The 57,671-nt window shown below is 32.8% G+C and carries 54 protein-coding genes and 1 pseudogene (2 of these 55 running past the window's edge); 43 read left to right on the top strand and 12 right to left on the bottom strand.

The features are described from left to right. Positions 1-1,338: the 3' portion of a flavin monoamine oxidase family protein gene (locus MY490_RS04350; RefSeq protein WP_248269319.1), read on the top strand. It extends 87 nt beyond the left edge of the window; 1,338 of the gene's 1,425 nt are visible here — the last part of the coding sequence; its start codon lies beyond the left edge, outside the window; the stop codon is at positions 1,336-1,338. 135 nt (positions 1,339-1,473) lie between these two features. On the opposite strand, the pseudogene rpsD reads toward MY490_RS04350, so the two are convergent. Next, positions 1,474-2,075 (bottom strand): annotated as a pseudogene (gene rpsD, locus MY490_RS04355) (30S ribosomal protein S4). A 297-nt stretch (positions 2,076-2,372) separates the two neighbouring features. Next, positions 2,373-2,861, bottom strand: a complete 489-nt coding sequence (locus MY490_RS04360) for a GAF domain-containing protein (RefSeq protein WP_098426542.1) — start codon at positions 2,859-2,861, stop codon at positions 2,373-2,375. Between the two features lie 146 nt (positions 2,862-3,007). On the opposite strand from MY490_RS04360, the gene refZ reads away from it, so the two are divergent. The 11 genes from refZ to tpx all read left to right on the top strand — a co-directional run bounded on the left by refZ (position 3,008) and on the right by tpx (position 14,684). Next, positions 3,008-3,655 carry a forespore capture DNA-binding protein RefZ gene (gene refZ, locus MY490_RS04365; protein ID WP_248268144.1) on the top strand — a complete coding sequence of 216 codons (648 nt, stop codon included), beginning with the start codon at positions 3,008-3,010 and terminating at the stop codon, positions 3,653-3,655. A gap of 257 nt (positions 3,656-3,912) precedes the next feature. Continuing rightward, entirely contained in the window at positions 3,913-5,631 is a 1,719-nt protein-coding gene (ezrA, locus tag MY490_RS04370; RefSeq protein WP_248268145.1) for a septation ring formation regulator EzrA, read from the top strand. 77 nt (positions 5,632-5,708) lie between these two features. After that, positions 5,709-6,851 (top strand): cysteine desulfurase family protein, encoded by a 1,143-nt coding sequence (locus tag MY490_RS04375; protein ID WP_248268146.1) that lies wholly within the window; start codon positions 5,709-5,711, stop codon positions 6,849-6,851. A 4-nt stretch (positions 6,852-6,855) separates the two neighbouring features. Beyond that, on the top strand, positions 6,856-8,085 hold the full coding sequence (gene thiI, locus MY490_RS04380) for a tRNA uracil 4-sulfurtransferase ThiI (RefSeq protein WP_248268147.1): 1,230 nt from the start codon (positions 6,856-6,858) through the stop codon (positions 8,083-8,085). Positions 8,086-8,166: 81 nt separating this feature from the next. Next, a complete protein-coding gene (locus tag MY490_RS04385; RefSeq protein ID WP_248268148.1) occupies positions 8,167-8,376 on the top strand; it encodes an alpha/beta-type small acid-soluble spore protein in 210 nt (69 codons plus the stop codon). A gap of 140 nt (positions 8,377-8,516) precedes the next feature. Next, positions 8,517-9,389, top strand: a complete 873-nt coding sequence (locus MY490_RS04390; RefSeq protein WP_248268149.1) for an aldose 1-epimerase family protein — start codon at positions 8,517-8,519, stop codon at positions 9,387-9,389. A gap of 208 nt (positions 9,390-9,597) precedes the next feature. Next, positions 9,598-11,172 (top strand): acyl-CoA synthetase MbcS, encoded by a 1,575-nt coding sequence (gene mbcS / locus MY490_RS04395; protein ID WP_248268150.1) that lies wholly within the window; start codon positions 9,598-9,600, stop codon positions 11,170-11,172. A 105-nt stretch (positions 11,173-11,277) separates the two neighbouring features. After that, positions 11,278-12,852 (top strand): amidohydrolase, encoded by a 1,575-nt coding sequence (locus MY490_RS04400; RefSeq protein ID WP_248268151.1) that lies wholly within the window; start codon positions 11,278-11,280, stop codon positions 12,850-12,852. 154 nt (positions 12,853-13,006) lie between these two features. Next, a complete protein-coding gene (locus tag MY490_RS04405; RefSeq protein WP_248268152.1) occupies positions 13,007-13,636 on the top strand; it encodes a DUF2953 domain-containing protein in 630 nt (209 codons plus the stop codon). A gap of 12 nt (positions 13,637-13,648) precedes the next feature. Further along, positions 13,649-14,092: a GerW family sporulation protein gene (ytfJ, locus tag MY490_RS04410; protein ID WP_248268153.1), complete on the top strand. Its 444-nt coding sequence runs from the start codon at positions 13,649-13,651 to the stop codon at positions 14,090-14,092. Positions 14,093-14,183: 91 nt separating this feature from the next. Next, entirely contained in the window at positions 14,184-14,684 is a 501-nt protein-coding gene (gene tpx / locus MY490_RS04415; RefSeq protein WP_248268154.1) for a thiol peroxidase, read from the top strand. A gap of 123 nt (positions 14,685-14,807) precedes the next feature. Here tpx and proC read toward each other — a convergent pair whose 3' ends face one another. Further along, complete coding sequence (gene proC, locus MY490_RS04420) at positions 14,808-15,614, bottom strand: pyrroline-5-carboxylate reductase (protein WP_248268155.1); 807 nt, start codon at positions 15,612-15,614, stop codon at positions 14,808-14,810. A gap of 165 nt (positions 15,615-15,779) precedes the next feature. Between proC and MY490_RS04425 the strand changes: the two genes are divergently transcribed. From MY490_RS04425 to MY490_RS04445, 5 genes are all read left to right on the top strand, one after another. Beyond that, complete coding sequence (locus MY490_RS04425) at positions 15,780-16,823, top strand: phosphatidylglycerol lysyltransferase domain-containing protein (protein ID WP_248268156.1); 1,044 nt, start codon at positions 15,780-15,782, stop codon at positions 16,821-16,823. Positions 16,824-17,434: 611 nt separating this feature from the next. After that, entirely contained in the window at positions 17,435-18,427 is a 993-nt protein-coding gene (locus MY490_RS04430; protein ID WP_248268157.1) for a class I SAM-dependent methyltransferase, read from the top strand. 90 nt (positions 18,428-18,517) lie between these two features. Beyond that, entirely contained in the window at positions 18,518-19,708 is a 1,191-nt protein-coding gene (locus MY490_RS04435; RefSeq protein ID WP_248268158.1) for an acetate kinase, read from the top strand. Positions 19,709-19,813: 105 nt separating this feature from the next. Next, entirely contained in the window at positions 19,814-20,665 is an 852-nt protein-coding gene (locus MY490_RS04440; RefSeq protein WP_248268159.1) for an EcsC family protein, read from the top strand. A 56-nt stretch (positions 20,666-20,721) separates the two neighbouring features. Further along, positions 20,722-21,027, top strand: coding sequence for a hypothetical protein (locus tag MY490_RS04445; RefSeq protein ID WP_248268160.1), 306 nt, complete (start codon positions 20,722-20,724; stop codon positions 21,025-21,027). Between the two features lie 47 nt (positions 21,028-21,074). Here the strand turns inward: MY490_RS04445 and MY490_RS04450 are convergent, their stop codons facing one another. Continuing rightward, the gene (locus MY490_RS04450; RefSeq protein ID WP_248268161.1) at positions 21,075-21,398 is read right to left on the bottom strand and encodes a hypothetical protein; all 324 of its coding nucleotides are present in this window, start codon (positions 21,396-21,398) and stop codon (positions 21,075-21,077) included. 371 nt (positions 21,399-21,769) lie between these two features. Between MY490_RS04450 and MY490_RS04455 the strand changes: the two genes are divergently transcribed. The 3 genes from MY490_RS04455 to MY490_RS04465 all read left to right on the top strand — a co-directional run bounded on the left by MY490_RS04455 (position 21,770) and on the right by MY490_RS04465 (position 24,285). Next, on the top strand, positions 21,770-22,543 hold the full coding sequence (locus tag MY490_RS04455) for an SDR family oxidoreductase (RefSeq protein WP_248268162.1): 774 nt from the start codon (positions 21,770-21,772) through the stop codon (positions 22,541-22,543). A gap of 195 nt (positions 22,544-22,738) precedes the next feature. Next, positions 22,739-23,872, top strand: a complete 1,134-nt coding sequence (ald, locus tag MY490_RS04460) for an alanine dehydrogenase (RefSeq protein WP_248268163.1) — start codon at positions 22,739-22,741, stop codon at positions 23,870-23,872. 131 nt (positions 23,873-24,003) lie between these two features. Beyond that, positions 24,004-24,285 (top strand): hypothetical protein, encoded by a 282-nt coding sequence (locus MY490_RS04465; protein WP_348983792.1) that lies wholly within the window; start codon positions 24,004-24,006, stop codon positions 24,283-24,285. 49 nt (positions 24,286-24,334) lie between these two features. Here MY490_RS04465 and MY490_RS04470 read toward each other — a convergent pair whose 3' ends face one another. Together MY490_RS04470 and MY490_RS04475 are read right to left on the bottom strand one after the other, a co-directional pair. After that, complete coding sequence (locus MY490_RS04470; protein ID WP_248268165.1) at positions 24,335-24,811, bottom strand: GNAT family N-acetyltransferase; 477 nt, start codon at positions 24,809-24,811, stop codon at positions 24,335-24,337. A gap of 58 nt (positions 24,812-24,869) precedes the next feature. Further along, positions 24,870-25,964, bottom strand: a complete 1,095-nt coding sequence (locus MY490_RS04475) for a M24 family metallopeptidase (protein WP_248268166.1) — start codon at positions 25,962-25,964, stop codon at positions 24,870-24,872. 189 nt (positions 25,965-26,153) lie between these two features. On the opposite strand from MY490_RS04475, the gene MY490_RS04480 reads away from it, so the two are divergent. Both MY490_RS04480 and MY490_RS04485 read left to right on the top strand, forming a co-directional pair. Further along, positions 26,154-26,840 carry a metal-dependent hydrolase gene (locus MY490_RS04480; RefSeq protein WP_248268167.1) on the top strand — a complete coding sequence of 229 codons (687 nt, stop codon included), beginning with the start codon at positions 26,154-26,156 and terminating at the stop codon, positions 26,838-26,840. 130 nt (positions 26,841-26,970) lie between these two features. Next, on the top strand, positions 26,971-28,287 hold the full coding sequence (locus MY490_RS04485) for a DRTGG domain-containing protein (RefSeq protein ID WP_248268168.1): 1,317 nt from the start codon (positions 26,971-26,973) through the stop codon (positions 28,285-28,287). A 103-nt stretch (positions 28,288-28,390) separates the two neighbouring features. Here MY490_RS04485 and MY490_RS04490 read toward each other — a convergent pair whose 3' ends face one another. Together MY490_RS04490 and MY490_RS04495 are read right to left on the bottom strand one after the other, a co-directional pair. After that, positions 28,391-29,404: a hypothetical protein gene (locus tag MY490_RS04490; protein WP_248268169.1), complete on the bottom strand. Its 1,014-nt coding sequence runs from the start codon at positions 29,402-29,404 to the stop codon at positions 28,391-28,393. A gap of 33 nt (positions 29,405-29,437) precedes the next feature. Next, positions 29,438-29,728 (bottom strand): YtpI family protein, encoded by a 291-nt coding sequence (locus tag MY490_RS04495; protein WP_248268170.1) that lies wholly within the window; start codon positions 29,726-29,728, stop codon positions 29,438-29,440. A gap of 93 nt (positions 29,729-29,821) precedes the next feature. Here MY490_RS04495 and MY490_RS04500 point away from each other — a divergent pair, with 93 nt between their 5' ends. Next, a complete protein-coding gene (locus tag MY490_RS04500) occupies positions 29,822-30,760 on the top strand; it encodes a DHH family phosphoesterase (protein ID WP_248268171.1) in 939 nt (312 codons plus the stop codon). A 46-nt stretch (positions 30,761-30,806) separates the two neighbouring features. On the opposite strand, the gene ytrI is transcribed toward MY490_RS04500, so the two are convergent. Beyond that, positions 30,807-31,310, bottom strand: coding sequence for a sporulation membrane protein YtrI (gene ytrI / locus MY490_RS04505; RefSeq protein WP_084006968.1), 504 nt, complete (start codon positions 31,308-31,310; stop codon positions 30,807-30,809). Next, entirely contained in the window at positions 31,310-31,606 is a 297-nt protein-coding gene (locus MY490_RS04510) for a YtrH family sporulation protein (RefSeq protein ID WP_091023738.1), read from the bottom strand. The genes ytrI and MY490_RS04510 overlap by 1 nt, the downstream gene beginning before the upstream one ends. 212 nt (positions 31,607-31,818) lie before the next feature. Between MY490_RS04510 and dnaE the strand changes: the two genes are divergently transcribed. From dnaE to MY490_RS04545, 7 genes are all read left to right on the top strand, one after another. Beyond that, positions 31,819-35,163, top strand: a complete 3,345-nt coding sequence (gene dnaE / locus MY490_RS04515; RefSeq protein WP_248268172.1) for a DNA polymerase III subunit alpha — start codon at positions 31,819-31,821, stop codon at positions 35,161-35,163. Positions 35,164-35,300: 137 nt separating this feature from the next. Further along, on the top strand, positions 35,301-36,533 hold the full coding sequence (locus tag MY490_RS04520; protein WP_248268173.1) for an NADP-dependent malic enzyme: 1,233 nt from the start codon (positions 35,301-35,303) through the stop codon (positions 36,531-36,533). A 369-nt stretch (positions 36,534-36,902) separates the two neighbouring features. Continuing rightward, the gene (gene accD / locus MY490_RS04525) at positions 36,903-37,703 is read left to right on the top strand and encodes an acetyl-CoA carboxylase, carboxyltransferase subunit beta (protein ID WP_248269320.1); all 801 of its coding nucleotides are present in this window, start codon (positions 36,903-36,905) and stop codon (positions 37,701-37,703) included. Next, the gene (gene accA / locus MY490_RS04530; protein WP_432707036.1) at positions 37,703-38,659 is read left to right on the top strand and encodes an acetyl-CoA carboxylase carboxyl transferase subunit alpha; all 957 of its coding nucleotides are present in this window, start codon (positions 37,703-37,705) and stop codon (positions 38,657-38,659) included. Before accD ends, accA begins: the two co-directional genes overlap by 1 nt. A 244-nt stretch (positions 38,660-38,903) precedes the next feature. Further along, complete coding sequence (pfkA, locus tag MY490_RS04535) at positions 38,904-39,863, top strand: 6-phosphofructokinase (protein WP_069034601.1); 960 nt, start codon at positions 38,904-38,906, stop codon at positions 39,861-39,863. A 79-nt stretch (positions 39,864-39,942) separates the two neighbouring features. Beyond that, positions 39,943-41,697 carry a pyruvate kinase gene (gene pyk, locus MY490_RS04540; RefSeq protein WP_248268174.1) on the top strand — a complete coding sequence of 585 codons (1,755 nt, stop codon included), beginning with the start codon at positions 39,943-39,945 and terminating at the stop codon, positions 41,695-41,697. 101 nt (positions 41,698-41,798) lie between these two features. After that, the gene (locus tag MY490_RS04545; RefSeq protein WP_248268175.1) at positions 41,799-42,194 is read left to right on the top strand and encodes an FxsA family protein; all 396 of its coding nucleotides are present in this window, start codon (positions 41,799-41,801) and stop codon (positions 42,192-42,194) included. A 100-nt stretch (positions 42,195-42,294) separates the two neighbouring features. Here MY490_RS04545 and ytvI read toward each other — a convergent pair whose 3' ends face one another. Beyond that, a complete protein-coding gene (ytvI, locus tag MY490_RS04550; protein WP_248268176.1) occupies positions 42,295-43,407 on the bottom strand; it encodes a sporulation integral membrane protein YtvI in 1,113 nt (370 codons plus the stop codon). Positions 43,408-43,530: 123 nt separating this feature from the next. On the opposite strand from ytvI, the gene MY490_RS04555 reads away from it, so the two are divergent. From MY490_RS04555 to mdh, 4 genes are all read left to right on the top strand, one after another. Then, positions 43,531-43,989, top strand: coding sequence for a DUF441 domain-containing protein (locus MY490_RS04555; RefSeq protein ID WP_129691821.1), 459 nt, complete (start codon positions 43,531-43,533; stop codon positions 43,987-43,989). 171 nt (positions 43,990-44,160) lie between these two features. Continuing rightward, positions 44,161-45,279 carry a citrate synthase gene (citZ, locus tag MY490_RS04560; RefSeq protein WP_248268177.1) on the top strand — a complete coding sequence of 373 codons (1,119 nt, stop codon included), beginning with the start codon at positions 44,161-44,163 and terminating at the stop codon, positions 45,277-45,279. Between the two features lie 134 nt (positions 45,280-45,413). After that, positions 45,414-46,694: an NADP-dependent isocitrate dehydrogenase gene (gene icd, locus MY490_RS04565; RefSeq protein ID WP_248268178.1), complete on the top strand. Its 1,281-nt coding sequence runs from the start codon at positions 45,414-45,416 to the stop codon at positions 46,692-46,694. 36 nt (positions 46,695-46,730) lie between these two features. After that, on the top strand, positions 46,731-47,669 hold the full coding sequence (gene mdh / locus MY490_RS04570; protein ID WP_248268179.1) for a malate dehydrogenase: 939 nt from the start codon (positions 46,731-46,733) through the stop codon (positions 47,667-47,669). 57 nt (positions 47,670-47,726) lie between these two features. Here mdh and MY490_RS04575 read toward each other — a convergent pair whose 3' ends face one another. Next, a complete protein-coding gene (locus MY490_RS04575) occupies positions 47,727-48,191 on the bottom strand; it encodes a phage tail protein (RefSeq protein ID WP_248268180.1) in 465 nt (154 codons plus the stop codon). 331 nt (positions 48,192-48,522) lie between these two features. Between MY490_RS04575 and MY490_RS04580 the strand changes: the two genes are divergently transcribed. From MY490_RS04580 to MY490_RS04620, 9 genes are all read left to right on the top strand, one after another. Next, positions 48,523-48,993 (top strand): MaoC/PaaZ C-terminal domain-containing protein, encoded by a 471-nt coding sequence (locus MY490_RS04580; RefSeq protein ID WP_248268181.1) that lies wholly within the window; start codon positions 48,523-48,525, stop codon positions 48,991-48,993. Between the two features lie 178 nt (positions 48,994-49,171). After that, complete coding sequence (locus MY490_RS04585) at positions 49,172-49,888, top strand: response regulator transcription factor (protein WP_248268182.1); 717 nt, start codon at positions 49,172-49,174, stop codon at positions 49,886-49,888. Beyond that, positions 49,881-51,647: a two-component system histidine kinase PnpS gene (gene pnpS, locus MY490_RS04590; RefSeq protein WP_248268183.1), complete on the top strand. Its 1,767-nt coding sequence runs from the start codon at positions 49,881-49,883 to the stop codon at positions 51,645-51,647. The genes MY490_RS04585 and pnpS overlap by 8 nt, the downstream gene beginning before the upstream one ends. Positions 51,648-52,008: 361 nt before the next feature. Continuing rightward, a complete protein-coding gene (locus MY490_RS04595; RefSeq protein WP_248268184.1) occupies positions 52,009-52,185 on the top strand; it encodes a DUF4177 domain-containing protein in 177 nt (58 codons plus the stop codon). A gap of 238 nt (positions 52,186-52,423) precedes the next feature. Continuing rightward, entirely contained in the window at positions 52,424-55,051 is a 2,628-nt protein-coding gene (gene polA, locus MY490_RS04600; protein ID WP_248269322.1) for a DNA polymerase I, read from the top strand. A 19-nt stretch (positions 55,052-55,070) separates the two neighbouring features. Beyond that, positions 55,071-55,904: a DNA-formamidopyrimidine glycosylase gene (gene mutM, locus MY490_RS04605; RefSeq protein ID WP_248268185.1), complete on the top strand. Its 834-nt coding sequence runs from the start codon at positions 55,071-55,073 to the stop codon at positions 55,902-55,904. Positions 55,905-55,962: 58 nt separating this feature from the next. Then, the gene (gene ytaF, locus MY490_RS04610) at positions 55,963-56,607 is read left to right on the top strand and encodes a sporulation membrane protein YtaF (RefSeq protein WP_248268186.1); all 645 of its coding nucleotides are present in this window, start codon (positions 55,963-55,965) and stop codon (positions 56,605-56,607) included. A 76-nt stretch (positions 56,608-56,683) separates the two neighbouring features. Then, the gene (gene coaE, locus MY490_RS04615) at positions 56,684-57,280 is read left to right on the top strand and encodes a dephospho-CoA kinase (protein WP_248268187.1); all 597 of its coding nucleotides are present in this window, start codon (positions 56,684-56,686) and stop codon (positions 57,278-57,280) included. Positions 57,281-57,372: 92 nt separating this feature from the next. Next, on the top strand, positions 57,373-57,671 hold the beginning of the coding sequence (locus tag MY490_RS04620) for a glyceraldehyde-3-phosphate dehydrogenase (protein ID WP_248268188.1). It continues 721 nt past the right edge of the window; the window shows 299 of its 1,020 coding nt (coding positions 1-299); its start codon is at positions 57,373-57,375; its stop codon lies off the right edge, out of view.

A 57,671-nucleotide genomic window follows, 5' to 3' on the forward strand; every position in this document is an offset into this window, starting at 1 on the left:
TCTGCGTCATTATTAAAAGAAGCAGGTCATCAGGTTACTATTATTGAGGCAAATAGAAGAATAGGTGGACGAATTTACACAAAAAGAGAACCTTTTCTTGATTACCAATATGTTGACCTTGGTGCTATGCGTATCCCTTCAATTCACCATTTGACATTTGCACTAATAAATAAATTAAATTTACAAGTAAATGAATTTATTAATAGTACTCCAAATGATTTAATATATGCTAATAATGTACTAACAAATCAAAAAACGTATGAATCAAACCCAGATATCTTAAAGTATTCTGTTGCGCCAAATGAAAAAGGAAAAACAGCAGTAGAGTTACTCTTATCTGCAGTCGGCCCAGTGATCGATTTTATAAATCAAGATCCTATCAAAAACTGGAAAATCATTATTGATAAATACGATCAATATTCAATGGAAAACTTTTTGAAATACAATCCCATAGGAACTTCCTTATCAACTGGAGCAATCGATATGATTAAAACAATTGTAGGTTTGGAAGGTTTCCCGGAACTTGGATTTACGGCTATATTACGAGAAGTTATTGTACTTTTAACGCCAAATTTAAAGCTTTATGAAATTACAGGAGGAACTGATTACCTTGTAAGAGCGTTTTTACCACAATTGAGGGACAATATTATACTGAATGAAAGGGTTACAAGAATTATACAAGGAAATTCTAAAGTAACCATCCATACTGAAAATGAAATATTGACAAGACAGAAGCAGTATGAATGTGACTATGTTATTTCTACAATCCCTTTTTCTTTATTTAACTTTGTAGATATATTTCCATATGAGTCTATTTCTGATATTAAATGGAAAGTTATTAGAGAATTGCATTATGCAGATTCAACTAAAATTGCTATACAATTCAGAACAAAATTTTGGGAAAAATTAGGTTTGGTTGGTGGTAAATTAACAACAGATTTGCCAATCAAATTTTCCTATTTTCCTAGCCATGATTTTGGTTTTGAAACAGGAATTATGTTAGCAAGCTACACGTGGGAAGATGATGCTACTATTTGGGATAGTATGAAAAATAATAAGCGTATTGATAAAGCATTAGCTAATCTATCAATTATTTTTGGGGATGTAGTTTATAAAGAATTTTTAGTAGGTTATTCGCAAAGTTGGACTCAATTTTCATTTTCAGGTGGAGCATTTGTGATGTATAAACCAAACCAACAAAGAGAACTCGGTCCATTTATTAGTACACCTGAAGGCAGAATTCATTTTGGTGGATCTCATGCATCATCTACTCCTGGATGGGTGCAAGGTGCAATCGAATCAGGAATCCGTACTGCTAATGAAGTTAATAATCTATAAAATTTATATAAATACATGGGTTAATGGGGGAGAATAACTTATTCTACAAAGCAGAGATAAAATAAAAATCCCTAGAAGTGTTGATAGATCAACGTTTCTAGGGATTTTATAAATGCTATTTACATAGCATTTTAATTAACGGTTGTAGAATTCAACGATAAGAGCTTCGTTGATTTCAGCTGTAATTCAGAACGCTCTGGTAAGCGGTTGAAAGTACCTTCTAATTTGTCAGCGTTGAAAGTAATGTACTCAGGTACAAAGTTGTTAACTTCAACAGCTTCTTTAACTACAGCTAAGTTTTGTGATTTTTCACGTAAGCTGATAGTTTGGCCAATTTTCACGCGGAAAGAAGGGATGTCTACACGTTTGCCATCAACTAAGATGTGACCGTGGTTAACTAATTGACGAGCAGCACGACGAGTACGAGCAAGACCCATACGGTAAACTACGTTGTCTAAACGAGTTTCTAATAAGATCATGAAGTTTTCACCATGTTTACCAGTTAATTTACCAGCGATATCAAAAGTGCGACGGAATTGACGCTCATTAACACCGTACATATGACGTAATTTTTGTTTTTCAGTTAACTGTAAACCGTATTCTGATAATTTTTTACGTTGGTTAGGTCCGTGTTGACCTGGTGCATAAGGGCGTTTTTCTAATTCTTTACCTGTTCCGCTTAATGAAATGCCTAAACGGCGAGATAATTTCCAAGTAGATCCTGTATAACGAGACATTGATTGTCTCCTCCTTTAGTTTTTATTTTGGAGTAAAATAAAAACGTTCGTGTAGCCCCAGATTGTTTATTTTGCTTTCATGTATCCTCGCTCCAGCAGCCAGAGTTACGCGATGACACCTCTTAAACAGTAGAGGAACAAAATAAATATCAAGCCTGTGCTTACAACGCTGCGTTATTTTACACAAAGAATATTATAACCAGATAATATAAAATAGTCAAGGGCAGTTTTGTTTCTAGCTTTTTATAAAGAGAAAAAAGAAATCCAATAAAGGATTCCTTTAGAAAGTAAATTTTCTTATCTAATTGTTTCTTCAATTAAATTTACGATTGCTTGAAGATATTTTTGATCCGTTTCATCAAAACGATTGAATTCCGGACTATCGATATCTAATACGCCAATTACTTCATCGTTATGCATTAAAGGAATAACGATTTCTGAATTAGATGCAGCGTCACATGCGATGTGGCCTGGGAAATCGTGAACATTATCGATTCTTTGAACTGTTTTTGTTTGAGCAGATGTACCGCAAACTCCCTTACCGTATGGTATACGCACACACGCAGGAAGACCTACAAATGGGCCTAAAACTAATTCATTTCGATCTCCATCTTTTAAATAAAATCCAACCCAATTTATTTGGTGTAAAAACTGATTTAATAGGGCAGATGTATTTGCTAAATTAGCAATTAGGTTATGTTCACCATCTATTAAAGCTTTAACTTGAGCTGTTAGAGTATTATATTGTTGTTCTTTTGTACCTGAATATTCGACTTTTTGAAACATTTGTAGACCCCTTTCCCTATTTCTTGTGAAATATCATAGCATATTTCGAAAGAATACTGGTAATTTTGTCGACCGATTTGTAGAGGATTTTATCAGTATTTCGCTAATTAATAAAACAATTGATGTTGTAAAAGAGGGTGACGAGTATGGAGCAAGATAAACTTGCAACAAAGAAGAAAGTCATCGAGGCAGCGCTTACGTTATTTAAAATTAATGGATACCATGGTACTTCAGTAAGGGATATTTCTAAAAAAGCAAATGTAAATATTGCGACGATTTCATATTATTTTAAAGGTAAACAAGGTTTACTTGAACATATCATAGTAGATTTTTTAGAAGGATACGTTGAAATTTTAGATAAACACTGTTTGTCATTGTATGATAAAAACGCAAATTTAATTTTAATGAATCTTGTTGGTGAAGTACTCAATTATTACTTTTTAAAAAAGGAATATGCTTCAATTTTTTACAGAGAGCTGACAATCGACTCTGTCTTCATTCGTGAGATTATGATTACCTATTTAGCAAGAGAACGTTTTACTTTTACTCAAATTTATGATGCTATTCGTATGTCTAATGCGAAACTAACTATGCCATTTTCAGTTTTTTTCGTCCAATTAAAATCCTTCCTTTCAACACCGTACTTATTTCCAGGCTATTTAAATGAAGTATTGTATATACAGCAAAATGATGTGTATTTTTTTGAAAGATATAAAGAGTATGTTGAGAAGTGGATTGAATCACTATTTGATATGGATGAGAGACTAGTTAGTCGAGTAGAACTTTCATCCTAAAACTTCGCCTTTTTCATTGTGCAAAATCACAATGAAAAGGCGTTTTTCGTTGTTTAAAAATCTGAAATTTCTACAAGTTTTTACAGTATTTATTATAGTTTGATAAAAATATGAAAAAATTGAAAAAATTAAGCCAAAAATCAACTTTATCATGTTATTATTAACTATGACCTAAATAAAGAGTGATTTATTAATTCAAAAAATAACGTACAAATAAATAGATTCAGATGGCAGTAAAAGGAGGTACATCAGGGAAAATGACAATGACATTCTATGTAATTTTAGTCGTAATAGCTATTGTTATCGCATTAATGATTGTAGCCTTAACAATTCGACAACGTTTATTCAAAAAACTCGATGAACTTGAAGCGTGGAGAATGCAGTTAATGAGTAAGCCAGTTACGGATGAACTTTCAAAGCTAAAGGCCTTAAATATGACCGGCCAAACGGAAGAGCTTTTTGATAAATGGAGAACCGATTGGGATGAACTAGTGACAACTTTTTTACCGAAAGTAACTGATTCCATCTCAGAAATAGATGAGGCAATTAATAAATATCATTTCATGAAAGCTAAAGCAGGGATTAGTGAAATTGAGGGAAGCCTAACTGAAGCTGAATCAAGCATCGATAAAATTCTAAATGAGGTAAGCGACCTAGTAGGTAGCGAAGAACAAAATAATTCGGATATTGAAATGTTAAACCAAGAGTATCTTGAGCAAAGAAAGCTTTTATTAACTCATCGTCATTTATATTCAATTTCTGAAACTCAGTTGGAACAAAAAATGGATGATATTAAACAACAAATCCAACTATTTAATGATACAACTGAAAAAGGAAACTATTTAGAAGCAAGAGGCTTAGTGAAAGAAATTTCTGATCAAGTACATATACTGAAAACAAATATGTCAATCATTCCGGATTTATATATTGAATCTTCTACTACAATGCCCTCTCAAATACATAATTTAACTGATGGTTTAAAGCAAATGAAAGCAGACGGGTATGTGCTTGATTTTGAAGCATTAGAAAATGAAACAATTGATTGTTCTAAAATATGTATCGACTGTGTCGAATTAATTAAAAAACTAGAAATCACAGAAGCGATTGACAAGCTTGAATTTGTAAAAGCAAAAGTCGATTCAATCTATGATTTGTTAGAAAAAGAAGTAGAGAGTAAATTTATAGTAGAAAAAGAAATATGGACTTCTCAGGAAGAAATTCAAAGTATTCGAGAAGATAATTTAAAAACAAAAGAAGAGACTCAATTAGTTCAGCAAATTTATGAACTAAGTGATGAAGATACTCAAGCTCAAAAGATGGTTGAAAAGCAAGTAAGTATCATTACAAAACGCTTTGAATTATTGCAGATCCGTGTAGCAGAACAAGATCTTGCATTTTCTGTAATAAGAGAAGAATTAGATTTACTAAAAAAGCAAATGGAAGATGTTAAAGAATCTCATTTGATGTATGTTGAAATGCTAAAAGCACTTCGAAAAGATGAATTACAAGCTCGTGATCAATTAATTGAAATGAAACGATTAATGTTAGAGGTCAAACGTCTTGTTCAAATTTCTAATTTACCTGGTATGCCAGTTTCTTCTATGAAACAAATACAAGATGCTCAAGAAAGTATGCAAATTGTTTATTTGGAATTAGAGAAAAAGCCATTAAAAATGGCGCATGTATCATTTTTACTAGAAAAAGCAGCAGCTGCTGTACAAGTTTGCTATAATGATACGAAATACATGATTGAACAAGGATATTTCGTAGAAAAAGTGATACAATATGGAAATCGCTATAGAAGTAAAAATGTACAAATGGCAGCGTCAATGGACAAGGCAGAGCAATTATTTAGAGAATTTCAATATAACGAAGCTCTAGAAGAAGCTGCCGTTTCAATTGAAAAAATTGAACCTGGTGCAATCGATAAATTACAAGAAATACTAAATGAACAAAAGTACACACTACCCCTATAGATGTAAATCTTAGGGGTTTCGTCTGTTTTCAGATATAATGAAAAATGGACTCAAGCAATATGGAGGTACGGAAAAATATGATTTATTTTGATAATAGCGCGACTACTAAACCTTATAAAGAGGTATTAGACACATATATTACTGTTTCGGATCAGTTTTTTGGAAATCCCTCTTCAATTCATAAGCTAGGTGGACGCTCAGAGCAATTACTCTCAAAAGCTAGAAACCAAATTGCAGAGCTTTTATCAGTTCAACCATCAGAAATCATCTTTACATCAGGTGGAACAGAGGGGAATAATTTAGCAATAAAAGGAACTGCCATGATGCATCGTTCAAGAGGGAAGCATTTAATTACGACTGAAATTGAACATCCGTCAATTTATGAAGCTTATAAACAATTAGAGGATCTAGGTTTTGAAGTAACCTACTTATCCCCAAACAAAGATGGGTTTATTTCTGTTGACCAATTAAAAAATGCGTTAAGAGATGATACGATATTAGTTTCTGTCATTCATGTAAATAATGAAACAGGAGCAATTCAACCGATCGCCGAAATTGGGCGATTATTAACGGATTATCCAAAAGTATTTTTCCATGTGGACGCTGTTCAAGGGGTAGGGAAAGTACCATTAAATATTAAACAAGCTGCGATCGATTTATTATCTATCTCTGGTCATAAATTTCATAGTGTAAAAGGAACTGGAATTTTATATATTAGAGAAGGTGTAACATTATCATCTTTAATGACAGGTGGATCACAGGAACGTGAGATTCGTTCAGGTACGGAAAACCTAGCAGGAATTGTTGCGATGGCTAAAGCGCTAAGAATCACGCTAGAAAAACAAAAAACAATGCATGAACACTTATATAACATGAGAAACGAACTCATTCAAAATATAGAGATGATTGACAACGCTGTATTGAATTCACCACAATCAAATTTTGCTCCTCATATAATAAATATTTCATTTGTAGGATTAAAGCCTGAGGTAATTGTACATGCTCTATCTGAAGAAAATGTTTTTATTTCTACAAAATCAGCATGTTCTTCTAAAACTTTTGAAATAAGCCGAGTACTTCAAAGTATGGGTAAGAGCGAAAAAGTAGCAAGTAGTGCTGTCAGAATAAGTCTTTCTTATGAAAATACAATGAGTGAAGTAGAGCAGTTTAACATAATAATTAAAGAAGTAATTAAAAATTTATATAAAGTAATGGGGTAACAGCATGAATGTAGAATATATTTTAATTCGCTATGGAGAAATGACTACAAAAGGAAAAAATCGTGGTCGATTTACAAGTATATTAAGAGAAAATGTTCGAAATCGATTAAAAAATTTTGATAAAATTAAAATCACTGCTACGCGTGATCGTATGTATATAAAATTAAATGGTGAAGATCATGAGAAGGTTGCTGCCAATCTTAAAGAAGTTTTTGGAATTCATACATTTAGTTATGCTAGAAAAGTTGATACTGAATTAGAGGCAATTAAAAAAGGTGCTCTTGAGGCTATTAACGAGCTTGGTGATAGTGTTAAAACGTTTAAAGTTAACGTACAACGTAGTTATAAACAATTCCCATTAAACACGCCACAGTTAAATCGCGAGCTAGGTGGGTATATTCTTCAAAATACAGAACACTTAACTGTAGATGTTCATCAGCCAGATGTAGCTGTTCGAGTAGAAGTGCGTGATGATGCTACTTATATAACTTGTGGAGAAGAATTTGGTGCAGGTGGCTATCCAGTTGGAGTCGGCGGAAAAGTTATGTTATTACTATCTGGAGGAATAGATAGTCCAGTAGCAGCGTACATGTTGTTAAAACGAGGCGTGTCAATAGAAGCGATTCATTTTGAAAGTCCTCCTTTTACGAGTGATCGTGCAAAACAAAAAGTAATGGATTTAGCAAGTAAACTAACTAGATATTGTAGAAGAGTGACTTTACATGTAATACCATTTACTGAAATCCAAAAAGCAATTCATAAAGAAATGCCTGCAAGCTACACAATGACAATTATGAGACGTGTTATGCTTAGAATTGCAGAGCAAGTTTCTGTTGAACGAAAAGCACTTGCTTTAGCAACTGGTGAAAGTTTAGGTCAAGTGGCAAGCCAAACATTAGAAAGTATGCATACAATCAATGAAGTAACTAATTATCCAGTTTTAAGACCACTATTAGCTATGGATAAATTAGAAATCATGGATATTGCTAAAAAAATTGATACGTATGATATCAGTATTAGACCATATGAGGATTGCTGTACAATTTTTACTCCAGCTAATCCAACTACAAAACCAAAACGTGATAAAGTGGCTCGTTACGAGAGTCGTTTTGACTTTACTGAACTAATAAATGAAGCGGTAGTTAATAGAGAATCAATCATTTTTGAGAACGAAATGATTCGAAATCAAACGTCAACAAAAGAAGAAGAAATTGATATTGACGCACTTTTATAAAATTACTAAAAATTACCAGTAAAAAAATGAATTAAGATATGTGTTTTATCACACTCTATACTCACAAGGAGGTGACAACACATGTCAAATAGAAATAATTCAGGTAGCAATCAATTATTAGTTGATGGTGCTGAGAATGCTTTAAACCAAATGAAGTATGAAATCGCTACAGAATTTGGTGTAAACCTTGGCCCTGATACAACTTCTCGTGCGAATGGATCTGTTGGTGGTGAAATCACAAAACGTTTAGTACAAATGGCTGAACAAAGCCTTGGTGGATTTTCTCGATAATATAATTTAAATATTTATGGATTAAGGGGTAGGGTAAAACCTACCTCTTTTCTATTTGTTTAACCTGTTCTTGGCTTGATTTAATATTTAAGATTAACTTTGCTATAATAGAGGGAATAAATTAAAGGAGAGACCTGTTCATGTCATATATTGAAAATGAATTTATTAAAATTACAACTAAATCAAAGGGAGCAGAGTTGACGGGTATCTATACAAAAAAAGATAATTTAAATTATTTGTGGAATGCTGATCCAGCTTATTGGGGGAGACATGCACCAGTTTTATTTCCGAATGTAGGTAAATTAATTGATAATAAATATAAAGTAGATAATAAAGTCTATGAGCTTTCTCAACATGGTTTTGCAAGAGATATGGATTTTCAATTAACTGAAATGAAAGAAGACTATATAAACTATGAGCTAATGAGTAGTGAACAAACGCTTTTAAAATATCCATTTGAATTTTCATTAAATATTAATTATAAGATTAGGAATAATACTGTTTTTATTAAATATGTTGTAACGAATAAGGATCAGAAATCAATGCCATTTTCAATAGGGGCTCATCCAGCGTTTAACATACCTCTGAAGGAAGATGAAACATTTAAGGATTATTACTTACAGTTTGAAGAGGAAGAAAGATTAGAAACAATTAAATTAGAAGGATCATACAGAAATGGTAAAAGAGAACTAATCGGTCAAAATATTAAAAACTTACCATTAACTCGTGAACTATTTAAGGATGATGCATTAATTTTTGAAAAACTTAAAAAAAACGAGCTGACAATTCGTTCGAAAAATCATAGTAATAAAATCAAAGTTCATTTTGAAGGGTTTCCATACGTTGGAATATGGACTACACAAAAAGCACCTTTTCTATGTATTGAGCCATGGTACGGAATTGCAGATGAAATCGGCCCAATAAAAGAAATGAAAAATAGACTTGGTATTCAAATGCTTAATCCAAGTGAAACTTTTACTTGTACATACAGCATTACAGTTGAAAATGGTTGAGGAAAGGCGAGAAGTTTGCTCGCTATTTTGATGAAATAAACTATCTTTTTTAGGTAGTTTATTTTTTTTGTGAGTTTTTGTTTAAATTTTCTGAAAAATAGTCGAAATATAGCAGGAATTGACTATACAATTAACGAAACCATTATTATTCTATTTTGCAAAATTCAAAATATAATTTTAGTAATGATCAAAAGGGGGACAAACTAAGATGAACAGTACAAGTCTAATCGCTCCAAAAGTTTATAATCTCGTTTGGGAAATTGAAAAATTTGCTTCAACTGATAAAGTGGCGTTAAAGTGGGTTGACCTAAATGGAGAATCCCATCAATTAACATATAAGGAACTATATAATAAAGTTCACCAATATGCTTTTACATTTAAAAATAGTGGCATCGAAAAAGGGGACAAACTTTTTGTCATGATGCCAAGATGTGTTGAGACTTATGTAGTTTATTTAGCTATTTTAAAAATTGGATGTGTTGTAATCCCAGGATCTGAAATGTTAACGGTTAAGGATATTCAATACCGTCTTGAACATAGTGAAGTAAAAGCGATTGTATCGCATGATGAATATATAGGTACTTTTAGCGATATTGCTAAAACTGGAAAATATAAATTATTTACGATTCATAACCAACAAACAGTGTGGACTTCATTAAATGACCAAGCAATTAGTGGAGCACATGTATTAACTGTGGAAACAAAAAGTGATGACTTAGCGTTTATCTCATATACGTCAGGAACGACTGGCAATCCAAAAGGTGTTGTACACACCCACAGTTGGGGATATGCACATATTCGTACAGTTGCTTCGAATTGGCTGGATGTGACAGAAGATGATACTGTATGGGCAACTGCAGGGCCAGGATGGCAAAAGTGGATTTGGAGTCCATTTTTAGCGACATTAGGCAGTGGGGCAACAGGATTCTTTTATGAAGGGAAATTTGATGCAGATACTTTCCTAACATTGTTAAAGGAGCAAAATATAACAGTATTTTGTAGTACGCCAACGGAATATCGATTTATGGCAAAGGTTGAAAATCTAGATCAATATCAATTACCTACATTAAGAAGTGCTGTATCAGCAGGAGAACCTTTAAATCAAGAAGTAATCCGTACATTCAAAAAGCATTTCAATGTTGATGTAAGAGATGGTTATGGACAAACTGAAAATACATTATTAATCGGAACGATGAAGGATATTAAGGCAAAAGTAGGTTCAATGGGAATTCCAACGCCAGGTAACTTAGTTGAAATCGTTAATGATGAAGGAAATCCAATCGGGGTTAATGAAGTAGGGCATATCGCAGTACATTTAAGCTCACCAGCATTATTTAAACATTATTATAATGATATGGAACGTACAAAAGCTCAAAGAAAAGGTGAGTATTATTTAACGGGTGACCGAGCTAAGAAAGATGAAGATGGCTACTATTGGTTTGATGGACGTAGTGACGACATAATTATTAGTTCTGGTTATACAATTGGTCCTTTTGAAATAGAAGATGCGTTGGTACAACATAAGCTTGTAAAAGAATGTGCAGTGGTTGCTAGTCCAGATCCATTACGTGGTAATGTTGTGAAAGCATTTGTTGTTTTGACTGAAAATGTTACAAATCAAGATGACTTAGTATCTGAACTACAAGAACACGTGAAGAAAATTACTGCTCCATATAAATATCCACGTAAAATTGAATTTGTCCAAGAGCTACCAAAAACAACTTCTGGTAAAATTCGCCGAGTAGAATTACGCGCGATGGAACAATTACGTGAATCGAATTAAATACTTATGTTAAAATGAGGGAAAATTCCCTCATTTTTTGATTTTGGGACAATTTATCTTCAAAATAAAAAACGAATCTATTTAAAGAACGGATGGTGGAATGAAATGAAGAAGCTTTGGCATAATGGTTTATTTTATACGATGGAAAATGAAGGGCAAACGGTAGACTCAATCATTACGGAAGATGAACAAATTTTAAAAACAGGAACATATGACGATTTGCTTTCTTTTTTAGACGGTGAACAATTTGAGAAAATCAATTGTAATGGAAAAATCGGTTTTCCAGGTTTCATTGATAGTCATTTGCATTTAATTGGTCATGGTGAAGCGATGAATCGTGTAGATTTGTCAAAGTGTCGATCATATGACGAGATGCTTGATCGAATGAAAAAAGTTGTAATGGACGCGCACCCCAATGAGTGGATTGTTGGGGAAGGATGGAATGAAAACGAATGGGAATCAAAAGCAGTATTCAACATTGACGATTTAAATAGTTTATCAAGCACAAATCCTCTTGTATTAAAGAGAACTTGTAGACATGTCTACTTTGTAAATTCTCTTGCACTTAGTCATGCAGCAATAAATAAACAGATGCAAATCGAAGGAGGACAAATTGGCAACTTTGAGGATGGTCGATTAAACGGATTATTGTATGATGAAGCTGTCAATTTAATCATTAAAGCGATGCCAGCACCTGACGATCAGTATTTGTCAAAAGCAATCATTTCCGCCATTAAAGATTGTTATCAATACGGTATTGTTGGAGCGGTAACAGAGGATTTATCTTATTATGGAAACGCAAATTTAGTGATAGATTTATATGAGCGATTGTTAAATGAAGTTCCATTTCATACTCATGTTTTAATTCATCATACTTCTTTGGATGAAGTCAATGGAAGATTACATAATGGTAATAAAAATGTATCATTTGGAGGCGTAAAAGCATTTATTGATGGTTCATTTGGAGGTCGCACTGCACTGTTACAAAAACCTTATGACGACGATCAAAGCACAACAGGATTACAAGTGACTTCTTTAGAAAAATTAGAAGTAATTACAAAAAAAGCGCGTGAAAAAGGATTGCCAATAGCATTTCATATGATTGGAGATTTAGCCGTTAAGCAAGCCATTGATGTTGTTAAAAAATATCCTAATCAAACTCAGCTACCTGATCGATTTATTCATTGTGCACTTTTATCTCCAAAATTAATTGAGGAAATGAAAGAATTAAACATTGTTGTAGATGTGCAAACCTCATTTATCTATGCCGATTATCCATGGCTAGTAGAACGTATTGGCCAAAGCCGAAATGAATATGCATATTTAATTAAAACACTACTAAATGAATCAATTGCTATAGCAAATGGTTCAGATACACCGATTGATACAATTAATCCGTGGCAAGGAATATATACAGCAGTTACCCGAAAAGCAAAGGACGGGGAAGCATATAATATCGATGAAGCAATTAGCTTATATGAAGCAATAAAACTATATACGATTGATAGTGCAGCTTCGTTTCGTCAAGAAGATAAAAGAGGTCTCATAAAAGAAGCATATACTGCTGACTTTATTTTATTTGATGAAAATCCATTTGAGTTAGAAAAAGATGATCTACTGTATGTTAAATGTAGTGAAACTATTTGCCGAGGAAATATTGTCTATAAAAGAAATGGGTAAGTTAAAGAGCTGGGTTGTCCTAGAAGTTGTTTGTTACAACGAAGTTCAAAAATCTTATATTTTACTTCTCGAAAAGAATGGTGTGTAATTTAACCATTCTTTTTGTTTATCCAGAAGTTTGTTTGCCCATACTGATACAAAAAAGGGTGATTTTTTGCTTTACATATACTCTATTCTAATTTTTATTGCAATCGTTGTTTTACTGTTAATCATTTTCGTCCTTTTTATAAATATGAAAGTAAATATTTTATCCGTTTATACAAATGAAGAACGATTTATGAATATTAAACTGTCTATCTTGAACAACCTATTGCATTTCGCCTTTACGATTCCTTTAAAGAGACCGAAAGAGGTAAAGGAGGACGTATCAGATTTAGAGAAAAAAAGGGATTTGTCTGTCTTTCAACAAATTGATTTTTTCATAAATTTATACTCAAACGGACATACTATCATTACAAAATTTTTAAACACTGTACAAATTTACAATTTAACTTATCATATTCATTTCGGTGTCGGAAATTCTGCTTTAACAGGGATATCAATTGGAACAGCTTATAGTGCGATCGGCATTTTTGAAAACCTATTAAAGAAATTTACGATATTACATCATCCGCCAACGATCGATATCACGCCCAATTATTATTCGTCCGTAATGGAAACTACAGGTAAGATAAGGTTTTCATTTTCGGTACGAAAGGCAGTCTTTGCAGGATTATTATTATTGAAAGCATATTTAAAAACTAGAAAAGACTTTAGAGCAACACATCCAATCGAAACTAATTAGAGGTGATTAACAATGAGTCAACATCCTATTGGAGACTTAATGCACGCAGCAATGGAAAATTTATCAGCAATGATTAATGTAAATACAATTATTGGTGATCCAATTTCAACACCAGATGGAAGCTTAATTTTAACCGTATCAAAAGTAGGGGTTGGCTTTGCAGCTGGTGGAAGTGAATTCCGAAATTACCATTTAGTAGATGGTGTTAAAGAAGCTGAAGTAAGAAGTCCACATCCATTTGGAGGAGGTACAGGTGGAGGTGCATCAATCACTCCGATTGCATTTTTAATTGTAGGTAAAGAAGGTGTTAAATTACTTCACTTAGATCAAAATACACATTTAATTGAAAAGCTAATGGATTTAACGCCACAAGCGTTAGAAAAAGTAAAAAAATATATGAAGAAAAAAGATGAATCAGATAAACATGAGGAAGATTTTGATTCAGATTTAGATTAAATATAAAATTTAAGTAAAGTTAATTGCATTCAAGGTTTCCTTCCAGTAAGATAAATGTTGTGAACATTTTGTAATTTTGGGAGGAAATATCATGGCATCTGTAACATTTAAAAACAATCCAGTAACTCTTATTGGACAAGAAGTAAAAGTAGGAGAAAAAGCTCCAAGCTTTACTGTATTAGCAAATGATTTAAGCCCTGTAACTTTAGAGGCTTCAGCTGGTAAAGTACGCTTAATTAGCGCAGTACCTTCTGTAGATACAGGAATTTGTGATGCACAAACTCGTCGTTTTAACGAAGAATTATCAAGCGTAGAAAACGTTGAAGTTTTAACAATTTCAATGGACTTACCATTCGCGCAAAAAAGATGGTGTGCTGCAAGTGGTTTAGAAAATGTACATACTTACTCTGATCACCGTGATGCATCGTTTGGTGAAGCATTTGGTGTGTTAATGCAAGAATTACGTTTATTAGCTCGTGCAGTATTCGTAGTAGATTCAAATGATGTTGTTACTTACGTTGAGTACGTAGCTGAAGGTACAACTCATCCAAACTATGAAGCAGCAATCGAAGCTGTAAAAGCTGCAAAATAATAACATTAACTCTTTTTAGAGGTAAAAGACTGTCGAGTAAATCTCGGCAGTTTTTTTGCATTAAATAAGGCATTCACAAATATGAATGCCTCAGTGTGTATATTATGAGACTGTTGCCAAAGATCATTTACCTAAAGACACTGATTTCTCTGTACAACGTTCCATGGCAGAAATAATAGATGAGCGGAAGCCTTGTTTTTCTAATTCGGCAATTGCTTCTATTGTTGCACCACCTGGTGTGCAGACTTGGTCCTTTAATTCTCCAGGATGTAGTTCAGTTTCAAGTACCATCTTTGCTGCACCTAGAACTGCTTGGGCAGCCAACTTATATGCTTGGTCTCTCTTTATACCTTGTAATACAGCTCCGTCTGCTAAAGCTTCAATCATTAAGTAAACATAGGCTGGAGAAGAACCACTAACAGCAGGAATCGCATCCATTAATTTTTCATTTACTAATTCGCATTTTCCAAAGCTATTGAAAATTTCCATTACTTCACTTAACTCTTCATTGGTCACTACTTGATTATGACATAGTGCACTCATGCCTTCTCTAACTAACGAAGGAGTATTTGGCATCGTTCTAACGATTTTAACCTCTTTACCGAATGATTTCTCAACACCTTCTAAAGTAATTCCAGCAGCAATCGTAATGATCACTGTATTACTTGAAACAACTTCTTTAATTTCCTCAATAATAGTTGGATATAAATCAGGTTTAACTGCTAAAAACAAATAATCAACCTGCATTGCTAAATCGATATTACTATTTAATGTGTGAACATTATATAAATTTTTCACTTTTACAAGTGTTTCACTAGACCTTGCACTTACATAAATTTGATGCTTTTCAATTACATTCGAATCAATTAACCCACCAATCATAGCTTGGGCCATTTTACCGCAACCAATAAAACCAATCTTCTTATTCATTTGTTCTCACATCCAATATATTTAATAAATTGAATTATACAGTAGGGGTTAATTATTACCAAATAATACATGATTAAATAAATTTAATGTATGGATATCCACAATGAATTATTTTTTGTAAAATAGAAATTGTAAAGAAAATTGACTCTTTATTTTGGGGGTATTATGAAACAAATTTTAAAAGAATCAAATCATAAAACTACAATTGAGATTATTCAACAACTTATTCAAACATATGGTGGAACTTCATTAACACATTTAGGATTACTTGGAGATAAAAAAGTATTTCTTTCAGAAGATCAAAAATCTGCATTTGTTTACCGTAAACAGGGGAATAAATTAGTTGTTCTATGTAATCCAATTGGTGAGATTTCTTTTGAAAAAATAAAGGAGTTTGAAAATTATTCAAGGAGTATAAAATGTATTCCGTGCTTTTATCAAATAGACGAAAACTCAAAAATGTTGTATGAAAAAGCTGGCTATCGATTATTAAAATTAGGTGAAGAAGCAATAGTTGAATTAGAGAATTTCGAAATCGCAGGTAAAAAAGGCGCAAAACTAAGAACAAAAAGGAACAAATTCATTCGACAAGGATATCAATTTGAAGTGTCTATGCCTGGACATTCTATAGGTCTACTTCAAGAGTTAAAAGGGGTCTCTGATGTATGGTTAAACGGAAGAGAAGAGCTATCCTTTTCAGTTGGTTCATTTCATTTTGATTATGTTTCAAATTTTCCGATCGGAATCTTAAGGGATCAAAATGGTCAAGTTATTGCTTTTGCGACATTACCGATTCAAGACCAAAATATAACAATCGATTTAATGAGATATTTAAAGGAATTACCATATGGAACGATGGATATGCTTTTTGTTTCAATTATGTTTTGGGCAAAGCAAAATGGATTTAAAAGCTGCAGCCTTGGAATGGCACCATTAGCAAATGTTGGCCAAGATTCAAAATCATCAATCATCGAAAAATCTGCAAAAATGATCTTTAAATATGGTAACTCAATTTATAACTTCAAAGGGTTATTAACTTTTAAAAGCAAATTTGCGAATAAATGGGAATCAAAATATTTAGCATATAAACCATATACATTACTTTCGGTTATCACAAGCTTATACCGCCTAGTTCATGGTACGAAATCTTTGAACTATATAACCCGATTTATGAAACCTTTAGAAAAGAAAAAAGTGAATATAAGCTAAATTGAAGACGCTAAAAAATAGACATGTACATATACTTATTCTTTAAGAGTAGAAAATTAGGAACTCAATTAATGAAGGTCTTTAGCGTGTAAAATAGCAAAAAATTGTAAGTAACTTAAGAAAAACAATTCATTTGACTATTTGATTAGGTTTTTATTAAAGACTTTTTTAGATGAATAAGTTGATTGGAATGGAGGGATGCTCGACTCCTATGGGATAAGCGGGAAGGCTGAGACCCCACAGGCTTGCCGAGGAGGCTAAAGAATCTCGCCCCATGGAAAGCGAGCATCCTGTAATGGAAATCAACATCACTCTACTCCTTTCACGAAAAACTGATAATTAATTGACAAGGTAGTTTTTCAACAGCATGAAAGACCTCATTTTTTTTATGAGGTCTTTATTTTTTTGTATGAAACTACATAAAAAGTTCAAAATGTATTAAATAAAAGTAAACATTCATCAATTAAAATTAAATTAACAGTATTGGATTAAAATTGATAAAAAAAACCAAATACTTTCTAATAGAAGAAATTATTAAAGTGGACACGTTTAAAAGCCATACGTATAATGAAACACAATGACTGTTCTATTATGAAAGTGAGGAAAGAAAAATGGTAAAAGAGAATTCAGTAGAATTTTTATTTAATTACATAGATGAATCGACAGAATGTTTAAAAGATAATTTAGAAATTTCTTACTTAGAGGCATTAATTGAAACGGGTGAAAATTTCTTTGATGGGGAAGTTTTGCAAGAAGAAATTAATGGTTCACAAAAAGATAAGCTTATGCATACAATTCAGCAATTTACTTCGGCTTCAAAAGATAATGAGAGTATTCGTAGAGCATTTCAATTAGCTATATTAAAGGGAATGAAGCAAGGAGTACAAAGAAATCATGAAATGACTCCAGATGGTATTGCTTTTATTATTACTTATTTAGTTGGCAAGCTTACAGAGGGGAAACAAAATTTAACTATTTTAGACCCGGCAATTGGTACTGGAAATCTTTTATTAACAATTTTAAATTCTTCAAAGGATAAATTTACTGAATCTGTTGGAATAGATGTAGATGATGTTCTTGTTAGAATCGCATTTGTTATCGGCAACCTACTAGGACATGAAATAGAACTATTTAATCAAGACAGTTTAGCACCTTTATTTGTAGACCCGGTCGATCTTGTTGTTTGTGACCTACCAATTGGATTTTATCCAATTGCTGAACGTGCAAAAGAATATACTTTAAAAGCAAAAGAAGGCATGTCTTATGCTCATCATTTATTTATTGAGCAAAGTATGAATTACTTAAAATCTGGAGGATTTTTCATCTCGCTAGTTCCAAATTACCTATTTACTTCAGATCAATCTGCACAATTACAAAGCTATATTAATGAAACAGGTGTTATTCAAGGATTGATACAGTTGCCAGTATCTGCCTTTAAGGATGAAAGACATCAAAAAAGTATATTAATAATCCGCAAAAATGCAGAAAATATGAAGAAGCCAAAACAGGCTTTATTAGTTGATTTCCCTAAGTTATCAAATATGAAAGCAGTTGAAGATATTATGCTTCAAATGAATGAATGGTTTAAAGAAAATTTACAATAATTGAACTTTTAAACACGTAAACTAATTTGTGTTATAATAATTTCAGCTAAAAAAATATAACAGTTTCATGTTTAAAGGAGATGTAAAAACATGGCAAATATTCTTGCTATTAATGCAGGCTCATCGTCATTAAAATTTCAATTAATTGAAATGCCTAGCGAAAAAGTACTTACAATTGGTTTAGTAGAACGTATCGGTATAAAGGATAGCGTATTTGTAATTTCAGTAAACGGGGAAAAAATTAAAGAAGTAACTGATATTGCTGATCACTCTGTTGCAGTAAAAATGCTTCTTGAAAAGCTAACAGGTTTAGGAATTATTTCTTCATTCGATGAAATTCATGGTGTTGGACATCGTGTAGTTCACGGTGGAGAACTATTTACAGATTCTGCTTTAATTACTGAAGAAGTTGAAAAACAAATTGATCAACTTTCAGATTTAGCACCACTTCATAACCCAGCTAACCTAGTTGGTATTCGTGCATTTAAAGAATTATTACCAAATATTCCTGCAGTAGCTGTATTCGATACTGCATTCCATCAAACAATGCCTGAAGAGTCTTACTTATATAGCTTACCTTATGAGTACTATAAACAATTTGGTATTCGTAAATATGGATTCCACGGTACATCACATAAGTATGTAACAGAAAGAGCTGCTGAATTAATTGGTAAACCAATTGAAGACCTAAGACTTATTTCATGTCACTTAGGAAATGGTGCAAGTATTGCTGCAGTTGAAGGTGGAAAATCAATCGATACTTCAATGGGATTCACTCCACTTGCTGGTGTAACAATGGGAACTCGTTCAGGTAACTTAGACCCAGCTTTAATTCCATTTATTATGGAAAAAACAGGTAAAACGGCCGAGGAAGTACTTGATGTATTAAATAAACAAAGTGGTATGCTTGGTATCTCTGGATTCTCAAGTGACTTACGTGATATTGAGACTGCAGCTGAAGAAGGTAATAAACGAGCTAAAATCGCTCAAAGTGTATTCATTGAACGTATTCACAAATATTTAGGATCTTATGCTGCACGTATGAAAGGTGTAGATGCGATTATCTTCACTGCTGGTATTGGTGAAAATGGTCCAGAGATTCGTCAAGCCGTATTAGAAGGTCTTGAATTTATGGGTGTTTATTTTGACCCAAGTAAAAATAACTTTAGAGGAAAAGAAGCATTCATTAGCTTTGATCACTCTCCAGTTAAGGTTATCGTAATTCCTACTAATGAAGAAGTTGTAATTGCAAGAGATGTAGTACGAGTTGGAATGAAATAATCAATAAGTAAGCATAAACGTAGAGCATACAAAAATAGATGATCTCATATTCTTAAATTGAGTTCACTTTTTGGCTCTACGTTTTTTTATATTCGAGGTGATAGTATGGATCAGATGAAAGAGTATAATTTATGGCTTGAACTTAACGATATGATTGAAAAGAAACAACAACAGCAAAATTTAAATAAATTAGAACTTATGTATCAAAATGCTTCTAATTTTCTCCTCCAAAAAATACCTCAGAGCTATTCGAATACTTTTAATGAATTTTTTTCAACTGCTTTTTTCCACACTCAATCTTTAATACAAACAACAAAACAGTTTCAAGAAAAGAAATTAGATATACTTCATCGAGCACAAATTTTAAAAAGTGATATTAAGACAATAAGCGATTTAAGAAAGCTACCATTAAGACAATTGAATTTCTTAGCTGAGCAAGAAATATCGAAAGCACTAATCGTTTCAAGTGTTCAAGGTGGAATAAGTGGAACTAGCACAAAGCTTGCTTTATTTGGTGATTTACCGTCCTTATTATTTATCAATCTGAAAACGGTACAAGAAATAGCACTTTGTTATGGTTATGATGTAAGTATCCCAAAAGAGATGGAATGTAGCTTAAAAGTTCTACAAGGTGCAATCCTCCCTTCGACAGAAAAATACGTTGTTTGGAGTAATTTAATGAACGATATTTTAAAGCATGAGGATTCTGACGTATTTGCAACTTGGGAAAATGAATTTAATGGAGAAGGAGTCTATTACACAGTCATATTACAAATGTGCAAATTATTAATGATCCATTCATTACGAAATAAGGTTTTAGGTGGTATTCCTTTATTAGGAGTTACTGTTGGGGCAAAGTGGAATGAATCTTTTACAAAAAACGTATTAGAATATACAAAGAAATTTTATCAATATCGTATATTATCGCAACGGGTAAAACATGAGCCAACAGATTAAATTCAAATTTGAGAAGCTAACAAATTATCTGTTAGCTTTTTCATAGTGTAGAGTGAATGGAAACCGAAATACTTGAACCTAAATTAGACAATTTACCCTTATCTAAATCAATACCCGTTTGGTTGTATACGAGTATGTGGTATGCTAAAAGAAAACCAATCAAGGAGACAATTATGAAGCCTACATCAAGCTTTCAACTAGAACAATCCGTTGGCAAGTTACGAAAAGTAATTGACCAACTAAACAAGCAAATTAAAGAAGCATCTTCCGATAAAGTTGCAAATGAAACCATCCGACTAAAAGAGGAACTGAAAACAATCGGAGACACGCTTATACAAATTCAAAAGCGCGAAAATGAATAAGCATAATAGAAGTACAGAAAAAAGCTAACAAATTTATTGTTAGCTTTTTAACCATGTATTTTTGTTTCATTGGACATTTGTTGGTTACTTCTAAACCAAATCCAAAGGTCGTTAATAATGGATGCTAATTCTGCAATTTCAGAATTTAATTTACAGCTCAAAGCAAAATTAGATTCATGATTTAATTGCTCTTGTTTATGATTAATCGAAAACTCTAAACGCTTAATTTGATCAGGTATTCCACCACGGATATATTCCCATTCAGTAAGAATCATTAGTTGTTGATCGTGAGAGTAATCTTCCCAATCCAGCTTTAGGCTTGGTAGAGAAATACCTAATCGTTCATCGTATGAAAAATATTCTTGTAACATTTATTTACTCCCCCTCATGACTATATTATACATTGAAAAAATATGTGAAACATATTGATTTTTTAAATTCTAGTTTGTGAAATAAAAATTGTTTGTAAATAGCTTAAAATCTAAAAATAAAAATTATTAAAATAAAAGGAAAATAATTCATAATAATAGAAAACATAGTTATCTTTTAATAAAATAATCTTACTAAATTAAAGATATATGTATAAGTTAATGACATAATTTTTTAGTGGACTCGCTTTATGCTTAAATAACCAATTAAAAGGTTAGTGAGAATAGATTTTACAAATACATACAATTGATTGATATATCTAGATGATTTTCACAAATATATAAAATTATTTAGACTCGAAAGGAAGAGTTTTATGAGGCATGCTGTCATTACGGCAGGATCAAAGGGGTTAGGGAAGAAAGTCACTGAAGCATTTTTGAAGGATGGATATTCAGTAACAGTTACGTATTTTTCTGATGAAAAAGCTATCAAAGAGCGAAAAGAAGAATGGAAGGATTATTTGGACCGAGTTCTTTTTGTAAAAGGAGATATTTGCGATAAACAATTTATAAATGAGATTGTCTCAAAAACGATGGAGAGATTCGGTAGGGTTGATTGTCTTATCAATAATGCTGGCCCGTATTTATTTAACCGTAAAAAACTGGCTGACTACACTGATGAAGAGTGGGAATACTTGTTGTATGGAAATTTGCACAGCGTGTTTTATCTTTTAAAGCAAATTATTCCTATTATGAGAAAGCAGAAATATGGACGTATCATAAATTATGGATTTCAAGGTGCCAATTCAGCTTCGGGATGGATTTATCGTTCTGCATTCAGCGCAGCTAAAGTAGGTCTAGTTTCATTAACTAAAACAATAGCCTACGAGGAAGCAGAGAATGGTATAACATCTAATATGATTTGTCCAGGGGATATTTTTGGTGATATGAAAGAAGCAAATCAAACTGAAGCAAGTAAGGATGGAAAAGGTCTTGCACCAGTTGGAAGATCTGGTACTGGGGAAGATATAGCAAGAATGGTGCAATTTTTGTGTAAGGAAGAGTCTGATTTTATAACAGGTGATATATTTGAAGTCACTGGTGGCTTGGATGTAATTAATAAATACAGACATTTTCCATTATCATGAGAATCCGTGGGACAATTCCATTTTTAAAGCATATTTTATAGTAAAAAAGATTCTGAATTAATATTTATTAAACGAAATTAAGCGTTTTCATTTTCTGCACTATCTGTTTTGTGTTAATATAAAAATGTATTATTTTTTAATAAATAGAGCTCATCCTAAGAGGCACGAATTAAATATATTTCAGGGGGAAATAACATGCGTATTGGGGTACCAAAAGAAATAAAAAACAACGAAAATCGTGTAGCAATGACACCAGCTGGAGTAATGAACTTAGTTGGACATGGACATTCAGTTTACATTGAAACAAATGCTGGACTTGGTTCAGGATTTACTAATGAAGAATACGTAAATGCTGGCGCAACAATTGTTGAAACAGCTGAAGAGGCTTGGAATAATGAAATGGTTATGAAAGTTAAAGAACCAATTCCAAGTGAATATGGATACTTCCGTGAAGGATTAATTTTATTCACATACTTACACTTAGCTCCAGAGCCTGAATTAACTAAGGCTTTAATTGATAATAAAGTAGTAGGAATTGCTTACGAAACTGTACAAGTTGGTAATACATTACCGTTATTAACTCCAATGAGTGAAGTAGCAGGACGTATGTCAGCTCAAATCGGTGCACAATTCCTTGAGAAAAATAAAGGCGGAAAAGGTATTTTATTAGGTGGGGTACCAGGAGTACGTCGTGGAAATGTTACAATCATTGGTGGAGGTGTAGCAGGAACAAATGCTGCTAAAGTAGCTGTTGGTCTTGGTGCTCATGTAACGATGATTGACTTAAATCCAGATCGTTTACGTCAATTAGATGATATTTTTGGTCATCAAATTACAACTTTAATGTCAAACCCTTACAATATTGCTGAAGCGGTTAAAGAATCTGATCTTGTAATCGGTGCAGTATTAATTCCAGGTGCAAAAGCGCCAAAACTTGTAACAAAAGAAATGATCGAATCAATGGAACCAGGTTCAGTTGTAGTTGATATTGCAATTGACCAAGGTGGTATTTTCGAAACTACAGATCGTATTACAACTCATGATTTCCCAACATATGAGAAGCATGGAGTAGTACACTACGCTGTAGCAAACATGCCAGGTGCGGTACCTCGTACTTCTACTATGGCATTAACAAACGTTACAGTACCTTATGCAGTTCAAATTGCTAACAAGGGTTATCAAAAAGCTTGCTTAGATAACTCTGCTTTATTCAAAGGTATTAATACACTTGATGGATATGTAACTTACGAAGCAGTAGCGGAAGCTCACGGCTTAGAATATAAAGAAGCAACTACTTTATTACAAGGTACATCTGTTTCTGCAAACTAATTAAAAGAAAAATCCCTTTATCGAAGACGGTAAAGGGATTTTTTTTTCTCAATTTTAATAACATTCACTTTCTATTTATAGTAAAATAATATTATAATTTCCATTTTATGTAAAAAGGAGCGAGAGTATTGGTGTTTATTTTAATCCTTATTTTTCTGATTGCAGGTACTTTCTGGTTTAACTGGCTAATGGGTTATCGTAATCAAAATATTACATTAGATTTAAATGAACGCTATATAAATCTAAATGATTATGCGAAGGCTGTGAAGGCTGAATTAGAAAGCCAAGGTAAGACAGTTGATTACAGAGGAAATAGACTTTTTATAATAAATGGTAAACAATATCATCTTATTGAACGAAATGTATCGATGGGTGGTATTCCGTTACAACATACGATCCTTCAAAAGGTTTAATATAAAAACCCTTCTTCAATAAATGAAGAAAGGTTTTTTCATTTGGTATTTAAACCTGACTTAAATTATATTCTTCTTTCAACATGCTATATTGATACATATCACGATGAGCACCTTTGAAAAACTCATGCTTGCGCAATATACCATCTAAATGAAAGCCTAATTTTGTAAGGAAATTTTGTGAAGTGATATTATATTCGTATACTTCACCGTATATTTTTATGAGTTTTAATTCATTAAAAGCATAATTTAGTAGATGGTTTAATGCAAATGATCCGATTCCTATATTTTGCATTGATCGATCTCCAATTACGATTCCAAAAGCGGCATGATTATTCTCTTGATCAAGATTTCCTAATTCAATTCTTCCTACACAAATACCATTGTATTCGATTGTGAACAAGTGGAGATTAGGTTTAAGTCCGTCAAAATATTTTTCATATCCTTGTACCATTTCATCTAAAGAACGTGGTTTTTCTATTCCTACAAGCTTACCAATCTCATCATCACATTCCCATTTATGCATGATCGGGATATCTGAGGGAAGTACCTGCCGAATAGTTATTAATCGGCCTTGGTTCATATTATAGGATGATTAATTCTTTAGGGAACTTCGTTAATGTCATTGCACCTGTTTCTGTAATAACGATATCATCTTCAATACGAACTCCACCAACATTTGGTACATAGATTCCTGGCTCAATTGTATAGGACATACCAGTTTTAATAATATCAGTATTTGAATCATTTACTGATGGGTAATCGTGTATACCAATACCTAAACCGTGACCAATACGGTGAACGAAGTATTCGCCATATCCAGCGTCTGTGATAATTTGACGAGCAGCACGATCAACATTTCCTAATACCTCACCTGGTTTACTCACTTCGATTGCAGCAAGTTGACCTTTTAAAACGGTTTCATAAATTTCTCGTTGTTGCTCATTTGGTTGACCAAACATTACTGTACGAGTAATATCTGAGCAATATCCATCAACGATAAAACCTAAGTCCATAAGTACGAAATCACCTTTTTTAATTGGGTTAGTACCTGGATTTCCATGTGGTAATGCTGAGTTTGCACCAGTTAAAATTAAAGTGCTAAATGAAGTTTTAGAAATACCTTTTTTCTTCATTTCGTATTCCATATCAGCAATTAAATCCATTTCTGTTTTGCCTTCAGCAATACGATCAACAATAATTTGGCAAGCCATGTCAGCAGCTTCAGCAGCAACTTGCATACGACGAATTTCTTCACTGTCTTTAATTAAACGTAAGTCATGTAATTTTTCCTCAGCTGCAAGGAATTGTACGCCAGGGAAAAGTTGTACTATTCTTTCATAGCGGCCAACAAGAAGATGTTCTTTTTCGATCGCCATACGATTTACTGTAATATTACGTTTTGCTAATGATTCTTGTATCATTGCCCAAGGATCTTGACTATCATTAAAGCCTATTACGTCATATTTCCAGCCTGCGTTTTGCACATGTCCTACTTCCATTTGTGGACATACAAGAATTGGCTCATCATTTGGAAATACAAGACAAGCTAAAAGACGTTCATGTGGATTACAATGGAAGTTAGTTAAATAAAATACGTTCTCAGTAGATGTAATAAATCCTAGTTGAATATCTTGCTCTTTTAACCAAGTTGATAGATTTTGTATACGGTGTTCCATTTGTAACATCCTTTCTTATAAAACAAATTACTGCAATCAACAAAAAAGTTTTTACAGTTTATAACACTCTTATATTATCATTTTTTATCGAATTACGTAAAATAGTTAACTTATTTCTTATTTTTTTTATAGAAAATAATCTGTTAAAATGTGGTAGAGACTAATTTGATAATAAAGGAGCGAATTCATTTGAAAATTACATATTTTGGGCACAGTGTTATTTTAGTAGAACACGGTCAAGATTCAATTATTATTGACCCATTTATTAACGGTAATCCACATACTAATGTGAAGGTAGAAAATATTAAAGTGAATTATATTTATGTAACACATGGTCATGGCGATCATTTAGGTGACACAGTTGAACTAGCAAAACGAAATGATGCAACTGTTATTGCTCCTGTGGAATTAGCAACTTGGATCTCGTGGCAAGGTGTCAAAGTTATCCCTATGCATATCGGGGGAGAAAAAGAGTTTTCATTTGGGAAATTAAAATTAATAGAAGCAATCCATGGTTCAAGTATTGTTGATGAAGAAAATAAACAAATAATTAATGTAGGACCACCGTCAGGCGTTTTATTAAAAATAGCTGGGAAAACAATTTATCATGCTGGTGATACTGCATTATACAGAGGTATGAAAACATTAGGTGAGTATGAAAAGATCGATCTAGCATATTTACCAATTGGCAATCATTTTACAATGGGAATCGACGATGCAGTAATTGCTTCTGAATGGATTAACGCGCAGCAAGTGATTCCGATGCATTATAATACATTTCCACCAATCCAAGTGGATCCAAATGAGTTCCTTGCAAAATTACCAAAGAATAATGGTTTCATTCATGAGCCAAATACAACAATTTCACTATTGTAGTATAGGCCATTGAAGAAAATATTAGTACAGTATTAGAAGCACGTTGAAACGTGCTTTTTTTCATGGTATGAATTGTTATATAATAGTTAATAAAAATATTAATACAACCATTGAAAGCTTGGTGAGGTAATTGACTACAAAGCACGATCAAATACTAGAACATATTGAACAACTACCGGTCGGTCATAAAATATCAGTAAGACAAATTGCAAAAGATTTAAGTGTAAGTGAAGGTACTGCATATAGAGCAATTAAAGATGCGGAAAACAAAGGATTTGTTAGTACCATTGAACGTGTAGGTACGATTCGTATTGAAACGAAAAGAAAAGAAAATATTGAAAAATTAACTTTTGCAGAAGTTGTTAATATTGTTGATGGACAAGTTTTAGGTGGTAAAGAAGGATTACATAAAACACTTAATAAGTTTGTTATTGGTGCAATGCAGCTTGATGCGATGATGAGATACATTAGTGCAAATAATTTATTAATCGTCGGAAACCGAGTGAAAGCGCATGAATTAGCATTAAAAGAAGGGTCAGCGGTTTTAGTAACAGGTGGATTTGATACGGATGAAAGTGTAAAACGACTTGCAGATGAAATGAAAATGCCGATTATTTCTTCTAGTTATGATACATTTACTGTTGCGACGCTAATTAATAGAGCAATTTATGATCAGTTAATTAAGAAAGATATAGTACTAGTTGAGGATATACTCATTCCAACTGAAAAAACAGCTACACTATCTCCATTTGATGAAGTTGAAAATTGGTATGAACATAACAGAGACACAGGCCATGGAAGATATCCAGTAATTGATGATCGAGGAAAGCTAATAGGAATTGTAACTTCAAAGGATATTATACATGAACAACGTACTCAAAGAATTGATAAAGTGATGACTAGACAACCAATAAGTGTAAATGAAAAGATGTCGGTTGCGGCAGCTGCTAGAATGATGGTTTGGGAAGGCATAGAGTTGCTACCAGTTGTAAATACATCGAATAACTTAATCGGTATTATAAGTCGTCAAGATGTACTTGAAGCATTACAGCAATTGCAACGTCAACCTCAAGTAGGAGAAACAATTGATGATATAGTTACTAGTCAATTTCATAATAATAAAGATCAAAAAAATGATGACTTTACGATTAGATGTAATGTAACTCCCCAAATGACGAATGTAATTGGTACTCTTTCACATGGCGTATTTACGACAATTGTAACCGAGGCAGGTAAACGAGCAGTTCGTGATATGAAAAAAGGGGACTTAATCGTAGAAAATATTACAATTTACTTCGTACAGCCAGTTCAAATTGATGATGTAATTGAAATTAAACCAAAAGTCTTAGAATTAGGTCGTAAGTTTGGAAAAGTTGATGTTGAAGTATTTCAACAAGGAATATTAGTAGGTAAAGCATTGATGATGATGCAGTTATTAGATCGATAAGATATGGAAGCCCTAATAGGGCTTCCATTATTTTTTAATTAATTAAAAAAAAGCAGGAAACGATTCCCGCCTTTGTAGTTTATGAAAAAATCATCCCGTATTTTTAATTTGAAAGTAGTTTATTAACTCGATTAACAAATTCATTATTTTCATTTCTAGTATCAAAATCTTTTGCTAAGTCATATACAATTTTCTCTAATTTCTCTAAATCATAAATAAATTCTTCTTCATTTATTTTCAATTTTTTCGCCATAAATAATGCTGCTAGCCAAAACTCAAATTTATATGATAGATTCGAAAGATTATCACATAAATCAACATGTTTATAGAACAATTCAATTGCTCTGTCTGGATCACAAAAAGTTAAAAAAATCATTTGTTCACTTAGTTCAGGAATGTATTTTGTGCGATTGTATGTTACAAAATAAGCTTTTTGTTGAATAATTAATGCTTCATCTATTTTGCTCTCTTCTAATAAAGGAAGCAGTAATTTTGAGTATGATTTGTGAATCGCTTCGTCACAATCCACTGAGCTATCCATTATTTTATTTTGTAAATTTAGCGCTTCTTGTAGATGATCAGTTTTTAGTAAATAAATCATTTCACCATACATTTCACATTTTTCACAATTACTTAAATGATCCCTTGGAGATTTTTTATATAGTTGATAGTTTTGTTTTGCGTAATCAATTTGATTTAAATATAAGTTCATTAAAAATAGAGCTTGAAAATAAGGTCTTAAAGAATAATTAGCAATCACTAAACGATTCTTAAAATCCTCGAAATAATGATGAATTTCTTCTAACGAGAATCTCAGGGACTGAGGTATTATTTCTAACAACCACTTGTACAGCCATAGGATCTGCTCTTGCTCCATACGTTCTTCGTTTTGGTCATATAAATCTACACACCACAAAAAAGTATCAATAAATAAGTCTATTTCACCAATAGAAAAAGCAGTTTCTGCTAATTCCATATTAACGTAATATAGATAACCCCATTCCTCTTGATTCTCTAATTCTTCTGCAAAAGTAAGTAGTTTTTGAAGTTTATTACTAGAATGTGATAATTCTACTAGTTCATCAAATTTTGATGAAAATAGTTCTTCAGTCATCATGTAAGTTTTCTCACTTTCTAGATTACTATAAGATTAAACAATTTGTTTATTTTCAATTGCTTTATAATGCTTATTCTGTAAGTATCCACGATATAAATTTGCCGCACCAAATAGAATGAAAATAATACCGACACAAATTGTTATTAATTCAAGCTTTGCTACCATTTGATTTATACCGTAAAGCAATAAGAATAATCCAAAAGTTAATCTTGCACGTGATCCTGCAATTTTTTTTGTTAATAGTTCGCTTGTAAAGAAAAATTTGGTAACGTAAAATAAGAAGAATAGAAAAGATATAATTACGATTGTTGCAATGCTATTCACTTAGCTTCCACCTTTCAATGACTAATACATAATTCTATTTTACAGTCATAGAAACTATATTTCAAAAGTTTTCATATAAAGGAGAGTTTAATCTTGAAGGAACTAATTTTAAAAGATATACATTCGTTTGATACGATAATCATTCATCGTCATGTTCGCCCAGATCCAGATGCAATTGGTTCACAGTGCGGTTTAGCAGAGATGATAAAAGCAAGTTATCCTGCAAAAAAAGTATATGTAGTAGGGCATTTGCCACAATCTCTAGAGTATTTATATAAAATGGATGAAATTGCAGATGAAGTATATAAGGATGCACTTGTTATTGTTTGTGACACTGCCAATACTGAGCGAGTAGATGACGCGAGATATTCGACTGGAAAGAAACTGATTAAAATTGACCATCACCCAAACGTGGATCCATACGGTGACATTATGCATGTAGATACCACTGCAAGTTCAACAAGTGAGTTAATTTTTGAACTTGCAGAGAGTAGTAATGAACAATTAGTTGTAACTGACAAAGCTGCAAGACTAATTTATGCGGGGATTATTGGAGATACAGGAAGATTCTTATTTCCAAGTACAACAGAAAGAACTTTTCATGCAGCTAGTAATTTGATAAAAAAGGATTTTTCTATTAATGAAATCTATGACAATATGTACGAAACATCAATTGAGATGGCACATTTAAATGGATATGTTCTTCAAAATTTTAAACTAACAGAAGAGGGAGTCGGTCATATAAACATGACAAAGGCTCTAATGGATGAATACAATGTAAACTCAGAACAAGCTTCATTGGCTGTAAGTTCACTTGGACATATAAAAGGGGTAAAAGCTTGGGTTATCTTTTTAGAAGAAGAGGATTTAATTCGAGTACGTCTTCGTTCAAAAGGCCCAGTTATAAATGGAGTAGCTGCTATGTTTAACGGGGGTGGACATCCGCTTGCATCTGGAGCGAAAGTCTTCTCATGGGAAGAAGCAGAAAAAGTAGTGGAAGAATTAAAAAAGGTTTGTAGGGAAGAAAACTAAAGCTTGAAAATAAATATGAGAGGCTAATCGAATACTAGCCTCTCATTTATTTTGTGCTTTTTATTTTTAATGTGATTTCTAATACGGTATCAAAGTAGATTGTATCTATTTCAAGTTTAAATCGGCGATCATCTTTAATATAAACTTTGTTTTCGATTGCACGTCTTAATAATTCCCGATTTTGGGAAACGCTTTTTATATCTTGAGTCAGTAAATTACTTAGGTCATCCTTTACATCAGTAACAAGTTGATTATTAGTAAAGGCATTTATATTGTATTGTTTGTAATTTAAAATTGTCACTTTGATATCCTGAACTGTTAAATTTCGTTTCTTTTCCTTGTTCATACGCTCCATATTTTCAATAAAGATATTTTTATCTCTTAAATATTGTTTATTGAGCATTTTCAATTCAGATATTTGTTTAACTTGCTCTTCTTCTGTCACACCATAAAAATAAATAAAGACAAGCCAACTAATGATAAACCCGAAAAAAATGCCTACAAAAAATTTTGCCCAAGCGTGGGAGAGTTGTTCTGGTGGGGCTTTCATTAAACATGTTCTCCTGTAAACCATTGGATAATGATTGTCCCTGTATGTGTTCCTCCCATAGCGGCTATAATCATGAAAATTTGCTTAATGAATTCGATTGTTTCTCCTTCAAATAATCCTTTTTCAAAACTATAGAATGTATCAAATGTTCCGCCAATCGCCCCAACAATTGCCCAAATTCGTAACTTCATTGATAAATCATACATGCTGCTAAGTGGTGGCTGTCCAATGACGTAGTAACCGATTGAACCAATTATCGATCCACCTATTATGATTCCTAATGAAATAAAATACATTGAAATCAATGCTGGTATAAATGGCAACTTAAGCTCCAATTGTCCTCACTCCCTCAATTAATATATATGGACAAAGTGTTATGTGTATGATGAGTATTAAAGTAAGTTTAAAATAAAAGATTTGTTTTAATGTTCACGAACAAAAATAGAATGTAAGTTCGTATTTTGTGATAGAATAGATTATATTGAAAAGATGGTAAGGAGGAATGTAGATGAGTTTTGTTCATTTGCAAGTTCAAAGTTCTTATAGTTTATTGCAAAGCGCATGTAAAATAGATGAATTAATTAATGCTGCTGTTAGAGAAGGACATCCTGCGCTTGCTATTGCAGATGAAAATGTCATGTACGGGGTAATTCCTTTTTATCATGCGTGTAAAAAAGCAGGGATTAAGCCAATTATTGGGGTGAAAATCTCAATTTTAATGGATGAACATCAGTCTTATCCGATGATTTTATTAGCGAAAGATTTGACTGGTTATCAAAACCTTTTAAAACTTACAAGTATAATAGGGACAAAATCACCAGAAGGAATTCCTAAAAAGTGGTTATCGGCATATAGTAACGGCATGATTGCAATTACGCCAGGTATTGAGGGAGAGATTGAAAACTTACTATTGAATGGAGAAATCGAAAGAGCAATTGTTCATGTAAAAGAGTATCAATCAATTTTCGATCACTTTTTTGTCAGTATTCAAGATCACGGTTTACCTGAAGATCGTTCGCTATATCCATTAATTAAACAAGTACAAAAAGAAACAAACATCAGTTTAGTTGTTACAAATGACGTTCGATATATTGAAAAAGAGGATGCACTTATACAAGATGCATTATTTTCAGTTAAAAATGGTACTAAGCTATCGGACGAATCAAGACCAAGATTACATTCAAACGAATATTATTACAAATCAAAAGCCGAATTATTGAAGTTGTTTTCTGACGAAGAAGAAGCATTTCAAAACACTATACATATTTCAGATATATGTGATGTAACGATTCCTTTTCATCAGCCATTATTGCCTAAGTATCCAGTACCTGATGGATATTCAACAATGGATTATTTAAAAATGGTTTGCGAAAAAGGCATGATTGAGCGTTACGGAGAAATAAATGATGAACTTAAACAAAGATTAGAATTTGAGTTAAATACAATCAATAAGATGGGATTTAATGATTACTTCCTCATTGTTTGGGACTTCATTAAATATGCACTTGAACAAGGGATATTTGTTGGACCAGGACGTGGTTCAGCCGCTGGATCTTTAGTGGCTTACGTATTAAAAATTACGAATGTAGACCCAATACATTATAATTTACTATTTGAACGTTTCTTAAATGAAGAAAGAATTACAATGCCAGATATTGATATTGATTTTCCCGATCATCGACGAGATGAAATGATTGATTATGTCGCTGCAAAATATGGTGATGTGCATGTTGCACAAATTATTACATTTGGAACATTAGGTGCAAAAGCAGCCATTCGAGATATTGCCAGGGTAATGGGGCTAACACCAACTGAAATAGATCGGTATTCGAAGCTAATTCCATCATCACTAGGAATTTCATTACAAGATGTTTATGAGCAATCAAAAGCTTTTAAAAGTCATGTTGAACATTCTGGTATTCATAAACGGATATTTGAGGTAGCTTGCCAAGTTGAAGGATTACCTCGTCATACAAGCATCCATGCAGCAGGTGTAATTATTTCTGAACTTCCCTTAACAAATGTTGTTCCGTTACAAGAGGGGAATCATGGAGTGTTTTTAACACAATATCCTGCAGAAATCCTTGAAGAACTTGGATTAGTAAAGATGGACTTTCTTGGACTACGTAACTTAAGTTTATTGGAAGATGTCTGTCGATTAATTTATGAAGCAAAAGGCGAAGTAATTAATTTGGAAGAGATTCCGTTACAAGATCTAAAAACATTTGAAATTCTTAGTAAAGGGGATACCTCAGGTGTATTTCAGCTAGAATCATCAGGTATGAGAAGGGTACTACAGCAATTACAGCCTAATCAGTTTGAAGATATAGTGGCTGTAAACGCGTTATATCGTCCGGGTCCAATGGAGCAAATCCCTAAATTTATTCAATATAAACATGGATTGGAGAAAGTTACGTATCCACATCCGGTTTTAGCAAAAATATTAAAACCAACATATGGGGTAATTATCTATCAAGAGCAAATCATGCAAATAGCTTCAACTCTTTCAGGATTTACGTTAAGTGAAGCAGATTTACTTCGAAGAGCTGTAAGTAAGAAGAAGAAGGAAGTTTTAGACAAAGAAAGAATTCATTTTGTAGAAGGTGCAATAGCTAAAGGTTATGATGAACAAGTTGCAAATGAAGTATACGATTTAATTGTCCAATTTGCTAACTATGGATTTAATCGGAGTCATGCTGTTGCGTATAGTATGATTGCTTATCAACTAGCATATTTAAAGGCGAATTTTCCTCTAGAATTTTATGCAGCACTTTTATCGAGTTTTATAGGAAGTGAAGAGAAAGTTTCGAATTATATTGGTGAAGCAAAATTGAAAGGGATCCCAATCTATCCACCTTCAATCAATAAAAGTCAATATGCATTTGTAGTTGAAGGAAATGGAATTCGATATAGTTTATTAGCTATTAAAAATATTGGAATGGCAACTGTTAGGGAAATTCTACAAAAGCGGCCATATAAAGATTTTTTTGAAGTGTGCATTAAAATTTCACCAAAAGCATTAAACCGAAAAAGTATAGAAAATTTAATTTTTTCGGGGTGCTTTGATGAGTTTGAGCTCGACCGTGCAACGCTATTAGCAAATATTGATATGATATTTGATTACGTGGATATAGTAAGACCTGAAAATGAAGATCAATTTGATTTATTTCTTGATGAAGATTTTGTGCCTAAACCAGAAATTATTAAAGTGGAGCCAATGAAAATTTCAATTAAGCTTGAACTTGAAAAACAGGCATTAGGTACTTATTTATCAGGTCATCCGATTAGTCAATACGAGAAGTTGCTTAATGAAAGTGATGCCGGGACTATTTCATCAATTATGATGAAGAAAGATACAGAGCATCTACTGTTCGTCTATATTAAGGATTTAAGGATTACAAAAACAAAAAAACAACAGCATATGGCTTTTTTACAAGTTGAAGATTTAAGTACTACAATTGATGCTGTTGTATTTCCGACTACATTTGAAAAATACCGTCATAAATTAAAAGAAAAAGAAGTAGTTGTAGTTAAAGCAAAAGTTGATGAACGGGATGAAAGAAAACAATTAATAATAAATGAAGTGCTTACAATCGAAGAAATGGAAGAAATAAACGATCAAAAGAAGTATACTTTATTTATTAAAATAACGGGACATACTAATAAAAATATTTCCTACACAATACAGCAAACGATCGCTAAGTTTAAAGGGCATGCGAAAGTTGTTCTTTACTATGAAGAAGATAAAAAAGCTGTTCAGTTATCTGAGCACTATTACGTGAATCCTTCTGTGAATTGTCTTTCGATGTTAAAAAATATAGTAGGGGATGCAAATGTTGTATTAAAGAAATAGACATTCTTCTCTAAACTATTTATTATTAACATACATGTGATATCATACAAAAAGAAAATTTTACCTTTTAAAGAGAAAATCACTAAGAAATATACAGTTGAAAAGTCAACTCGTCAACATTAGGGAGAGTGAATAGTTTGTCATTATTAAGTGAAGAAGCATTACATATGCATAGAGTACATCAAGGTAAATTAGAAACAGTTTCTAAGGTGCCAGTTACAAATGCTAAAGAACTAAGTTTAGCGTACTCACCAGGTGTTGCCGAGCCGTGTAAAGAAATTTACGAAGAAAAAAGCAGAGTGTATGAATACACAATGAAAGGTAATATGGTTGGTGTAGTTTCTGATGGGTCTGCTGTTCTTGGACTAGGTAATATTGGACCAGAGGCTGCATTACCTGTAATGGAAGGTAAGGCTGCGTTATTTAAAAGCTTTGCTGGTGTTGATGCATTTCCTATCTGCTTAAATACGCAAGATGTAGAGCTAATCATTCAAACAGTAAAATTGTTAGAACCTACATTTGGTGGAATAAATTTAGAGGATATTGCAGCTCCAAACTGCTTTATAATAGAAGAGCGCTTAAAGCGTGAAACAAATATTCCAATATTCCATGATGATCAACATGGAACGGCTATCGTTACACTTGCAGGTTTAGTAAATGCTTTAAAAATAGTGAATAAAAATATGGCTGATATTAAAGTAGTCCTAAATGGTGCAGGAGCGGCAGGTATTGCTATATTAAAATTATTGTATCGTTTTGGTGTTCGTCAGATTATTATGTGTGATACAAAAGGCGCGATTTACGAAGGTCGTCCAAATGGGATGAATAGCGTTAAAAGTGAAGTTGCAAAATACACAAATAAAGATAAAATTCAAGGTAGTCTAAAAGAAGTACTTGAAGGGGCAGACGTATTTATTGGGGTTTCTGTAAAAGGAGCAGTAACTCAAGAAATGGTTCGTTCAATGAATGAAAATCCTATTATTTTTGCAATGGCTAATCCTGATCCAGAAATTATGCCTGAAGATGCAAAAGAGGCAGGGGCTTTAGTAATCGGTACTGGTCGAAGTGACTATCCTAACCAAGTAAATAACGTTCTTGCATTCCCAGGAATTTTCCGTGGAGCATTAGATGTTCGTGCTACACATATTAATGAAGAGATGAAAATTGCTGCAGTAAATGCAATTGCAAGCTTAGTAAGTGAAGCTGATTTATCTCCAGATTTTATTATTCCAGCACCATTTGATCCTCGAGTGGCTCCAAAAGTTGCTGCTAGTGTGGCAAAAGCTGCAATGGAAACAGGGGTTGCGAGATTGAATGTTGACCCGAAAGAAATCGAAGAAAAAACAAAAAAACTAGCTTTAATTAAATAGTTTTATTACCAGATATCAATATTAATGGGGATAGTATTACAATACTAAAATTAAGTAATGTAGTACTATCCTTTTTTATCTGATATAATACTTAGATGTGGTAAAAAGTGCAGAGATTGTTGGAAATTAAAGGGATTTCATAAAAAATGCATAAATTAGTTTTTTAAGATTTTCTACAAATTTCAAGTTGATTAAATGATTGAAATGACGAAATTTAGCTGAATTTTATCGACAAATGTTAACAAAAAGTGTATAACATTTATAGTATCCTATTAGTATTTAGTACTAAAAAAGTTAGGAGGAATTAGGTTGCAAATAAAAGACTTATTTTCCAAAAAGAAAAAATATGCATCTATACCTTCAGAAGTAATGAGACAAGATTTACCTGACGGTGTTATGACAAAATGTCCTAAATGTAAAAAAATTAGTATTACAAAAGAATTAATAAAAAACCTAAAAGTTTGTAATAGTTGTGGATATCACCATCAAATGACAGCATTCGAACGAATCGAAAGCTTAATTGATGAAGATACTTTTGAAGAGTTTGATCACAATATGGTTTCTGCAAATCCTTTACATTTCCCTGATTACATAGAGAAACTTGAAGGGGATCGTAAAAAAACAGAACTTAACGAGGCGATTGTTACAGGAAAAGGAAAAATTGACGGAATTCCTGTTGTAATTGCAGTTATGGATGCAAGATTCCGAATGGGAAGCATGGGATCTGTTGTTGGAGAGAAAATAACTCGTGCAGTTGAGCAAGCCTCATCTGACGGTTCACCATTTATTATTTTTACTGCATCTGGCGGAGCTCGTATGCAAGAAGGTATTTTAAGTTTAATGCAAATGGCAAAAACTAGTGCTGCGCTTAAAAAGCATAGCGAGCTAGGTTATTTAGCTATTTCTATTATGACAAATCCAACTACAGGTGGAGTATCTGCTAGTTTTGCTTCTTTAGGCGACTTTAACTTTGCTGAGCCTGGTGCTTTAATTGGTTTTGCTGGTAGACGTATTATTGAGCAAACGATTCGTGAAGAACTACCTGAAGACTTCCAAACTGCTGAATTCCTTTTGAATCATGGTCAGCTTGATGCAGTCATTTCACGATTAGAATTACGTTCAAAATTATTTACAATTCTTAACTTACATCAAGGGGGTGTCTTGCAATAGTGGTTATGTTAGAATTCGAAAAACCGATTCATGAACTAAAGACGAAAATAGACGAGCTAAAGGTTTATACAAGTCAACATGATGTTGATTTTTCTGAAGAAATCAGACGTTTAGAAGAACGTTTAAAAACCTTAGAAAATGAAATATACGGTAACATGGGAGTTTGGGATCGTGTACAAGTTGCTAGACATCCAGAACGACCAACTACTTTAGATTATGTTAATAGATTATTTACGGATTTCTTTGAGTGTCATGGTGATCGATTATTCGGAGACGATGCTGCAATCGTTTCAGGTATCGCATCTTACCGTGGATTACCTGTTACTATCGTTGGACATCAACGTGGTAAAGATACAAAAGAAAATATAAAACGTAATTTCGGTATGCCACATCCAGAAGGGTACCGAAAAGCACTTCGTTTAATGAAGCAAGCAGAGAAATTTAACAGACCAATTATCGCGTTTATCGATACAAAAGGTGCATATCCTGGTAAGGCAGCTGAAGAGCGTGGACAAAGTGAAGCAATTGCCCGAAATATTTTTGAAATGGCAGGCTTAAAAGTACCTACTATTTGTATTGTAATTGGCGAAGGTGGTAGTGGTGGAGCGTTAGCATTAGGAATTGGTAATAAGTTACTGATGTTAGAAAACTCGACTTACTCTGTTATTTCACCAGAAGGTGCAGCAGCATTATTATGGAAAGATGCTTCACAAGCACGTAGAGCAGCTGAAACAATGAAAATTACAGCTCCAGACTTATTAGAATTAGGTGTAGTTGACCAAATTATTCCAGAAGTAAAAGGTGGAGCACAAAATGATGTTGAACAACAGGCTAAATATATCGATAAGTACTTATATGAAACATTAAAGTCACTTTTAACTATGGATAAAGAAGAGCTAGTTCAACAACGATATGAAAAACACGCAAAATTAGGGAAAATTTCTTTTAATCAATAATATTTAGTTTAACTTCTAGAGTGTGTGAAACAATATGTTAGCATGCTCTTTTTGTATTTTTTTTATAAAATTAGTAAAAAATAGCTATATGCTAAAAGATGTCGTCATACTTTTTAACAGTGTTTCATTCATTAATAAAAGTTTATGAAAAAGTTCACATTATTTCTATTGTTTAAATAGGCATTACATGGTACTTTATTAAAATGAATAAAGACATAAGGAAAATCATTGAGGTGAATACATAATGAAAAGAATTGGCGTATTAACTAGTGGAGGAGACTCTCCAGGAATGAACGCTGCTGTACGTGCAGTTGTAAGGAAAGCGATTTTCCATGGTCTAGAAGTTTATGGTGTATACCAAGGTTATTCTGGTCTTATTAATGGAAATATTGAGAAGCTAGAGTTAGGTTCTGTTGGTGATATTATTCATCGTGGTGGCACAAAACTACTTAGTGCTCGTTGTCCAGAATTTAAAACATTAGAAGGACAAATGAAAGGGATCGAACAGCTGAAAAAGTTTGGAATTGAAGGATTAGTTGTCATTGGTGGAGATGGATCATATCAAGGTGCAAAGAAGCTAACTGAACATGGTTATCCTTGCGTGGGTGTTCCAGGTACAATTGATAATGATATTCCAGGTACTGATTTTACAATTGGATTCGATACAGCATTAAATACTGTTATTGATGCGATTGATAAAATTCGTGATACAGCAACATCACATGAGCGTACATATGTAATTGAAGTTATGGGTCGTAATGCAGGTGATATTGCATTATGGGCAGGATTAGCTGATGGGGCAGAAACAATTTTAATACCTGAATGTGATTATGATATGGATGATATTATTAGTAAATTAAACCGTGGTAGTGAGCGTGGTAAAAAACATAGTATCATTGTAGTTGCAGAAGGCGTCGGAAGTGCAATTGAGATTGGAAAAGTAATACAAGAGCGAACTCACTTTGATACACGTGTAACAGTTTTAGGACATGTTCAACGTGGTGGTTCACCAAGTGCAGCTGATCGAGTTTTAGCAAGTCGTCTAGGAGCGAGAGCGGTTGAACTACTTATGGAGGGCAAAGGTGGACGTTGTGTTGGAATCCAGAATAATAAGTTAGTTGATCATGACATAATCGAAGCGCTATCTAAAAAGCATGAACTTGATCGAGATATGTATCAATTATCTCAAGAACTTTCAATTTAATTCGATAGATTAAATTGGGCAATCGATTTCATAAATTTCGTAAAAGTATAGAGTTTTATATAACTTTGGAGGGTAAAAAATGCGTAAAACAAAAATAGTTTGTACGATCGGTCCTGCTAGTGAAACGGTAGAAAAATTAGTAGAGTTAATTAATGCAGGAATGAACGTAGCACGTTTAAACTTCTCACATGGTTCTCATGAAGAGCATGCTGCAAGAATTACAAGTATCCGCGAGGCTTCAAAAAGAACTGGTAGAACTGTAGCGATTCTTTTAGATACAAAAGGTCCAGAAATTCGTACTTTAGATTTTGAAGGTGGCCAAGCAGAATTAAAAACTGGAAATGAAGTTATTATTACTACTGAACCGGTAGTAGGTACAGCAGAAAAATTTGCAGTATCGTACGAAGGATTAATTGATGACGTACATGTTGGTTCTAAAATTTTAATCGATGATGGATTAATAGGATTAGAAGTAATCGGAATTGAAGGAAATGATATTCGTACTAAAGTGTTAAACAGCGGTTTAGTAAAAAATAAAAAAGGTGTAAACGTACCAAATGTACGTGTGAATTTACCTGGTATTACAGAAAAAGATATAAGCGATATCGAATTTGGTATTGAACAAAATGTTGATTTTATTGCTGCATCTTTCGTTCGTAAAGCTTCTGATGTATTAGAAATTCGTGAGCTTCTAGGTAAACATGGCGCAGAGTATATTCAAATTATACCGAAAATCGAAAACCAAGAAGGGATCGATAATATCGATGAAATTCTTGAGGTTTCAGATGGTTTAATGGTTGCACGTGGAGATATGGGTGTAGAAATTCCACCAGAAGAGGTACCAATCGTTCAAAAACTATTAATTAAAAAATGTAATAACTTAGGTAAGCCAGTAATTACAGCTACTCAAATGTTAGATTCAATGCAACGTAATCCTCGACCTACACGAGCAGAGGCAAGTGACGTTGCAAATGCCATTCTTGATGGAACTGATGCAATTATGTTATCAGGAGAAACAGCAGCAGGTTCATATCCAATCGAATCAGTTTCAATGATGAACTCAATTGCGCTTCGAATTGAAAAAAGCTTACAATACGAAGAATTATTTAAAAAGCGTCAAAGAGAAAATAAAGGAACGATTACAGATGCAATTGGTCAATCGGTTGCAGCAACAGCTTTAAATCTAAAAGTAGCTGCAATTATTGCTCCTACAGAGAGTGGACATACTGCGAAAATGATTTCAAAATATCGTCCAAAAGCTCCAATTTTAGCTATTACATCTGACATACGAATTTGTCGTCGCCTAACTTTAGTTTGGGGAGTTCAAACTGAATATAGAGAAAGAGCAAACTCAACTGATGAAATGTTACAACATGCTATGGAAGCAGCTCAAGACGCTAAATTTGTTTCAAATGGTGATACTGTCATCATTACTGCTGGATTACCAATTGGTGAAACAGGTATGACAAATATGATGAAAATCCATGTAGTAGGTGACGTGATCGCTCAAGGTCAAGGTATTGGCCGCAAAACTGCTGCAGGAAAAGTTGTCATCGCAAAAACTGGTGAAGAAGCTGTTTCGAAAGTTACACCAGGAAGTATTCTTGTAACAAATAGTACAGATAGAGACATGATGCCAGCAATAGAAAGAGCAGCAGCTATTATTACTGAAGAAGGTGGATTAACTAGCCATGCTGCAGTAGTAGGTGTTAGCTTAGGAATTCCCGTAATTGTTGGAGTTGAAAATGCAACAAACATCTTTGTAAATGGACAAGCTGTCACAGTAGATGCTTCTAGAGGAATAGTTAGTACAGGACATAAAAGCATATTTTAAGATATAATAAAGAGAAGGACAAAGTTTCCTTCTCTTTATTTTTTGACATGCATAAGATTATTAAGAGATATTTTTAATTCTAAGCAAGAGGTGAAACTATCATGAAAAAACTGGTTGGTTGGCTATTGTTAATCCCATTAATTGATTTAATCTGTTTAACATTACTTAGTAGAGTAATTGGTTCCTTATCAGTATTTCTTTGGCTAATTGGTACGCTTTTGATTGGTATATATATCATGAGATCCGTTTGGGTTACAGTTAAACAACAAGCCGGAGAACAGATTCGGGCAGGTAAAATGCCAGATTTAATCATGATAGAGGGATTATCATTTTTCCTAATTGGTCTCCTATTTTTTATTCCAGGACCAATTACCGACTTACTAGCAATCGTGTTGCTAATTAAACCAATTAGAATAAAATTTGTTCAACAACTTATTTATTTTGTAATGAAAAAGCTAAAAGGTAATGTTGTTTGGACTGGATTTATAAAGAAATAAACATTGATAATGAATAAGATTTTTTATAAGAGGCAAAAAACGAGAAAGCAGTTAGCTTTCTCGTTTTAATTTGCACAGAAATAAAAATTTGATTTTCAGCTTAATTCGAACCTCTAATATAATACCAAATTTCATGGAAGACTCTTGCTCGATACAAGGTTGATAAAATTACTAAAGTTACTGGACCTGCTATCAATCCTAGTAAACCAAAAAATTTAAAACCAACAAATAACGAGATTAAAGTAGGAAGTGGTTGTAATCCAATATTTGAAGATAGAACTTTTGGCTCTGCAAGTTGACGTTGGACAATTACAACACCATATAAAATTGCAAGACCAATCGTTAATTTATAATCGCTAGACAAAAACGTATATAAGATCCATGGTACGAAAATTAAGCCAGTTCCTAAGTAAGGAAGTAAGTCGATGAAACCGATTAAAATAGCGATCGTGATAGCAAAAGGAATTCTTAATATTAATAATCCGATTAAGACTAGCACTGTCGTCATAGAAATAAGAGTGATATGTGCTTTTATAAAACCAAATAAAGCTTTTCGTAAATCAATAAAAATTGTTTTGCTGTAATGTTGAATTCGATCTGGAGTATATTTTGCGAATAAATTTTTTATTTTGTACCAATCTTTACTAATAAAGAATGTTGCTAATAAAGAAACGAATATTAAAGTAGCAGTATTTGGTAATAAAGCAATTACTAATTTAATTCCTACAATAATTCCGTTTAATGCTTCTTTTCCTAGATTAATTGCAGAATCGCCAATTGATTGTATATTTGTACGAATCGTTTGCTGTTGACCAGCACCAAGTTGACTATATTTACTCATAATTAAGTCATATAAAGGAATGACCTTATCAGTAACAATATTTTCAACAAAATAAATTAATCGCTCGAAGCTTTCGGGAACAACTTGAATTAAATAGGTTGAACCTGAAATTATTTCCGTAATTAGTAATGTAAATAATCCTCCTAGAACAGCTAACAGTAAAATAATTGATAAAAATGCTGCTATTCCTCTTGGTATTCTTGCTTTTTCGTTTAATAAATTTACTAGTGGATTTAAAAGGTATGCAACGATAAAAGCAATGATGAAAGGGTATGTAAGTTTTGAGATGAATAGTGCCACGTAAAGACCTAAAATAGTACATGCGATTACAAATAAAAACCGAATAATCTGAAAAACTAAAGTTCTATTCAAACTTTTACCTCCTTCCAAAGTGAAATGAGTCCTCTTGTCTTATTTTATCAAGAATTATTTTTTTATAATAGTAAAGTTTGATAGTATTTATTAATAAATTATACATTAAGGGGATAATAACAAATGAGTGAATCGACAATATTTCTCTTAGTTTTATTATTAATTGGTGCAATCGCTAAAAATAACTCTTTAATTATTTCAATTATAGTATTGTTAGTACTAAAATATACTCCTCTAGGAGACCGAGTATTTCCGTATATGCAATCAAAAGGTATTAATTTAGGCGTAACGATTATTACGATTGCGGTATTAGTACCAATCGCGACTGGTGAAATCGGTTTTAAAAATTTGATTGATGCATTAAAAACGCCTGTTGCTTGGATCGCACTACTCTCTGGTATCGCTGTGGCTCTTCTGGCTAAAGGTGGAGTACAATTATTAGCTACTAGTCCACAAATAACAGCAGCATTAGTACTAGGTACTGTACTGTCTGTAGCGGTATTTAAAGGGGTTGCAGTAGGGCCTTTAATTGGAGCTGGAATCGCATATCTATTCATTTGGATTGTAGAATTAATTAAGTAATTGCATAATAATTATATTTTAGTAAATTGTTTTCATTCACAAAAGTCAGATTATTGTTTATAATAAATGATAGTAGGGTTCCTTTCTATGTATACTCGGTATTTTATAAGAGTTATACCAGTATATGTATTAAATACTAGGGAAATTTTTGCGTAAAGGAGAGAGGGGAATATGACAGTTAAAAGTGGTTTAGAGGGTGTTGTAGCAGCTACGACTTCTATAAGTTCTATTATTGATGATACATTAACGTATGTAGGTATCGGTATTGATGAATTAGCAGAATATGCAAGTTTTGAAGAAGTAGTATATTTATTATGGCATCGCAAATTACCAAATAAGGATCAACTTAAAAAACTTGCTTCTCAATTAGCAGATAATGCTGAATTACCAGAAGAAGTTATTACTTACTTAAAATCAACTAATTTAAAAAATGTACATCCAATGTCTGTACTACGTACAGTTATTTCAATGCTTGCATTGTATGATAAAAATGCTGAAGCAATGGACTCAGATTCAAATTATCTTAAAGCAATCCAACTTCAAGCTAAAATTTCGACATTTGTGGCAGCGTTTTCTCGAATTCGTCAGGGGCTTGAACCAGTCGCTCCTAATAAAGATTTATCATTCGCGGCTAACTTCTTATACATGCTAACTGGTGATAAACCTAATGCAATTGCTGAAGAAGCAATTAATAAGGCTTTAGTACTACACGCTGACCATGAATTAAATGCTTCAACATTTACTGCACGCGTTTGCGTAGCTACATTATCTGATATTTATTCAGGTATTACAGCTGCAATTGGAGCTTTAAAAGGTCCATTACACGGCGGCGCAAATGAAAGCGTTATGAAAATGTTAGCTGAAATCGGTGAGATTGAAAATGTTGAATCGTACATTCAAGAGAAAATGGATGCTAAAGCTAAAATTATGGGATTCGGACATCGCGTATACCGTGGTGGGGACCCACGTGCGAAACATTTAAAAGAAATGTCTCGTCAATTAGGTGCAATTACTGGAGAGTTAAAATGGTACACAATGTCTGAAAAAATTGAAGAACTTGTTACAACTCAAAAGAATATTCCACCAAATGTTGATTTCTACTCTGCATCTGTTTATCACAGCTTAGGAATTGAACATGATTTATTCACTCCAATCTTTGCTATTAGCCGTATGTCTGGCTGGACTGCACACATTTTAGAACAATATGAAAATAATCGTATTATTCGTCCGCGTGCAGATTATACAGGACCAGAGAAAAACTCTTACATTCCAATTGAAGAGCGTGCATAAAGAAGTAATTGAATACTTAAAATAGTATTTAATATTCGAACAATAGTGGTATAGTAAAGAGAGGAAGAGGAATCTTCCTCTCAAAAGCATGTATTTTAATGAATTTAACTTATTTATACAAGGGGGAGCATGTAATGCAAGCTGAAAAAATTACATTAGTAGACGGCCAATTAAACGTGCCAAACAATCCAATTATTCCTTTTATTGAAGGCGACGGTACAGGCCCAGATATTTGGGCAGCATCTTCACGTGTTTTAGATGCAGCTGTTGAAAAAGCATATAATGGTAATCGTAAAATTGAATGGAAAGAAGTTCTTGCTGGTGAAAAAGCATTTAATGTTACTGGTGAATGGTTACCTCAAGAAACTTTAAATTTAATTCAAGAGTACATGATCGCAATTAAAGGACCTTTAACTACTCCAGTTGGTGGTGGTATTCGTTCATTAAACGTTGCTCTACGTCAAGAACTAGATTTATTTGTGTGTTTACGTCCTGTACGTTACTTTGAAGGTGTACCTTCACCAGTTAAACGTCCAGAAGATACAGATATGGTAATTTTCCGTGAAAACACTGAAGATATCTATGCTGGTATCGAATATGAAAAAGGTTCTGAAGCAGTTCAAAAAGTGATTGAATTTTTACAAAAAGAAATGGGTGTTAATAAAATCCGTTTCCCAGAAACATCTGGTATCGGTATTAAACCAATTTCTGAAGAAGGTACAAAACGTCTTGTACGTGCAGCAATTAATTATGCAATTCAAGAAAACCGTAAATCTTTAACTTTAGTTCATAAAGGTAATATCATGAAATTTACTGAAGGTGCATTTAAGAACTGGGGTTATGAAGTTGCTGAGCAAGAATTCGGCGATAAAGTATTTACATGGGCAGAATACGATCGCATCGTAGAAACAAGCGGTAAAGATGCTGCAAACAAAGCAATGGATGAAGCTGAAAAAGCTGGTAAAATCCTAGTAAAAGACAGCATTGCTGATATCTTCTTACAACAAATTTTAACTAGACCACGTGAGTTCGATGTAGTAGCTACAATGAACTTAAATGGTGACTATATTTCTGATGCACTAGCTGCTCAAGTAGGTGGAATTGGTATCGCTCCTGGAGCAAATATCAACTACGAAACTGGACATGCTATTTTTGAAGCTACTCATGGTACAGCACCTAAATATGCTGGACTAGATAAAGTAAACCCATCTTCAGTTATTCTTTCTGGAGTATTAATGCTTGAGCATATGGGTTGGAATGAAGCAGCTTCTATGATTCTTAATTCAATGGAAAAAACAATCGCTTCAAAAGTTGTTACTTATGACTTTGCTCGTCTAATGGATGGAGCTACTGAAGTGAAATGTTCTGAATTTGCAAACGAATTAATTTCAAATATGGAATCAGTTCTTGTATAATTAAATTGTGTTTGTAAACAAAAGGGAGGTATTTATATGTCAATTCGTAGACGTAAAATTTCCGTGGTAGGTGCTGGGTTTACTGGTGCTACAACAGCTTTCTTGCTTGCACAAAAAGAATTAGGGGATGTAGTAATAGTTGATATTCCACAACTAGAGAACCCTACTAAGGGAAAAGCCTTAGACATGCTTGAAGCAAGTCCAGTTCAAGGATTTGATGCTAATATTATTGGTACTAGTGATTATGCTGACACAGCTGATTCAGATGTAGTAGTCATCACAGCAGGTATCGCTCGTAAACCGGGTATGAGCCGCGATGATCTAGTATCAACAAACTCAAACATCATGAAAGCAGTTACTCGTGAAATCGTAAAATACTCTCCTAACTGTACGATAGTTGTTTTAACTAATCCGGTTGATGCAATGACTTATACAGTATACAAAGAAGCTGGTTTTCCTAAACACCGCGTTATAGGACAATCTGGAGTTCTTGACACAGCTCGTTTTAGAACCTTCGTAGCTCAAGAATTAAATTTATCTGTTAAAGATATTTCTGGATTTGTTTTAGGTGGTCACGGAGACGATATGGTACCATTAGTGCGTTATTCATATGCTGGTGGTATTCCATTAGAAAAATTAATTCCAAAAGATCGTTTAGAAGCTATTGTAGAACGTACTCGTAAGGGTGGCGGAGAAATCGTTAATCTACTAGGTAACGGAAGTGCTTATTATGCTCCTGCCGCATCTTTAGTAGAAATGGTTGAAGCTATACTTAAGGATCAACGTCGCGTGTTACCTACAATCGCTTATTTAGAAGGCGAATATGGGTACAGCGGTATTTACTTAGGAGTTCCTACAATTATTGGCGGAAACGGTATTGAACAAATTATCGAATTAGATTTGACTGCTGATGAAAAAACAGCATTAGATCGCTCAGTTGCTGCTGTTAAAAACGTTATGAACGTTTTAGCTTAAAAAGAAGACCCACAAGGTAATTTCTAATTACCTTGTGGGTCTTTTCAGTTTTAAGCTTTAATATTCACCTTTAATGACAAAATACGAGCCACGAATCGTTCCAGCTAGTTTAGACTTCTGCCTAGCAAACTTAAACTTCTCTACTAACTCCGATGGAATTTCCATTCCTTCAGAAAGTTTAAAACCAACTGCACGCTTTTTAGGATCATCAACCGTATACATAACGTTGACCGAAAGTCCATCCTCATAAAAGACGTAGGTAAATTTAATATTTTCTACTTGAAAACGTGAAGTTTCTAAAGGTTTAGCAGCGAATACGATATCACGTTCTTCTTTCAAAATTCGGTTAACATAATCAAGTGTCTCCTGACTTTCACTAGCAGGTACAACCGTAAATTCATGTTTGTACTTGTTCATAAAATAACGAGCTTCATTAGCGCGTAAGCCAGCAAGTGCATCGACTACTGGGGAAGACTCTAAACCAACCGTAGACACATTTTTAAAATCAACTGTATAGGACATGCCCATCTCTCCTTTTCACTTAGCCAAACTTTAATATAACTATCTTATCTATTAAATTATACCAAAAACTTATGTTTCTGAAACGACGTTTCACGATATAAGTATGTACAAGTTTTTTATGCAACAAACCATATGATTTTCAAGCAATGTATCGGATTTAAAAGTCGTAACTAACTGGAGTATTTAGAAAGATAGAATTTTATCTTCCATAAGGGGGAAAATATGGACAGAAGAATATTAAAATTTTTTTATAAAAATTTTGCCGATTAAGAAGGAATTTTGCTGTTGTTTATCGAATTTTTAAAATATTAAGATAAACAGGGGGTTTAATATGTTAACTAAAAAAGCAAAAATCGGGCGAAAACTTGAAGACATTTCAATTGGTGAAAAGTTAATTGTAACAGAACATATTGATGAAAAACATATTTACTTATACCTGGCTCTAACAGGCGATACAAACCCATTATATACTCAATATAACTATGCTTCTCAAACAAAATATAATAAACCGATTGTTCCAAGTTTTATTATAAGCGGGTTAGTCTCTGCTGCAGTTACAAAACATTTACCTGGCCCAGGAAGTCATATTATTAAAAAAGAACTTCAATTCGATCAACATATATATCACAATGAAACAATTTCAATTCATTTTGAGGTAGTCGAAATTAACTCAGATTTAAATGAAGTATGTATTAATGTAAGCGTTTTAAATAAAACACAAACAGAAATTGCTAATGGGAAACTGACAGTTATTCCACCAACGGTAAACCAATCGAATGCTCTACTATATGAAAATTTTTAACTTAAAGAATGTCAACTGACATTCTTTTTTTATTGTTTTACCTTTGTATGAAACTTTTCTATCCCTGCTTTTTACGTTTTACGTTTGATAGAATTTTTAGTATGATTAAAAGTAGATATAGATAAATTAAATAGGATCAAAATGGATGAGGGTTAAACAATACCTGGAGGAATATGAAATGAACAATAAAATTCTTGTAGTTGACGACGAAGAGCATATCTTAACTTTAATCAAATTTAACTTAGAACAAGCAGGCTTTCAAGTTGTTACAGCTACTGATGGGGAAGAAGGTTTACAAAAGGCTGTAGAGGAAAAACCAGAATTAATTGTTCTAGATTTAATGCTACCTAAAAAAGATGGTATGGAAGTATGTAAAGAATTAAGACTTCAAAGAAATACGACGCCTATTTTAATGGTTACAGCAAAAGATGATGAATTTGATAAAGTATTAGGACTTGAACTTGGTGCAGATGATTATATGACAAAACCATTTAGCCCAAGAGAAGTCGTAGCTAGAGTTAAAGCTATTTTAAGAAGATCTAAACTTACTGAGACACCAGTACAATCAAACGAAGATGCGGATACTTTAATAATAGCTGATTTAAAAATTCTACCTGAGTATTATGAAGCATATTTCCAAGGTGAAAAATTAGAGTTAACACCTAAGGAATTTGAATTATTATTATATTTAACGAAAAATAAAGGTAGAGTATTAACTCGAGATCAATTATTAAGTGCCGTTTGGAATTATGATTTTGCAGGTGACACTAGAATTGTCGATGTTCATATTAGCCATTTAAGAGAAAAAATTGAACTGGACTCGAAAAAACCAGTTTATATAAAAACAATTCGTGGATTAGGATATAAATTAGAGGAACCAAGATTAAATGAGTAATCTAAACCGAAAATTGCTCTATGGATTCTCTGCAATCATAATCGTTATTCTTGTTATATTAGGAATCGTGCTAGGTCAAATATTTAAATCGTTTTATCTGACAAACTATGATCAAAGAATTGAGAAAGAGACGAATTTAATTGCCTCAATAATGGAGTCGAATACCCCATTAACAAAGAATATTTCTAATCAAATGTTAAAAAAGATATCTAAGGATTTAAATATCGATATAATTTTATTTGATGATCATTATAATCTTATCGCTAAATCTAGCAATGAGAATTTGGAATTGAATATATCATCAAAGAATTTAAAAGCTTATCTAGAACGACTTGATAAAGTAGATTCTGCAGCTAAATTTATCGAAAAAGATTCTGCTGCTAAATATTACGGCAAGAAAATAACAGATAAAAACGGTAATAAGCAATTTTTGATTGTTGATTATTCAACTAAGTCAATCAAGGAAGTTTACCGAAGTATTTCGATGTTATTATTTTCATTATTAGGTTTTGTTTTATTTGCCATCATAATTTTACTGATACGATACTCGCATCAATTTTCAAAACCAATTGAAGATATTACACAAGTTGCGATTGAATTATCCAAAGGGAATTATAAAGCTAGAACATTAGCCGAAAGTAATGAATCGACAACAATGTTAAGCCAAGCAATGAATGTACTCGCAAAAAATCTACAAGAAATGACTAGTCAACAAGAAATGCAGCAAGACCGATTAAACACATTGATCCATAATATTGGTAGCGGAGTTGTTTTAATTAATAGTAGAGGTCATGTAAACCTAATTAATAAAACATATCGAGAAACGTTCAAAATTGACTCCAGAAGTATACTGGGTGAGCTATATTATGATGCATTTAAACATAAAGAAGTTATTGAAATTGTGGAAGAAATTTTTCTAAAAGAAATAAAAGTTAGAAAGCAAATCATTCTACCATTATCAATTGAAAGAAAACATTTTGAAATATATGGTGCACCAATTATTGGGATAAATCACGAGTGGAAAGGAATCGTTCTGGTTTTCCATGATATAAGTGAATTAAAGAAATTAGAGCAAGTTCGAAAAGATTTTTTTGCAAATGTATCTCACGAGCTTAAAACGCCAATTACCTCTATTAAAGGGTTTACTGAAACTCTACTAGATGGTGCAATGGAAAATGATGAATTATGTAAAAACTTCTTATCGATTATTTTAACGGAAAGTGATCGTATGCAGACACTTATTCAAGATTTATTAGACCTTTCAAAAATTGAGCAACAGAATTTTAAATTAGAACTAGCAGAAGTCTCAGCAAAACAAGTTATTGAAGATGTACAGCAGATGCTTAATCAAAAAGCAGAAGAGAAGAATATAGACTTCAAATTATACATGAATAGTCCGTTAGTCGTATATGCTGATGCGTTAAGATTAAAACAAGTAATTATTAATTTAGTTGATAACGCAATTCACTATACTCCAGCTGGTGGTAAAGTATTTATTACTGCCTCCGAGACAAATGATCATATTGTTTTAAAGGTCAATGACACAGGAGTCGGAATTGGGAAAGAGGACATATCTCGTATTTTCGAACGTTTTTACAGGGTAGATAAAGCAAGAAGTAGGAACTCAGGAGGGACAGGCCTAGGACTAGCAATCGTAAAACATCTTGTCGAAGCTCATAAAGGCAAAATCGAAGTTGAAAGTAAACTAGGCCATGGGACATCATTCATTGTAACATTAAATAAAAATATTTCGATGTGACATTTACATTGTTTTTACATTGTATTTATTAATAATTAATAAAAAATTGTTATAGTTATGATGAAAACCCCTTCATCCAAGGAGTTGTCTTAAACCGGGAGTAGTTATACTTCCGGGATTTTTTATATTTAATACTGTTTTATTTTTTCTTTAAGGTGTCCATACTAGTGGATACCTTTTTTATTGCACTTTAAGATAATTGGTAGCTAGTAATCACCAATTTTAGGAATAAAGTATAAGTGCTACTACGCCTCTACTAAAAGACTTGTCAGTCGCCGAGTTTTCTTTTTTTGATCATATTACTTTTATAATTATTGGGGAAATTATGAGTGTTGAATCATACATCGGAGGGTGGATACAGATGTACGAATACGAATTTGTAAAAGTTAACACGAAATCATCAAATCGACATTATTATGATGTAGTTGGGAACTATGCTAAGAGTGGCTGGCGCCTTCATCAGGTTGTAAACAATCAGCAATCAATAGAAGGTTCATGTGTTGAACTAATTTTTGAGCGAGAAATCGACTTAAATTAATTACAGAGGTAGTCTTACGATTCATTCTTAAAAGTCATCATTATTCAACTTTAATCTCAAGTGAATAAAAACTTTTAATATGCATGAATCAAAGACGACCTCTTTTTCTTTTATGAATAGTTCGTGTTAAAATGGTAAGAGCAAGGAATGAGGAAACGATTAATTTCTTAAAAAGATAAAGTATGAAATAAAAATTATACATAAAAAGATAGTGAGAATTGTAATAGGAAGGGGATCTATTTTGAAGAAGAAATTGGTTTTAATTGATGGGAATAGTATTGCCTATAGAGCTTTCTTTGCATTGCCTCTTTTGAGTAATGATAAAGGTGTACATACAAATGCAATTTATGGGTTTACAATGATGTTAATGAAGATTCTTGAAGATGAGAAACCAACCCATATGCTTGTTGCATTTGATGCAGGGAAAACAACATTTAGACATAGTACCTTTAAAGAATATAAAGGTGGAAGACAAAAGACTCCACCAGAGTTAAGTGAACAGTTTCCACTTGTTCGTCAGCTATTAGATACATACGGAATTGCACGTTATGAATTAGAGAATTATGAAGCGGATGACATAATTGGTACACTTGCAGGTCAAGCTTCTAAAGATGAATATGAAGTAAAGGTTATCTCAGGTGATCGAGATTTATTACAACTAGTTGATGACCGTATTACAGTAAGTATGACTAAAAAAGGTATTACTGAAGTTGAAGAATATACTCCTGCAGCGATTCATGAAAAGTATGAGATTACACCTGATCAAATTATTGATATGAAAGGATTAATGGGTGATAAATCTGATAATATTCCAGGTGTACCAGGTATTGGGGAAAAGACTGCAATTAAACTTTTAAAACAATTTCAAACAGTAGAAGGTCTGTATGAAAATATAGAGGAAGTAAGTGGAGCTAAGCTACTTCAAAATTTAAGTGAAAATAAAGAACAAGCCTTAATGAGTAAGCAATTAGCGACAATTAATAAAAACTCACCAATTGAATTAACTTTAAATGACACAACGCTTCCTGAAGCCGATACGAATAAAGTTGCGGAATTTTTTAAATCTCTTGGATTTACATCATTATTAGCTAAATTGGACATCAAAGAATCGATTAAAGATCTAGAAGAGATTAACTATGAAGTACTAGATTCAATTGAAGAGAAACATCTAGCGAATCATTCAAGCTTAATCGTTGAAATGATCGGAGAAAATTATCATACAGAAGAAATTCAAGGATTTGGTCTTTCAAATGAAAAAGGTCATTTCTTTATTCCAACAGCTGTAGGGTTAGAGTCGGATTTATTTAAAAAATGGCTTGAGGATGAGCGTGTTTATAAAAATGTATATGATGCAAAAGGTGCTTATGTTGCACTAAAGTGGAGAGGAATTAATTTAAATGGTGTTAATTTCGATCCGTTACTTGCTTCATATATATATGACCCGGCCCAGTCTAATAAAGAATTTGCTGATATTGTAAATAGTAGAATAGATTTTTCAATTCAAACTGCAGAAACGATTTATGGTAAGGGTGCAAAGCAAACTAAGCCATCAGATGAAGTTTTATCAGAATTTATTGTTCGGAAAACAATTGCTATTAGTAAATTAAAAGAAACATTAGAAGAATCATTACGAAAAAACAGTCAATTTGAACTACTAACCGAATTAGAATTACCATTAACTTTTATTTTAGGTGATATGGAATTTGAAGGGGTAACAGTTAGAGAAGAGACTCTTCGTACGATGGGTTCAGAACTAGCTAATACGTTAAAAGAGCTTGAAGAGTCTATTTATGAGTTAGCTGGTGAAAAATTCAATATTAATTCACCAAAGCAATTAGGTGTTATATTATTTGAAAAGTTAAATTTACCATCTGGTAAAAAAACAAAAACTGGTTATTCGACTTCTGCTGATGTACTTGAAAAATTAGAGGCAGAACATGAAATCATTCGATTAATTCTCCACTATCGTCAAGTTGGGAAATTAAATTCTACTTATGTAGAAGGTTTATTAAAAGTGATAAATGAATCAGATTCTAAGGTTCATACACGATTTAATCAAGTATTAGCACAAACTGGTCGCTTAAGTTCAATTGATCCTAACCTGCAAAACATTCCTATTCGTTTAGAAGAAGGTAGAAAAATTAGAAAAGCTTTTGTCGCATCTAAAAAAGACTGGCTGATCTTTGCTGCTGATTATTCTCAAATTGAATTAAGGGTATTAGCTCATATAGCACAAGACGATAATTTAATGGATGCATTCAAAAATGACTTTGATGTTCATACAAAGACTGCAATGGATGTTTTCCATGTTAGTGCTGATGAGGTAACAAGTAATATGAGAAGACAAGCAAAAGCTGTTAACTTTGGGATTGTCTATGGAATTAGTGATTATGGATTATCACAAGGGTTAGGAATTACAAGAAAAGAAGCGTCTATATTTATTGAAAAGTACTTTGCTAGTTTTCCAAAAGTAAAAGATTATATGTCAGATATTGTTCAAAAGGCTAAACTAGAAGGATTTGTAAGTACTATTTTAAATAGACGTCGTTATATTCCTGAAATTTCAAGCTCAAACTTTAATGTTCGTGGATTTGCTGAAAGAACAGCGATGAATACGCCAATACAAGGTAGTGCAGCAGATATTATAAAGAAGGCTATGATTTTATTAGATGAGCGTCTTAAAGTAGAAAAACTTCAGGCAAAATTAATTTTACAAGTACATGATGAATTAATATTAGAAGCTCCAAAAGAAGAATTAGTAATTTTAGAAAAAATTGTACCAGAAGTAATGGAACACGCAGTCGAGCTAGTAGTGCCATTAAAAGTTGATTATAATTTTGGAGATTCTTGGTTTGAAGCAAAATAAATAGATAGGATGACTTTGTATGCCTGAATTACCAGAAGTTGAAACGGTCAGACGAACTTTACTGGATTTAATAGTTGGGAAAACAATCTCAACAGTAATCGTTTCGTGGGGAAAAATAATAAAGAAACCTAATGAAGTAGATGAGTTTCAAATTTTACTAAAAGGTCAAACAATAGAAAATATAAATCGTCGAGGTAAGTTTCTACTTTTTCAACTAAGTGATTTTACACTTGTTTCGCATTTAAGAATGGAAGGGAAATTTCGTGTGTTCCCAGCGGATGAACCCGTAGCATCTCATACTCATGTTCGATTCCTATTTGAAGATGGAACAGAACTTCGGTATCAAGATGTTCGTAAATTTGGCACAATGCATTTATTTAATAAAGGTGAGGAGAATGAGGGACCACCACTTGCTAAATTGGGTCCAGAGCCATTTTCCGATGAATTTACCGCGGATTATTTAAGAAAAAAGCTAGAAAGTACAAACCGAAAAATTAAAATCGTTTTATTAGATCAGGAGTTAGTAGTCGGTTTAGGCAATATTTATGTCGATGAGGTTTTGTTTAAGGCTAAGATTCATCCGGAAACACCTGCATCATCATTAAAGCCTAAACAAATAAAAATACTTGCCGAATCCATTACAGCAACTTTACAAGAAGCTGTGGATTTAGGTGGAAGCACAATTCGTTCTTATGTAAATTCACAAGGTCAAATAGGAACTTTTCAAGATATCATAAAAGTATATGGCAGAAAGGGTTTAGAGTGTCATAATTGCGGCCAACCAATAGAAAAAATAAAAGTTGGCGGCAGAGGTACTTCTTTTTGCCCAGTCTGTCAGCCTAAAAAAAATTAACATAAGGTACCTCTCTTTCATACTATATCAAGAGTACGGAAGAGAGGGGCCTATTTTTATGGTTAATATGCTATCATTAATACTACTAGCATGCGCACTAAGCTTAGATAGTTGCAGTGTTGGATTTACTTATGGACTTCGAAAAGTAAAAATTCCTTTAAAATCAATCATTACAATTGCATCTTGTTCAGGGATCATATTAATGACATCCATGGGGATTGGGCATGCAATAACAGACTTTTTTTCACCAATAGTAGCAAAAAGAATCGGAGGATTTGTACTTGTATGTATAGGATTATGGGTACTTTTTCAATTTTACCGATCAAATAAAGGATCAACTATAGAAGAAAAGAATGAGATAGAAGATAAAGGGATTGACTGGGAATTTGAAATTCTAGGTGTTGTCGTAAAAATTTTAAAGAAGCCTACAACTGCAGACATAGATCGCTCAGGTAGTATTAATGGATTGGAAGCGATGTTACTTGGGTTTGCACTTTCACTTGATGCCTTTGGGGCTGGTATAGGTGCATCACTACTTGGATTTTCACCACTATTGACGGCAATCGTAACATCTACTGCAAGTGCTTTATTCCTATTATTTGGTATGAAATTAGGAAATGTGTTATCGAAAACATTGTGGCTTCAAAAGTTAACTTTTTTACCAGGTGTTTTTTTAATATTAATTGGATTAATGAAGATGTAATAAAAATAATGAAAGAGTGTATCCGAATGGATTTATTCCATTTGGTCCTCTTTATTTATAGTAAGGAGAAGAAAAGATGGGTAAAATTTTTGGCCTAACTGGTAGCATTGCAAGTGGAAAAAGTACAGTTTCCAATTTCTTAAAGGAATTAAATGTACCAATTGTTGATGCAGACGTAATTGCAAAAGAAGTGGTTGAAATTGGACAACCTGCATATAAAAAAATTGTTGAGGCTTTCGGAAGTGAGATTCTTTTAGATTCTGGTGAAATTAATCGACCATTTCTCGGAAGTATTATTTTTAATAATGAAGAAAAGCGCTTACAACTTAATGAAATAGTCCATCCAGAAGTAAGACGCGAAATGAAAGAACAAGCTGATCGATACATAAAACAAGGTGAACCACTTGTTATATTAGATATTCCTCTTTTATATGAGGGTAACTCAATTGAATTGGTGGAAAAAGTAATTGTAGTGACAGTTTCGGAAGAAAATCAACTAAAGCGTTTGATGAATCGTAATGGTTTATCGAAAGAGGATGCACTTTTACGTATTGCATCTCAAATACCAGTTAAAGAAAAAGCAGCACGAGCTGATTACGTAATTAATAACAATGGTGACTTTGAGGATACAAAAAGACAAGTTAAAGACCTATTAAATAAAATTATTTCATAAAATAATGTAAATAGTTTAACCAAAATCCAACTTATGTGTTATACTAATTGCAGGGAGATAATAAACAGTATAACTTAATTGGGGGTTTACTTATGGTAAATGTAGCAATAAATGGATTTGGTCGAATTGGACGCATGGTTTTCCGTCAAGCGATAAATAATGGAGATTATAATATCGTTGCAATTAATGCAAGTTATCCTTCTGAAACTTTAGCGCACTTAATTAAATATGATACAGTTCATGGCAAGTTTGATGGTGAAGTAATTGCAAATGCAGATCATTTAATCGTTGATGGTAAGCGTGTGGAATTAATTAGTGAAAGAAATCCAGAGTTACTTCCATGGAACGAGCTTAATGTTGATATAGTAATTGAAGCAACAGGAAAATTTAA

It is taken from the genome of Gottfriedia acidiceleris (assembly GCF_023115465.1).
Taxonomy (GTDB): Bacteria; Bacillota; Bacilli; order Bacillales; family Bacillaceae_G; genus Gottfriedia; species Gottfriedia acidiceleris_B.

Excerpts from the sequence above, each read along its gene's own strand:
- ezrA (WP_248268145.1), top strand. The coding sequence starts at position 3,913 with ATGACAATGACATTCTATGTAATTTTAGTCGTAATAGCTATTGTTATC.
- MY490_RS04375 (WP_248268146.1), top strand. The coding sequence starts at position 5,709 with ATGATTTATTTTGATAATAGCGCGACTACTAAACCTTATAAAGAGGTA.
- pnpS (WP_248268183.1), top strand. The coding sequence starts at position 49,881 with ATGAGTAATCTAAACCGAAAATTGCTCTATGGATTCTCTGCAATCATA.
- MY490_RS04575 (WP_248268180.1), bottom strand. The coding sequence starts at position 48,191 with ATGTCCTATACAGTTGATTTTAAAAATGTGTCTACGGTTGGTTTAGAG.
- icd (WP_248268178.1), top strand. The coding sequence starts at position 45,414 with ATGCAAGCTGAAAAAATTACATTAGTAGACGGCCAATTAAACGTGCCA.
- thiI (WP_248268147.1), top strand. The coding sequence starts at position 6,856 with ATGAATGTAGAATATATTTTAATTCGCTATGGAGAAATGACTACAAAA.
- proC (WP_248268155.1), bottom strand. The coding sequence starts at position 15,614 with ATGAATAAGAAGATTGGTTTTATTGGTTGCGGTAAAATGGCCCAAGCT.
- MY490_RS04360 (WP_098426542.1), bottom strand. The coding sequence starts at position 2,861 with ATGTTTCAAAAAGTCGAATATTCAGGTACAAAAGAACAACAATATAAT.
- refZ (WP_248268144.1), top strand. The coding sequence starts at position 3,008 with ATGGAGCAAGATAAACTTGCAACAAAGAAGAAAGTCATCGAGGCAGCG.
- MY490_RS04510 (WP_091023738.1), bottom strand. The coding sequence starts at position 31,606 with ATGTATTTTATTTCATTAGGAATCATAATAGGTGGATCGATAATTGGT.
- MY490_RS04450 (WP_248268161.1), bottom strand. The coding sequence starts at position 21,398 with ATGTTACAAGAATATTTTTCATACGATGAACGATTAGGTATTTCTCTA.
- ald (WP_248268163.1), top strand. The coding sequence starts at position 22,739 with ATGCGTATTGGGGTACCAAAAGAAATAAAAAACAACGAAAATCGTGTA.
- MY490_RS04475 (WP_248268166.1), bottom strand. The coding sequence starts at position 25,964 with ATGGAACACCGTATACAAAATCTATCAACTTGGTTAAAAGAGCAAGAT.
- coaE (WP_248268187.1), top strand. The coding sequence starts at position 56,684 with ATGGGTAAAATTTTTGGCCTAACTGGTAGCATTGCAAGTGGAAAAAGT.
- mbcS (WP_248268150.1), top strand. The coding sequence starts at position 9,598 with ATGAACAGTACAAGTCTAATCGCTCCAAAAGTTTATAATCTCGTTTGG.
- mdh (WP_248268179.1), top strand. The coding sequence starts at position 46,731 with ATGTCAATTCGTAGACGTAAAATTTCCGTGGTAGGTGCTGGGTTTACT.
- citZ (WP_248268177.1), top strand. The coding sequence starts at position 44,161 with ATGACAGTTAAAAGTGGTTTAGAGGGTGTTGTAGCAGCTACGACTTCT.
- ytrI (WP_084006968.1), bottom strand. The coding sequence starts at position 31,310 with ATGAAAGCCCCACCAGAACAACTCTCCCACGCTTGGGCAAAATTTTTT.
- dnaE (WP_248268172.1), top strand. The coding sequence starts at position 31,819 with ATGAGTTTTGTTCATTTGCAAGTTCAAAGTTCTTATAGTTTATTGCAA.
- MY490_RS04440 (WP_248268159.1), top strand. The coding sequence starts at position 19,814 with ATGGATCAGATGAAAGAGTATAATTTATGGCTTGAACTTAACGATATG.
- MY490_RS04430 (WP_248268157.1), top strand. The coding sequence starts at position 17,435 with ATGGTAAAAGAGAATTCAGTAGAATTTTTATTTAATTACATAGATGAA.
- tpx (WP_248268154.1), top strand. The coding sequence starts at position 14,184 with ATGGCATCTGTAACATTTAAAAACAATCCAGTAACTCTTATTGGACAA.
- MY490_RS04400 (WP_248268151.1), top strand. The coding sequence starts at position 11,278 with ATGAAGAAGCTTTGGCATAATGGTTTATTTTATACGATGGAAAATGAA.
- MY490_RS04425 (WP_248268156.1), top strand. The coding sequence starts at position 15,780 with ATGAAACAAATTTTAAAAGAATCAAATCATAAAACTACAATTGAGATT.
- MY490_RS04455 (WP_248268162.1), top strand. The coding sequence starts at position 21,770 with ATGAGGCATGCTGTCATTACGGCAGGATCAAAGGGGTTAGGGAAGAAA.
- pfkA (WP_069034601.1), top strand. The coding sequence starts at position 38,904 with ATGAAAAGAATTGGCGTATTAACTAGTGGAGGAGACTCTCCAGGAATG.
- MY490_RS04385 (WP_248268148.1), top strand. The coding sequence starts at position 8,167 with ATGTCAAATAGAAATAATTCAGGTAGCAATCAATTATTAGTTGATGGT.
- MY490_RS04580 (WP_248268181.1), top strand. The coding sequence starts at position 48,523 with ATGTTAACTAAAAAAGCAAAAATCGGGCGAAAACTTGAAGACATTTCA.
- MY490_RS04585 (WP_248268182.1), top strand. The coding sequence starts at position 49,172 with ATGAACAATAAAATTCTTGTAGTTGACGACGAAGAGCATATCTTAACT.
- MY490_RS04490 (WP_248268169.1), bottom strand. The coding sequence starts at position 29,404 with ATGATGACTGAAGAACTATTTTCATCAAAATTTGATGAACTAGTAGAA.
- MY490_RS04445 (WP_248268160.1), top strand. The coding sequence starts at position 20,722 with ATGGAAACCGAAATACTTGAACCTAAATTAGACAATTTACCCTTATCT.
- ytaF (WP_248268186.1), top strand. The coding sequence starts at position 55,963 with ATGGTTAATATGCTATCATTAATACTACTAGCATGCGCACTAAGCTTA.
- MY490_RS04595 (WP_248268184.1), top strand. The coding sequence starts at position 52,009 with ATGTACGAATACGAATTTGTAAAAGTTAACACGAAATCATCAAATCGA.
- MY490_RS04435 (WP_248268158.1), top strand. The coding sequence starts at position 18,518 with ATGGCAAATATTCTTGCTATTAATGCAGGCTCATCGTCATTAAAATTT.
- ytfJ (WP_248268153.1), top strand. The coding sequence starts at position 13,649 with ATGAGTCAACATCCTATTGGAGACTTAATGCACGCAGCAATGGAAAAT.
- mutM (WP_248268185.1), top strand. The coding sequence starts at position 55,071 with ATGCCTGAATTACCAGAAGTTGAAACGGTCAGACGAACTTTACTGGAT.
- MY490_RS04470 (WP_248268165.1), bottom strand. The coding sequence starts at position 24,811 with ATGCATAAATGGGAATGTGATGATGAGATTGGTAAGCTTGTAGGAATA.
- pyk (WP_248268174.1), top strand. The coding sequence starts at position 39,943 with ATGCGTAAAACAAAAATAGTTTGTACGATCGGTCCTGCTAGTGAAACG.
- MY490_RS04390 (WP_248268149.1), top strand. The coding sequence starts at position 8,517 with ATGTCATATATTGAAAATGAATTTATTAAAATTACAACTAAATCAAAG.
- MY490_RS04555 (WP_129691821.1), top strand. The coding sequence starts at position 43,531 with ATGAGTGAATCGACAATATTTCTCTTAGTTTTATTATTAATTGGTGCA.
- accD (WP_248269320.1), top strand. The coding sequence starts at position 36,903 with ATGAGACAAGATTTACCTGACGGTGTTATGACAAAATGTCCTAAATGT.
- MY490_RS04545 (WP_248268175.1), top strand. The coding sequence starts at position 41,799 with ATGAAAAAACTGGTTGGTTGGCTATTGTTAATCCCATTAATTGATTTA.